This window comes from Nonomuraea sp. NPDC052265, assembly GCF_044547985.1.
Classification (GTDB): Bacteria; Actinomycetota; Actinomycetes; order Streptosporangiales; family Streptosporangiaceae; genus Nonomuraea.
The window spans coordinates 165,129-213,113 of the sequence record NZ_JBIUBJ010000003.1 but is presented as its reverse complement, the minus strand read 5'-3'; the positions used below and the strand labels follow the sequence as shown (position 1 = coordinate 213,113).

General features: G+C 72.4%; 46 protein-coding genes, 1 pseudogene and 1 riboswitch (1 of these 48 cut by a window edge). Of the genes and pseudogenes, 18 read left to right on the top strand and 29 right to left on the bottom strand.

Annotation, left to right across the window (positions count from 1 at the left end; all coding sequences use genetic code 11):
- Window positions 1-172: 172 nt before the first annotated feature.
- Window positions 173-1,072 carry a lactonase family protein gene (locus ACIHAD_RS10465; RefSeq protein WP_397354093.1) on the bottom strand — a complete coding sequence of 300 codons (900 nt, stop codon included), beginning with the start codon at window positions 1,070-1,072 and terminating at the stop codon, window positions 173-175.
- 94 nt (window positions 1,073-1,166) lie between these two features.
- Between ACIHAD_RS10465 and ACIHAD_RS10460 the strand changes: the two genes are divergently transcribed.
- On the top strand, window positions 1,167-2,024 hold the full coding sequence (locus ACIHAD_RS10460) for a GNAT family N-acetyltransferase (protein WP_397354092.1): 858 nt from the start codon (window positions 1,167-1,169) through the stop codon (window positions 2,022-2,024).
- Window positions 2,025-2,053: 29 nt separating this feature from the next.
- On the opposite strand, the gene ACIHAD_RS10455 is transcribed toward ACIHAD_RS10460, so the two are convergent.
- Entirely contained in the window at window positions 2,054-3,076 is a 1,023-nt protein-coding gene (locus tag ACIHAD_RS10455; protein WP_397354091.1) for an alkaline phosphatase PhoX, read from the bottom strand.
- Window positions 3,077-3,315: 239 nt separating this feature from the next.
- Window positions 3,316-3,783 (bottom strand): DNA starvation/stationary phase protection protein, encoded by a 468-nt coding sequence (locus tag ACIHAD_RS10450; protein ID WP_397354090.1) that lies wholly within the window; start codon window positions 3,781-3,783, stop codon window positions 3,316-3,318.
- A 115-nt stretch (window positions 3,784-3,898) separates the two neighbouring features.
- Here ACIHAD_RS10450 and ACIHAD_RS10445 point away from each other — a divergent pair, with 115 nt between their 5' ends.
- From ACIHAD_RS10445 to mmuM, 3 genes are all read left to right on the top strand, one after another.
- Window positions 3,899-4,597 carry a helix-turn-helix domain-containing protein gene (locus ACIHAD_RS10445; RefSeq protein WP_397354089.1) on the top strand — a complete coding sequence of 233 codons (699 nt, stop codon included), beginning with the start codon at window positions 3,899-3,901 and terminating at the stop codon, window positions 4,595-4,597.
- Window positions 4,594-7,104: a VIT domain-containing protein gene (locus tag ACIHAD_RS10440; protein ID WP_397354088.1), complete on the top strand. Its 2,511-nt coding sequence runs from the start codon at window positions 4,594-4,596 to the stop codon at window positions 7,102-7,104. Before ACIHAD_RS10445 ends, ACIHAD_RS10440 begins: the two co-directional genes overlap by 4 nt.
- A gap of 413 nt (window positions 7,105-7,517) precedes the next feature.
- Window positions 7,518-8,384: a homocysteine S-methyltransferase gene (gene mmuM / locus ACIHAD_RS10435; RefSeq protein WP_397354087.1), complete on the top strand. Its 867-nt coding sequence runs from the start codon at window positions 7,518-7,520 to the stop codon at window positions 8,382-8,384.
- A 175-nt stretch (window positions 8,385-8,559) separates the two neighbouring features.
- On the opposite strand, the gene ACIHAD_RS10430 is transcribed toward mmuM, so the two are convergent.
- Window positions 8,560-8,988, bottom strand: coding sequence for a DoxX family protein (locus tag ACIHAD_RS10430; RefSeq protein ID WP_397354086.1), 429 nt, complete (start codon window positions 8,986-8,988; stop codon window positions 8,560-8,562).
- A gap of 80 nt (window positions 8,989-9,068) precedes the next feature.
- Between ACIHAD_RS10430 and ACIHAD_RS10425 the strand changes: the two genes are divergently transcribed.
- Window positions 9,069-9,524, top strand: a complete 456-nt coding sequence (locus ACIHAD_RS10425) for a MarR family winged helix-turn-helix transcriptional regulator (RefSeq protein WP_397354085.1) — start codon at window positions 9,069-9,071, stop codon at window positions 9,522-9,524.
- A gap of 22 nt (window positions 9,525-9,546) precedes the next feature.
- Here the strand turns inward: ACIHAD_RS10425 and ACIHAD_RS10420 are convergent, their stop codons facing one another.
- Window positions 9,547-10,254, bottom strand: coding sequence for a lysophospholipid acyltransferase family protein (locus tag ACIHAD_RS10420; protein ID WP_397354084.1), 708 nt, complete (start codon window positions 10,252-10,254; stop codon window positions 9,547-9,549).
- A 147-nt stretch (window positions 10,255-10,401) separates the two neighbouring features.
- Between ACIHAD_RS10420 and ACIHAD_RS10415 the strand changes: the two genes are divergently transcribed.
- Both ACIHAD_RS10415 and ACIHAD_RS10410 read left to right on the top strand, forming a co-directional pair.
- Complete coding sequence (locus ACIHAD_RS10415; RefSeq protein WP_397354083.1) at window positions 10,402-11,160, top strand: alpha/beta hydrolase; 759 nt, start codon at window positions 10,402-10,404, stop codon at window positions 11,158-11,160.
- A 46-nt stretch (window positions 11,161-11,206) separates the two neighbouring features.
- A complete protein-coding gene (locus ACIHAD_RS10410; protein ID WP_397354082.1) occupies window positions 11,207-11,680 on the top strand; it encodes a hypothetical protein in 474 nt (157 codons plus the stop codon).
- A gap of 9 nt (window positions 11,681-11,689) precedes the next feature.
- Here ACIHAD_RS10410 and ACIHAD_RS10405 read toward each other — a convergent pair whose 3' ends face one another.
- The 7 genes from ACIHAD_RS10405 to ACIHAD_RS10375 all read right to left on the bottom strand — a co-directional run bounded on the left by ACIHAD_RS10405 (window position 11,690) and on the right by ACIHAD_RS10375 (window position 17,346).
- Window positions 11,690-12,796 carry a hypothetical protein gene (locus ACIHAD_RS10405; protein ID WP_397354081.1) on the bottom strand — a complete coding sequence of 369 codons (1,107 nt, stop codon included), beginning with the start codon at window positions 12,794-12,796 and terminating at the stop codon, window positions 11,690-11,692.
- Between the two features lie 37 nt (window positions 12,797-12,833).
- On the bottom strand, window positions 12,834-13,493 hold the full coding sequence (locus ACIHAD_RS10400; protein WP_397354080.1) for an endonuclease/exonuclease/phosphatase family protein: 660 nt from the start codon (window positions 13,491-13,493) through the stop codon (window positions 12,834-12,836).
- Window positions 13,494-13,532: 39 nt separating this feature from the next.
- Window positions 13,533-14,465, bottom strand: a complete 933-nt coding sequence (locus ACIHAD_RS10395) for an ROK family glucokinase (protein ID WP_397354079.1) — start codon at window positions 14,463-14,465, stop codon at window positions 13,533-13,535.
- A 13-nt stretch (window positions 14,466-14,478) separates the two neighbouring features.
- On the bottom strand, window positions 14,479-14,874 hold the full coding sequence (locus tag ACIHAD_RS10390; protein ID WP_397354078.1) for a hypothetical protein: 396 nt from the start codon (window positions 14,872-14,874) through the stop codon (window positions 14,479-14,481).
- A 39-nt stretch (window positions 14,875-14,913) separates the two neighbouring features.
- On the bottom strand, window positions 14,914-16,077 hold the full coding sequence (locus tag ACIHAD_RS10385) for an ArsA family ATPase (protein ID WP_397354077.1): 1,164 nt from the start codon (window positions 16,075-16,077) through the stop codon (window positions 14,914-14,916).
- Window positions 16,074-16,517, bottom strand: coding sequence for an SRPBCC family protein (locus tag ACIHAD_RS10380; RefSeq protein ID WP_397354076.1), 444 nt, complete (start codon window positions 16,515-16,517; stop codon window positions 16,074-16,076). Before ACIHAD_RS10380 ends, ACIHAD_RS10385 begins: the two co-directional genes overlap by 4 nt.
- Window positions 16,518-16,578: 61 nt before the next feature.
- Entirely contained in the window at window positions 16,579-17,346 is a 768-nt protein-coding gene (locus ACIHAD_RS10375) for a metallophosphoesterase (RefSeq protein WP_397354075.1), read from the bottom strand.
- A gap of 128 nt (window positions 17,347-17,474) precedes the next feature.
- Here ACIHAD_RS10375 and ACIHAD_RS10370 point away from each other — a divergent pair, with 128 nt between their 5' ends.
- Window positions 17,475-19,220 carry an AMP-dependent synthetase/ligase gene (locus tag ACIHAD_RS10370; protein ID WP_397354074.1) on the top strand — a complete coding sequence of 582 codons (1,746 nt, stop codon included), beginning with the start codon at window positions 17,475-17,477 and terminating at the stop codon, window positions 19,218-19,220.
- A gap of 4 nt (window positions 19,221-19,224) precedes the next feature.
- Here ACIHAD_RS10370 and ACIHAD_RS10365 read toward each other — a convergent pair whose 3' ends face one another.
- Entirely contained in the window at window positions 19,225-19,461 is a 237-nt protein-coding gene (locus tag ACIHAD_RS10365) for a hypothetical protein (protein ID WP_397354073.1), read from the bottom strand.
- 3 nt (window positions 19,462-19,464) lie between these two features.
- Here ACIHAD_RS10365 and ACIHAD_RS10360 point away from each other — a divergent pair, with 3 nt between their 5' ends.
- Entirely contained in the window at window positions 19,465-19,662 is a 198-nt protein-coding gene (locus ACIHAD_RS10360; RefSeq protein WP_397354072.1) for a hypothetical protein, read from the top strand.
- A gap of 24 nt (window positions 19,663-19,686) precedes the next feature.
- Here the strand turns inward: ACIHAD_RS10360 and ACIHAD_RS10355 are convergent, their stop codons facing one another.
- Window positions 19,687-20,469, bottom strand: a complete 783-nt coding sequence (locus ACIHAD_RS10355; RefSeq protein WP_397354071.1) for a DeoR/GlpR family DNA-binding transcription regulator — start codon at window positions 20,467-20,469, stop codon at window positions 19,687-19,689.
- Window positions 20,470-20,652: 183 nt separating this feature from the next.
- On the opposite strand from ACIHAD_RS10355, the gene ACIHAD_RS10350 reads away from it, so the two are divergent.
- The 3 genes from ACIHAD_RS10350 to ACIHAD_RS10340 are packed head-to-tail and all read left to right on the top strand — an operon-like array spanning window position 20,653 to window position 23,725.
- Window positions 20,653-21,939, top strand: coding sequence for an ABC transporter substrate-binding protein (locus ACIHAD_RS10350; RefSeq protein ID WP_397354070.1), 1,287 nt, complete (start codon window positions 20,653-20,655; stop codon window positions 21,937-21,939).
- The gene (locus ACIHAD_RS10345) at window positions 21,939-22,811 is read left to right on the top strand and encodes a carbohydrate ABC transporter permease (protein WP_397354069.1); all 873 of its coding nucleotides are present in this window, start codon (window positions 21,939-21,941) and stop codon (window positions 22,809-22,811) included. The genes ACIHAD_RS10350 and ACIHAD_RS10345 overlap by 1 nt, the downstream gene beginning before the upstream one ends.
- A complete protein-coding gene (locus ACIHAD_RS10340) occupies window positions 22,808-23,725 on the top strand; it encodes a carbohydrate ABC transporter permease (protein ID WP_397354068.1) in 918 nt (305 codons plus the stop codon). The genes ACIHAD_RS10345 and ACIHAD_RS10340 overlap by 4 nt, the downstream gene beginning before the upstream one ends.
- Here the strand turns inward: ACIHAD_RS10340 and ACIHAD_RS10335 are convergent.
- The 6 genes from ACIHAD_RS10335 to ACIHAD_RS10310 all read right to left on the bottom strand — a co-directional run bounded on the left by ACIHAD_RS10335 (window position 23,722) and on the right by ACIHAD_RS10310 (window position 31,918).
- Window positions 23,722-24,807: a glycosyltransferase family 4 protein gene (locus ACIHAD_RS10335; RefSeq protein WP_397354067.1), complete on the bottom strand. Its 1,086-nt coding sequence runs from the start codon at window positions 24,805-24,807 to the stop codon at window positions 23,722-23,724. The two genes, ACIHAD_RS10340 and ACIHAD_RS10335, sit on opposite strands and share 4 nt — an antisense overlap.
- Window positions 24,804-26,816 carry a M48 family metallopeptidase gene (locus tag ACIHAD_RS10330; protein ID WP_397354066.1) on the bottom strand — a complete coding sequence of 671 codons (2,013 nt, stop codon included), beginning with the start codon at window positions 26,814-26,816 and terminating at the stop codon, window positions 24,804-24,806. Before ACIHAD_RS10330 ends, ACIHAD_RS10335 begins: the two co-directional genes overlap by 4 nt.
- 11 nt (window positions 26,817-26,827) lie before the next feature.
- Entirely contained in the window at window positions 26,828-27,658 is an 831-nt protein-coding gene (locus tag ACIHAD_RS10325; RefSeq protein ID WP_397354065.1) for a hypothetical protein, read from the bottom strand.
- 200 nt (window positions 27,659-27,858) lie between these two features.
- The gene (locus ACIHAD_RS10320) at window positions 27,859-28,311 is read right to left on the bottom strand and encodes a C40 family peptidase (RefSeq protein WP_397354064.1); all 453 of its coding nucleotides are present in this window, start codon (window positions 28,309-28,311) and stop codon (window positions 27,859-27,861) included.
- A 160-nt stretch (window positions 28,312-28,471) separates the two neighbouring features.
- Window positions 28,472-28,634: riboswitch (cyclic di-AMP (ydaO/yuaA leader) on the bottom strand.
- Window positions 28,635-29,536: 902 nt separating this feature from the next.
- Complete coding sequence (locus tag ACIHAD_RS10315; protein WP_397354063.1) at window positions 29,537-30,463, bottom strand: NlpC/P60 family protein; 927 nt, start codon at window positions 30,461-30,463, stop codon at window positions 29,537-29,539.
- A gap of 132 nt (window positions 30,464-30,595) precedes the next feature.
- Window positions 30,596-31,918: an NYN domain-containing protein gene (locus tag ACIHAD_RS10310; RefSeq protein WP_397354062.1), complete on the bottom strand. Its 1,323-nt coding sequence runs from the start codon at window positions 31,916-31,918 to the stop codon at window positions 30,596-30,598.
- A 144-nt stretch (window positions 31,919-32,062) separates the two neighbouring features.
- Between ACIHAD_RS10310 and ACIHAD_RS10305 the strand changes: the two genes are divergently transcribed.
- Window positions 32,063-33,142, top strand: a complete 1,080-nt coding sequence (locus ACIHAD_RS10305) for a phosphotransferase family protein (RefSeq protein ID WP_397354061.1) — start codon at window positions 32,063-32,065, stop codon at window positions 33,140-33,142.
- Here the strand turns inward: ACIHAD_RS10305 and ACIHAD_RS10300 are convergent.
- Together ACIHAD_RS10300 and ACIHAD_RS10295 are read right to left on the bottom strand one after the other, a co-directional pair.
- Complete coding sequence (locus tag ACIHAD_RS10300) at window positions 33,132-33,788, bottom strand: response regulator (protein WP_397354060.1); 657 nt, start codon at window positions 33,786-33,788, stop codon at window positions 33,132-33,134. The two genes, ACIHAD_RS10305 and ACIHAD_RS10300, sit on opposite strands and share 11 nt — an antisense overlap.
- A gap of 14 nt (window positions 33,789-33,802) precedes the next feature.
- On the bottom strand, window positions 33,803-35,026 hold the full coding sequence (locus tag ACIHAD_RS10295; protein WP_397354059.1) for a sensor histidine kinase: 1,224 nt from the start codon (window positions 35,024-35,026) through the stop codon (window positions 33,803-33,805).
- 110 nt (window positions 35,027-35,136) lie between these two features.
- Here ACIHAD_RS10295 and ACIHAD_RS10290 point away from each other — a divergent pair, with 110 nt between their 5' ends.
- The 3 genes and pseudogenes from ACIHAD_RS10290 (at window position 35,137) to ACIHAD_RS10280 (ending at window position 37,103) form a co-directional block, all read left to right on the top strand.
- Window positions 35,137-35,364 carry a hypothetical protein gene (locus ACIHAD_RS10290; protein ID WP_397354058.1) on the top strand — a complete coding sequence of 76 codons (228 nt, stop codon included), beginning with the start codon at window positions 35,137-35,139 and terminating at the stop codon, window positions 35,362-35,364.
- A 45-nt stretch (window positions 35,365-35,409) separates the two neighbouring features.
- Window positions 35,410-35,571 (top strand): annotated as a pseudogene (locus tag ACIHAD_RS10285) (PH domain-containing protein); the annotation flags it as partial.
- On the top strand, window positions 35,568-37,103 hold the full coding sequence (locus ACIHAD_RS10280) for a PH domain-containing protein (protein ID WP_397354057.1): 1,536 nt from the start codon (window positions 35,568-35,570) through the stop codon (window positions 37,101-37,103). The pseudogene ACIHAD_RS10285 and the gene ACIHAD_RS10280, both read left to right, overlap by 4 nt.
- A 180-nt stretch (window positions 37,104-37,283) precedes the next feature.
- Here ACIHAD_RS10280 and ACIHAD_RS10275 read toward each other — a convergent pair whose 3' ends face one another.
- From ACIHAD_RS10275 to ACIHAD_RS10265, 3 genes are all read right to left on the bottom strand, one after another.
- Entirely contained in the window at window positions 37,284-38,978 is a 1,695-nt protein-coding gene (locus tag ACIHAD_RS10275) for a hypothetical protein (RefSeq protein ID WP_397354056.1), read from the bottom strand.
- 69 nt (window positions 38,979-39,047) lie between these two features.
- Window positions 39,048-40,487 carry a serine/threonine-protein kinase gene (locus ACIHAD_RS10270; protein ID WP_397354055.1) on the bottom strand — a complete coding sequence of 480 codons (1,440 nt, stop codon included), beginning with the start codon at window positions 40,485-40,487 and terminating at the stop codon, window positions 39,048-39,050.
- Complete coding sequence (locus tag ACIHAD_RS10265) at window positions 40,477-41,982, bottom strand: serine/threonine-protein kinase (protein ID WP_397354054.1); 1,506 nt, start codon at window positions 41,980-41,982, stop codon at window positions 40,477-40,479. The genes ACIHAD_RS10270 and ACIHAD_RS10265 overlap by 11 nt, the downstream gene beginning before the upstream one ends.
- A 160-nt stretch (window positions 41,983-42,142) precedes the next feature.
- Between ACIHAD_RS10265 and ACIHAD_RS10260 the strand changes: the two genes are divergently transcribed.
- Window positions 42,143-43,867 carry a DEDD exonuclease domain-containing protein gene (locus ACIHAD_RS10260; RefSeq protein WP_397354053.1) on the top strand — a complete coding sequence of 575 codons (1,725 nt, stop codon included), beginning with the start codon at window positions 42,143-42,145 and terminating at the stop codon, window positions 43,865-43,867.
- Window positions 43,868-43,884: 17 nt separating this feature from the next.
- On the top strand, window positions 43,885-44,172 hold the full coding sequence (locus tag ACIHAD_RS10255; protein WP_397354052.1) for an Lrp/AsnC family transcriptional regulator: 288 nt from the start codon (window positions 43,885-43,887) through the stop codon (window positions 44,170-44,172).
- Between the two features lie 215 nt (window positions 44,173-44,387).
- Here ACIHAD_RS10255 and ACIHAD_RS10250 read toward each other — a convergent pair whose 3' ends face one another.
- The 4 genes in view from ACIHAD_RS10250 to ACIHAD_RS10235 are tightly spaced (at most 14 nt apart) and all read right to left on the bottom strand, a layout consistent with a single transcriptional unit that may run on beyond the window.
- Window positions 44,388-46,037: a cytochrome bc complex cytochrome b subunit gene (locus tag ACIHAD_RS10250; RefSeq protein ID WP_397354051.1), complete on the bottom strand. Its 1,650-nt coding sequence runs from the start codon at window positions 46,035-46,037 to the stop codon at window positions 44,388-44,390.
- Window positions 46,034-47,149 carry a Rieske 2Fe-2S domain-containing protein gene (locus ACIHAD_RS10245; protein ID WP_397354050.1) on the bottom strand — a complete coding sequence of 372 codons (1,116 nt, stop codon included), beginning with the start codon at window positions 47,147-47,149 and terminating at the stop codon, window positions 46,034-46,036. Before ACIHAD_RS10245 ends, ACIHAD_RS10250 begins: the two co-directional genes overlap by 4 nt.
- On the bottom strand, window positions 47,146-47,955 hold the full coding sequence (locus tag ACIHAD_RS10240; RefSeq protein ID WP_397354049.1) for a c-type cytochrome: 810 nt from the start codon (window positions 47,953-47,955) through the stop codon (window positions 47,146-47,148). The genes ACIHAD_RS10245 and ACIHAD_RS10240 overlap by 4 nt, the downstream gene beginning before the upstream one ends.
- A gap of 14 nt (window positions 47,956-47,969) precedes the next feature.
- Window positions 47,970-47,985, bottom strand: the 3' end of a protein-coding gene (locus ACIHAD_RS10235) for a heme-copper oxidase subunit III (protein WP_357967700.1). 635 nt of this gene lie beyond the right edge of the window; 16 of the gene's 651 nt are visible here — the last part of the coding sequence; the start codon falls outside the window, past its right edge — the gene reads right to left on this strand; it ends in the stop codon at window positions 47,970-47,972.

Genomic DNA, 47,985 nt, shown 5'->3' with positions numbered 1-47,985 from the left:
GCCCGGCGGCCCGGGGCCCCCACCCCGCGCGGGGCGGGGCCCGTGGCCCCCTCCGGCGGGCGCGCCCGGGGGGGGGGGGGCCCCCCGGCCGGGGGGGGGGGGGGGGCCCCGCCCCCCCCCACGACTTGGTCAACTTCTTACACGGGCCCGTCCCCGCACGGGCCGCGCCCTCCTACGCGGGCAGCACGCAGGACGGGCTGGGCACCTCGTACGACTGCCCGGCCGGTTCGGGCACCCCGTCCTTGAGGGGGAACACGGTCACCTGGCCGGAGTTCTGGTTGGCGACGTACAGGCGGTCGCCGGCGATGGCGAAGTGCCGGGGCCAGTCGCCGCCCGAGGGCACCTCGGCCACCGGGGACAGGTCTTCGGCGCGCAGCACCGACACCGTGTTCGGCCCGCGGTTGGCGACGTAGACCAGGTCGCCGTCGAGCTGCAGGTGGGAGGGCGCGTTGTCGCCGCCGGCGCGCGAGGCGGGGACGACGGTGCGACGCTCGCCGTCGATGAGGGTCACGGTGCCGTCCAGCTCGCCGGCCACGTACAGGCGGTCGCCGGCGAAGGCGAAGTGGCGGGGGCCGGTGCCGGGGGCCAGGGTGATCGGGTCGAGCGGGGAGCCGTCCGGGCGGTAGCGGCGGATCTCGTCGGTGCCCAGGTCGGAGACGTGCAGGACGTCCTCGTGGAAGACGCACATGTGGGCGTGCGGGCCGGCCTGGCGGTCGGGGTCGGGGCCCGAGCCCTCGTGCCGCAGGACGATCGGGTCGCCGGTGAAGGCGCCCCGCTCGTCCAGGTGGTGCAGGCCGGCGGTGCCGTCGCCGTAGTTGGCCACGGCCAGCAGGGTCCCCGAGGGGTGGACGGCGAGGTGGCAGGGGCTGTCGCCGTCGCTGGACCGTTCGTCCAGCGGGGACAGGCCGCCCTCCATGGTGAAGGCGGTGAGCCAGCCGCGCCGCAACTCGCCCACCGCGTACAACACCGGCAGGGTGGGGTGCGCGGCCAGGAACGACGGCGAGGCCACGCGGGTCAGCTCGCCGCCCACCGTGACGATGCCGGGGCCGTAGCCGCCTATGTACAGGTTCACAACGGGATCCTTCTTATGGTTGACTAGAGCAATGAATTCGTTGACGGAGGCAAGGGTTTCTGAGGTCAGAGCCTTCAACCGGTTCTATACGAAAGTGATCGGCGTCCTCCAGGCAGGCATGCTCGACTCGCCCTACTCGCTGACGGAAGTCAGGGTGCTGTTCGAGCTCGCGCACGCCGAGAGCATGGAGACCGGCGAGCTGCGCGGCCTGCTCGACCTCGACGCGGGCTACCTGAGCCGGATCCTGGCCCGTTTCGAGGGCGACGGGCTGGTGTCCCGCGAGCGGTCGGCCGCCGACGCCCGCAAGCAGCTCGTACGGCTGACCGAGGCCGGCGCCGCCACCTTCGCCGGGCTGGACCGCCGCTCGGCCGAGGAGATCGAGCGCCTGCTCGGCGGCCTGCCCGAGGAGGACCAGGCGCTCCTGGTCGGCGGCATGGCGACGATCAGGCGACTGCTCGGCGAGCCCTCCGCCCGCTCGTACGTGATCAGGCCCCCGCGGACGGGCGACCTGGGCTGGGTCGCCTACCGGCACGGCGCCCTCTACAGCGAGGAGTACGGCTGGGGCACCGAGTTCGAGCAGCTCGTGGCCAGGATCGTGGGCGCCTACGACCCCGCCCGCGACGCCGGCTGGATCGCCGAGGTGGACGGCGAGCGCGCCGGATGCGTGTTCTGCGTGCACCAGGACGACACGACGGCCAAGCTGCGCATGCTGCTGGTCGAGCCGTCGGCGCGGGGGCTGGGGATCGGGCGGCGCCTGGTGACCGAGTGCCTGCGCCACGCCAGGGCGCGCGGCTACCGGCGGATCACGTTGTGGACGCGCGACTGCCTGGTGAGCGCTCGGCGCATCTACCAGACGGCCGGGTTCGAGCTGGAGTCGGCGGAGAAGGGCCTGGAGAACGGCGTCGAGGTCACCGAGGAGATGTGGTCGCTCGACCTCGCGGCCACCGGTTGAGCGGCCCGGCCTGAGCCGAGGACGTCCGGTCAGGGGCGGAAGGGGCCGCCGACCTCGAAGGTGTGGCCCTCGGTACGGCCCCGCCTGGCCGAGAAGTAGAGCCGGTCGCCCCTCGGCGAGAACGCCAGCCCGGTGAGCTCGGCCCCGTCGTGCCCGGTGAGCCGCAGGAACGGCGTGACGGCCCGGTCGGGGGCGATGACGTCGATCTCCGTCGTCTCCCTGGCCACGTAGAGGTCGCCCGAGGGCGCGGCCGTGATCGCGCGCACGCCCTCGCACAGCCGGTCGAGCGTGGAGGTCTGCGCGTCGTAGGCCCACAGGCCGGTGTCGCCCTTGGTGGTGAAGTAGCAGACGCCGCCCGCGTAGTGGCAGCCGTCGCCGCCGTCGAAGTGGCGGGCGTCCTCGACCTGGTGGCGGGCCGCGGTGAGCAGGGCGGCGGGGGAGGGCACCGGCCGCCATCCGCCCGACGCGCACAGCACCTCCAGCGTGCCCTCCGTCAGGTCGCCCCAGTCGCCGGGCCGGAACCGGTAGAAGCAGCCGTCCTGCTCGTCCTCGGTCATGTAGACGACGCGCCGCTCGGGGTCGCAGGCGGCGGCCTCGTGCCTGAAGCGGCCCATGGCCAGGCGCGGACGGGCGGCGCGGGCGCCGTAGGGGTCGCACTCGAAGACGCGGCCGCGGTCGCCGAGCTCGCACGACAGCCAGGTGTGCCACGGCGTGGCGCCGCCCGCGCAGTTGAGGTCGGTGCCCGACAGGATGCGGTACGCGTCGGCGACCGAGCCGTCGGCCCGGAAGCGCACCGCGGAGGCGCCGCCGAGCAGGGGCAGCTCGGAGTTGGACACGTAGATCCAGCCGGCGCCGTCGGGGAAGCAGGCGCCGCCGTCGGGCGCGGCGTGCCAGGTGAGCCCGGCCACCTTGTCACCCGAACGCGCCACGACCCGGCCGGTGAAGCCCGGCGGCAGCGCGAGCCCGTCGGCGGACGCCGGCGTGAGCGGCCCGTACGGGCTGATGCCGCCCTGCAAGAGCGGGCCCGTGCGGAGGAGAGTCTTGTGGGACATCGTGGGGCCTCCTCTAGGTGCCACGCTAGTCGACCGCACCGACATGAATGGCAAGGACTCGTGACATCAAACTCTGTGCAAACCCCGCGCTCCGATCGCGGCGCGAGATCGTCGGCGGTCCCCGGACGATGCGTGACAGTCCGTACCCACTGCGCGGAAGATCGCCCACCTCGTCGGCGCGGACACGCGAAAGGCCCGGGCCGATGCCCGGGCCTTTCGCGTGTCCCTGCCGGCGGCGGTCAGCGCTGGGCCTGGAACATCCAGTGCTGCTTGTCGATGTCCTGCGTCACGGCGATGAGCAGGTCCTGGCTGACGGGGTCGGCCTCGTCGGTGGCGCGGATGCGCTCGTACATGCGCTTGCTGATGCCGTCGAGGATGTCGGTGACGGTCGCCACGACCTTGCCGTCCTCCAGCCAGCCGCGCTCGGGCTGCTGGAGCTGGGTGGACCTGGCGACGGTCGCCGAGCGTCCGTCGGGGTTCACGCCGAGGGCGACGGCACGCTCGGCGATGGTGTCCATGTGGGTACGGGCCAGGTCGGTCAGCTCGTCAAGCTGGAGGTGAATCGGGCGGAAATGGGGGCCGACGAGGTTCCAGTGCGCCTGCTTGGCGATCAGCGACAGATCGATCAGATCGACAAGGGCGCCTTGCAGGGCTTCGGCGACAGTGTTCTTGGCGTCACCCGAGAGCGGACCGGTGATCGTAGCCATGTCGTATTTCCTCCCCTTCAGTCGTGCTTGCCCCTTTTACAACGTCATCCGGGGCTCGATTCTTCCGATCTTTCCGTCATTGACAGTGCAATAGTGACAGTGTCATTGTGGAGGTATGAGCGACACCTGGACCATCGGCGAGCTGGCCGAGCATGCGGCGCGGGCGCTGCGCGCCGGCGCGCAGCCGGTCAACGGCCGGGTCCGCGATGTGCCTGGGGAGCGCCTGATCAGGTGGTACACCACCATCGGCCTCGTGGACCCGCCCCTGACCCGGCGCGGCAGGATCGCCCGTTACGGCCGGCGGCACCTGCTGCAACTCGTGGCCGTCAAACGCATGCAGGCGGCGGGGCACTCGATCGCCGAGATCCAGACGGCGCTGGCCGGGGCGACGAACACGATGCTGGCGACGGCCGCCGGTCTGGCCGACGTGCCGTCCCCGGGTGAGGGCCCGCGTCCCCGGCCGGAGAGGCCGCCCTTCGCGGGGCCCGCGTCCGTGACCGCGACCACGCACGGAGCCCTCGACGGCGAGGCGCGCGACGCGCGGCAACCGCCGGGCGGGCGGGCCGGCGGCGACGCGGGCCGGGGGCGGTTCTGGGCCGACCGGCCGAGCCGCCCCGCCCCGGGCGGCGGCCCCGAAGACGTGGCCCGGCACGATCAGCGGCAGCCCGGCGGGGTGGTCGCCGGGGTCGCGCTCGGGGACGGGGTGCGGGTTCTGTGGGACGGGGGGCGGCCTCCGTCCGAGGAGGACGTTCAGGCGGTGCTGGCGGCGGCGGGACCGCTGCTCGCGGTGCTCGTAGAGAGGAGACTGCTGTGAAGATCACTTCGCTGGAGCCCGCACGGTGCCTGCCGGTGCCGGACGCCGGGTTCGGCGCGCTGCTGACCGAGCGCGGCAACCTGCCGCTGGAGAGCGTGGACGTCCACGCCGACATCTCCGGGCTCGTCGCCGGGGTCGAGGTCGAACAGGGGTTCCGCAACCCGTTCGACGTCACGCTGGAGGCGACCTACGTCTTCCCGCTGCCCGACCGGGCGGCGGTGACGGGGTTCAGGATGGAGGCCGACGACCGGGTCGTGGAGGGCGTGCTGAAGGAGCGCGGCCAGGCCAGGGCCGACTACGACCAGGCGCTGCGCGAGGGCAGGCGGGCGGCCATCGCCGAGGAGGACCGGCCCGACGTGTTCACGATCAGGGTGGGCAACATCCTGCCCGGCGAACGCGTCTCGGTCAGGCTGAGTTTGAGCCAGCCGCTCCCCTACGAGGACGGCGCGGCGACGTTCCGCTTCCCGCTCGTCGTGGCCCCGCGGTACGTCCCCGGCACCCCGCTCGACGGCGACCCGGCGGGGTCGGGGGTGGCGCCGGACACCGACGCCGTGCCCGACGCGTCCAGGATCACGCCGCCGGTGCTGCTGCCCGGCTTCCCCAGCCCGGTGCGTCTCTCGCTCACCGCCCGCGTCGACGCCTCCGGCCTCGACCTGCGGGAGCTGGCCTCCAGCCTGCACGTGGTCGAGGAGGAGGACCACACCGTACGCCTGCGTCCCGGCGAGCGGCTCGACCGGGACTTCGTCCTGCGCCTGTCGTTCGAGGCGTCCACGTCGTTGCAGTTCGACGGCCGGGGGACGTTCGCGCTCACCGTCGTCCCACCCGCGCTCCAGGCCGCCCGCGCGCCGCGGGACGTGGTGCTGGTGCTCGACCGTTCGGGCAGCATGGGCGGCTGGAAGATGGTCGCGGCGCGGCGGGCGGCGGCGCGCATCGTCGACACGCTGACCGCGCACGACCGCTTCGGCGTGCTGACGTTCGACTCGGTGGTCGAGGCGGCGTTCGAGGGGCTGGTGGAGGCGTCCGACCGCAACCGGTACCGCGCGGTCGAGCACCTCGCGCGGGTCGACGCGCGCGGCGGCACCGAGCTGCTCGAACCGCTGCGCCGCGCCATCGCGCTCCTCGGCCCGCCCGGCGACAGGGAGCGGGTGCTGGTGCTGGTCACCGACGGCCAGGTGGGCAACGAGGACCAGATCCTGGAGCAGACCGGCGGCGCGCTGTCGGCGATGCGGGTGCACACGGTCGGGATCGACAGGGCGGTGAACGCCGGGTTCCTCGGCAGGCTCGCCGGGCTCGGCGCGGGCCGGTGCGAGCTGGTCGAGTCGGAGGACCGGCTCGACGCGGCGATGGAGCAGATCCACCGCAGGATCGGCGCGCCGCTGGTGACGGACCTGTCCCTGAAGGGGCTGGAGACCGAGCCGGACACCGTCACCCATCTCGGCTCGATCTTCCCGGGGGTGCCGCTTCGTGTGTACGGGCGGTGCCGCGAGGGCGCCGAGGCCGTCACCGTACGCGGGACGTCGGCCGAGGGGCCGTGGGAGGAGCAGGTCACGGGGGTGACCACGGACAGTCCCGCCCTCCGTGCCGTCTGGGCCCGCGCCCACCTGCGCGAGCTGGAGGACCGGTACGCCATGGGCGAGCACGGTCTGGAGTCGCGGATCCTGGCGGTCTCCCTGGACAACGGCGTGCTGTGCCGGTTCACGGCGTACGTGGCGATCGACACCCGGCAGGTCGCCGAGGGCGGGCCCGAGCATCGGGTCATCCAGCCGGTCGAGCCGCCCAGCGGGTGGGAACTGCCGCCGAACCCGTCCATGGGCTTCGTGGCGCAGGCCATGACGATGGCGCGTCCGGCGAGCGCTTCCCGCATGATGCCGCCGTCCCCGGCCTTCGACCAGGGCTTCGGCGTTCCCGACCCGCCGGCCGGCGGCGGGCCCGCCCCTTCCCCGGCCGAGGCCGCCTTCCCGGCCCCGTCTTCGGGCGGTGGCCCCGCCGGACCTCCGCCGCCCGGTTCCGGTGGCCCCGGGTACGGGGGTTCGCCGAAGTTCGCGCCTCCCGTGTCGCCGCGCCCGGCGCACCGGCTGGAGTCGGTCAGGCCGCAGCTGAAGGCCGAACTGGACCGGCTCAAGGCGATGCGCCTGCCGGACGCGCTGTACCTGGCCGACCTGGGCTCCCGTCTGGCGGCGCTGGCCGCGTACCTGGGCGGGAACGAGGCGCTGACGGCACTGGCCCGCGACCTGGAGGCGGCCGAGCGTCCGGGCACGGACGTCCGGGCTCTGCACGACCACGCCGTCGACGTCCTCGCCACCCTCACCGGCACCTCGCGCGCCCCCGGCGACCCCGTCCCGCCGGACGGCCCCATCGCCCCGGGGGACCCGTTCCCCAAGGGCGGCCCGCTCGCCCCCGGCGACCCCGTCCCTCCCACCGGCCCGCCGCTCCCAGGGGACCCGGGCGATCCCCTCGGCGACCCCGGCTCCGGAAAGCGCCGCGGCCCCTTCTGGAAACGCCGCTGACACCGCGGGCAGCGCTGCGCAGTAGCGCAGCGCTGCCCGCCGGTGGCCCGCCCCCGGGACGGGTGCGTCTCGCCCGAGGACACACTGGGCGAATACCGAATAGCCGGCTAACGGCTCCAGCCATGCCGCACCGGACTCGACGGCATCGCCCTTTCAAATTCGGGATACTTCGCCGATTTCACGGAAAACTCGGCCCGATAATGCGCGATCCCTGCGCCATGCGCGGCAGCGCGCACCCGAGCCGGACGGCGTCCCACGACGCCCCGCCACCACACGGACGACGGCCACACCCGCCGCGCGAGCATTATGAATTCCGCACGCACGATATCTTCGTCGCGATATTCACGCGCTCTCAGGAAAAGGCGTGCCATTCCCATGCGCCATCATCCCCCGCGGCCTCCTATTCTGGACGGGTGAGCACACTCGTCCTGGACGGCGGCCTGTCCACGCATCTGGAGTCGCTCGGCGCGGATCTGCGCGACGAGCTCTGGTCGGCGCGCCTGCTGCTGGAGCAGCCCGAGCTGATCAGGCGGGTGCACGCCGACTACTACGCCGCGGGCGCCGACGTGGCGACCACGGCGAGCTACCAGGCCACCATCCCGGGCTTCCAGCGGCGCGGGCTCGACCGGTCCGAGGCCGAGCGGCTGATCAGGCTGTCGGTCGAGCTGGCCGGGCAGGCTCGCGACGAGGCCGGTCACGGCCTGGTGGCGGCCTCGGTCGGCCCCTACGGCGCCTACCTGGCCAACGGCGCCGAGTACACCGGCGACTACGACCTCGACGAGGACGGCCTGCTGGCCTGGCACCGTCCGCGCTGGGAGATCCTGGCCGCCGCCGGCGCCGACCTGCTGGCCTGCGAGACCATCCCGTCGTACGCCGAGGCTCGCGCGCTGGCCGGGCTGCTGGCCTCCACGCCGGAGGTCAAGGCGTGGGTGAGCTTCTCCTGCCGCGACGCCGAGCGGATCAACGACGGCACCCCGATCGACCGGGCCGCCGCGCTGTTCTCCGGCAACCCGCAGGTGGTGGCGGTGGGCGTCAACTGCACGGCGCCGCGGCACATCCCCGGCCTGGTCGCCCGCCTGTCCGGCGGCCTGCCCGTCGTCGTCTACCCCAACTCGGGCGAGACGTGGGACGCCGAGCGGCGCCGGTGGCTGGGGCTGTCCGACCCGGTGGAGTACGGCCTGGCCGCCAAGGAATGGGAACGCGCCGGGGCGTCGCTGATCGGCGGCTGCTGCCGTACGACCCCCGACCACATCAGGCAGATCCGCGCCCACCTGACCTGAGCCCCCCGCGCGACATCGGCGCCCCCGCACGCCCGAAGAGCCGCGCGGCCGTTGCCGCGGTTTGCCGGCGGCCGTGGGGCCCTCGCGTACGTCGCGCCGAGAGGGCGGCCCGCGCGGGCCTCGCGCACGCCTTACCGATGGTGTGGCTGCGCGAGGGCCGCGGGCGGCCCGGAGGCTAGGCGGTGGCCGGGGCGGGGGTGCGGCGGCGGGCCAGGAGGGTGTCGAGCGACAGGGCGCCGCCGCCGGTGAATCCCACCGCCAGGCTCGCCGCCGCCAGCGCGAGGACGAACTCGTAACCGCCCTCACCGGCGCCGAAGCCGTTGGAGCCGTGGACGAACACCACCGCGCCGATCATGTCGAGGGCCAGCAGCGTGCCCGCGACCGGCAGGGCGGCGCCGAGGATCAGTGCGATCCCGCCGGCCACCTCCAGCACCGCCACGGCGGGTGCGGCCACCCCGGCCAGCGGGATGCCCGCGGACTCGAAGAACTTCGCGGTGCCCGCGATGCCCATGTCGGCGAACTTCTGGTAGCCGTGCACCAGGAAGATCACCCCGACGGCGATCCTGGCCAGCAGCAACGCGACGGGACGCGCCCGGTCGATCATGGACCCTCCAAGGGAGTCGTTCAGATTTGAACAACCACTCTACCGGTAGTTCAAAACTGAACAACAAGTACACTTGGGACGTGACGGACACCCGCTGGCTCGACGAGACGGAGATGGCCGCCTGGCGCGCCTTCCTGTCGGCCTCCCACCTGCTCGAACGGCGCATCGAGGAGCAGCTCAAGGCCGCGGCCGGGCTGACGCACCCGCAGTACGAGATCCTGGTGCGGCTGTCGGACGCCCCCGGCCGCCAGATGCGCATGACCGAGCTGGCCCGGGGCGTGGTGGTGTCGAAGAGCGCGCTGACGTACCAGATCACGCAGTTGGAGAAGGCGGGGCTGGTGGAGCGGGCCACCTGCCCCTCCGACGACCGCGGGGTGCTGGCCGTGCTCACCGAGGCGGGCGGGCGCTGCCTGGAACGCGTCGCGCCCGGGCACGTGGCGGTCGTGCGGGACTACCTGATCGACCGGCTCAGCCGCGCCGAGCTGACCTCACTGACCAGCGCGATGACGAAAAGCGAACAGGCCCTCAGGACCTGACGGGGAACAAGGGAACGGGCCCTCAGGAGGCGGCCTTGGCGGCGGCGCGGGCGGCACGTTCCATCTCGACCCTGGCGCTGGCGGCGTACTTGTCGACGTACTCCTGGCCGGACAGCTCCATCAGCGCGTACATGATCTCGTCGGTGACCGCGCGCAGGACCAGCCGGTCGTCCTCCATGCCGTAGTAGCGGGAGAAGTCGAGCGGCTTGCCGAACCTGACGCCCGGACGGATGCCCAGCTTGGGGAAGGGACGCCCGGGCGGCATCATCTCGTACGTGTTGACCATGGCCCACGGGATGACCGGCACGCGCGACTCCAGCGCGAGCCGGGCCACGCCGGTCTTGCCCTTGTAGAGGCGGCCGTCGGGCGAACGCGTGCCCTCGGGGTAGATGCCCAGGATGTTGCCCTCGCGCAGGACGCGCAGGCCGGTGCGCAGCGCGGCCTCGCTGGCCTTGCCGCCGGAGCGGTCGATCGGCACGGTGCCGACGCCGCTGAAGAACAGCCGGGTGAAGAAGCCCTTGAGGCCGGTGCCCGTGAAGTAGTCGGCCTTGCCGAGCGAGATCACCTTGCGGCGGATCTGCAGCGGGCCGAAGAAGTGGTCGGCGAAGGAGAGGTGGTTTCCGGCCAGGATCACGGGCCCCTGCTTGGGTACGTTGTCCCCACCCTCCGTCCACGGACGGAAGAGCATGAGGATCGGCTTCAAGATGGCCTTGACCACCCAGTAGAACACCCGGCCACCTCTTCCCCAGGACATCATGATTGAGCAGAGTCATCTTCCCATCCCTGGCGAGATGCAACTACACCAGCTCTCGCACAATCACCCCGGAACGTGCGACGATCGGGCAGTTCCGGGATGAAATTGCGTGGAGGAGCTGTTATGCCGCTCATGCCAGGCGCGGAGCCCTACCACCACCAAGCGGGTCAGGTCGGTGTGCTGCTCTGCCATGGGTTCACCGGCACGCCGCAGTCGCTGCGGCCGTGGGCCGAATACCTGGCCGGGCATGGGGTCAGCGTCTCGCTGCCCCGCCAGCCCGGGCACGGCACCACGTGGCAGGAGATGAACCGCACCCGCTGGGAAGACTGGTACGCCGAGGTGGAGAAGGCGTTCGCCGACCTCCAGGGGCGTTGCGCGGAGATGTTCGTGGCGGGCCTGTCGCTGGGCGGCTGCCTGGCGCTGCGGCTGGCCGAGGTGCACGGTGACGCGGTCAGGGGCGTGGTGGTGGTCAACCCGTCCATCGCCAGTGACGTGCCGCTGCTGAGGCTGGCGCCGCTGCTGAAGTGGTTCCTGCCGTCGGTGCCCGGCGTCGCCAACGACGTCAAGAAGCCCGGCGTGACCGAGCTGGCCTACGCCCGCACGCCCGTCAAGGCGGCCGCGTCGCTGCCGGGGCTGTGGTCGCTGGTGCAGGCCGACCTGGGGAAGGTCACCCAGCCGCTGCTGGTCTTCCACAGCCGGGACGACCACGTGGTGAAACCGACGAGTGTGGCGATCATTCGCCAGAAGGTCCCGCAGGCCACGATCGAGGAGCTTACCGATAGCTACCATGTTGCGACGCTTGACAACGATGCCGACAGGATCTTTGCCGGTAGCCTCGACTTCATCCGGACACATGCCTCGGTACCCTTGCAGAGGGACTGATCGCACCCAGGGGGAAGTCGCGATCGCTGCGGAGAGGCCCATCTAGGTGACGCCCCAGAGTGACGAGGACGAGGTCTGGCGGCAGATCGTCGCGTCCTTCAACGACACAGCCGAGCGCGACTCGGCCGACCAGCCATGGCCGGACAGCGAGAACGTGCCCGCCGAGCCCACCCGCAGGGTGGTCAAACCCTCCGAGGAGCTCGAACCCGACCAGGACGAGCCCGACCGCGAGCCCGACCACGACCCCGGCCACGACCGGGACGAGGATGACGAGGGGCACTTCGAGCCTCCTCCCCCGCCGCCGCTGCCCAAGCTCGACCTGCCCACCAAGCTGGCCTGGGTGGCCCTGTTCGGCGGGCCCGCCTACCTGCTGGTGGCCGCGATGGCGAGCTGGCAGATGGAGGGCTGGGCGCTGTTCACCGCGGTGGCGGCGTTCATCGGCGGGTTCGTGGCGCTGGTCGTGCGCATGGGCGACGGCCCGCCCAACGACTCGGGCTGGGACGACGGCGCCGTCCTGTAGGGCGGCCCGCTACGACTTGGCCGTGGTGGTGCGGGGGGCGAAGGACTCGACGACGTCGGAGTAGCGGTCGGCCGTGTCGACCGCGTGGCCGACCGCCCACAGCGCGCCCTTGCCTGCCAGGTAGGCCACCGCCTGGAGGCGTACGCTGCTGCGGCCCTTCTCGGCGGCGCCGCGGATGATCTGGCAGGCGTCCTTCTCGCAGCGCATCACGAACGGCTGGGCCGCCTGCTCCGGGTCGTAGCCGGTCATCCAGTAGCGGCCCTTGCCGTCGCCGGTGACGCCGTAGAGGCGGGCGCCGGTGGCGGGGATCGCCAGGCGCTGCCAGCGCTTGCCGTTCCAGGTGAGCACGAGCGGCGAGATCTCGCCGGGGCCGTGGTAGACGCCCCCCACGGCCACCGCCCGCTTGGAGTTGTCGACCTGGATGTCGCGCAGGTAGCCGCCGGGGACGGCGGGCACGGACATCGACTTCCAGGCCCCCGACGTGTAGTGCATGATCAGCGGCGCGCCGCCGGTGTCGCCGACGGCGAAGCCCGAGGCGACCGCGTAGAGCGCGCCCTTCTCCTTGGTCTGCTGGACGGTCCAGGTGTTGCCCTGGCCGCTCAGGATGAGCCCGTACTTCTCCCGGCTGCCGACCGCGACCACCCGGCCCGGCTTGGCGTCGATGCCGCCCAGCCAGTCACCGGCGTGCAGCCCCTGCGGCCGGACCCGGTCGAAGCCGGTGACGTCGCCGTGGGCCAGGTAGGGCAGGCCGTCGTGCCCGTCGCCGACCGCCCACACGTCGGAGGCCCCGGCGGCGGCCAGGCCGCGCAGGTTGCCCGCGGCGGTGGCGTCGCGCACGGCCACCTCGCTCCAGGAGGTGCCGTTCCAGTGGCGGATCGTGCCGCGGTTCTTCCAGACGTCCCAGATCTCCTGCTGGCCGACCGCCCACACGTCGCCCGGCGAGACCGCGAGCACGTCGGAGAGCGAGCCGTCCGCGTCGAGGCGCGCGCTCGTCGATTTCTGCCACGCCTCGGCGGCGGGGCGGGGCTCGGCATGCGCGGCGGGCGTGACCTGCGGCAAGGCCACGGACGTCGCCAGAAGGACGGAGAGCGCACGCCGCTGAGAGCGACGGGTCATGAGCAAATGCTACGGGCTGGCCCGGGCGGCTCGCCCGTCAGAGTCCAACCTGCAACTCGGCGAGCACCGGCAGATGGTCACTGGCCCCGGCCAGATCGGCGTTCCCGGCCGCCACTCCCCCGCAGGACAGGACGCGTGCCTCGCGCGCGGCGAACACCGCGTCGATGCGCTCGGCGGGCCGCGCGGCGGGAAAGGTCAGCCCGTCGCCCGAGGGCGCGACGGCGTGGCAGTCGGCCAGCCGGGCGGCCAGGAAACGCCAGGCCGGCTGGTGGCGCCGCTCGTTGACGTCGGCGCCGACCACGATCGCGGCGTCGTGCGCGGCGGCCACCCGTTCCATCAGGGACATGGCCTCGCCCGCGTGCCGCAGCCGGGCGGCGTGGTGGAGGTCGAGGTGGAGCGAGCCGACGGCCAGCCGCGCGCCGCCGATCTCGACGACGGCGACGGCGAGCACCCGCCGTTCCAGCCCGGGGAACGCCTTGAGCCGGTGGAGCCGCGCCTCCAGCACCCGGGCCCGCGGCCCGGCCAGCACGCACACGCCGCCGGCGCGTCCCGGCGTGGCCACGCGCAGCCCGCCGGCCTCGGCCAGGGCCCGGCGCCCGGCCCGCCACCGGGCGAACCTGGGCGCCTCCTGGACGCAGACCAGGTCGGCCCGCATCGCGGCGAGCACCCGGCGCAGCGCGGGCACGCTGTCGCGCATGCTCCGCACGTTGTACGAGGCGACCCTGACCAGCACGCGCTAGCGCCGCCTGGCCAGGTCGGCGGCCCCGACCACGCCCGCGGACGCGCCCAGCTCGGCCAGCCGGATCTCGGCGAGCGGCCGGTGGCCGTGGCCGGTGAGCTGCCTGGCGAACACCTCGCGGGCCTCGTCCAGGAACAGGTCGGCGGCCCGCGAGACGCCGCCGCCGACGATGAAGCAACCGGGGTCGAGCACGGCGGCCAGGTCGGCCATGCCCTGCCCGAGCCAGTCGGCCAGGCTGCGGAAGGCGGCCAGCGAGACCTTGTCGCCCAGCCGGGCGGCCTCGGTCACCTCCTCGCCCTCGATCCGGCCGCCGGACAGGCCGAGCAGGATCTCGGCGCGTTCGGGCTGCCGGGCCGCGATCTCCCTGGCCTCCTTGACCAGGGCCTGGCCGCTGGCGTACTGCTCCCAGCAGCCGATGTTGCCGCAGCCGCACACCCGGCCCTCGGGCACGACCTGCATGTGGCCGAGCTCGGCGCCCATGCCCCAGCGGCCGCGGTAGAGGGCGCCGTCGATGACGATGCCGCCGCCGATGCCGGTGCCGAGGGTCAGGCACACCACGTGGGACTGGCCGCGCCCGGCGCCGAACCTGGTCTCGCCCCAGGCCATGGCGTTGGCGTCGTTCTCGATCACGACGGGCAGGCCGACCAGGTCGCTGATCTTCTTCTGCAGCGGCTCCTCGCGCCAGGCGAGGTTGGGGGCGAAGCGCACGATCGAGCGGGTCTCGTCGACGAACCCGGCCGCGCCGACGCCGACCGCCTCGACGTCCCTGTCCCGTGACAACTCGCGGACGACGTCCGCGACCGTCTCGGCGACCACGTCGGGCCGGTCGGCCGCGGTCGGCCTGAGCGTGTGTTCGACGATCTCGCCGTTGTCGTCGACCACGCCCGCGGCGACCTTGGTACCGCCGATGTCGACACCGATCGTGAGCATGCCGCGTGTCTCCCTATCCCAGATCTATGTGTTCCACGTCGCCGCGATCGCGGTCACGGGTGTCGCGCGGCCCGCGGGGGGCGGGCCTGCTCAGCGCGTCGAACGCCCCGCGCACCGCGGCGAACAGCTCGCCGCCCGCGGCCACCAGGTGGCCGGTCACGTCGGAGCCCGACTCCCGCTGGGCCGCGATCGCCCGGCACACCGGGCAGGCGCGGCAGATGTACTCGTCGTGGGGCTCGGACACCGCCTCGCTCCACACGTCCTTCTCCTTGCGGGCGCCGCCGCCCGTGAAGGAGTTGTAGACGGTCTTGCCGACCTGGCGCGTGGCGCGCCCCTGGATCGTCTCGAACAGCTTGCGGGCCTCGTCGGCAACGGTGCCGATGGGATCCCTGTCATTGCTCTCGGTCATCTGGCCCTCCCTGCGTACGGTTCGCTCATCCTGCTCAACTCATTCGGAGGCGGATTCGCTCCCCACACTGAACCGTATTCTCAGGACGCCGTCGCGCAGCACGGCGGAGCCGATCTTCCGGCGGGCCAGCGCCGCGGGCAACGCCAGGATCCTGCGGTACGGGCCGGCGGTGATGATGAGCTCGTCGCCCTTGCGGGCCAGGTCGATGTCGTCGCGGTCGGCGCCGGGCAGGGCGAGCGTCAGCTCGTCGGCGCTCAGCCGCAGCGGCGGCTCGACGGCGGGCGCCGCGAACGGGTCGGCCTCGCCGTAGACGGAGGCGCCCACCTCGGCCAGCGCGCGCCGGCCGACCGGCTCGGCGGGCAGGTAGGGGATGGTGTGGACGGGCAGCGGCGCGAACGACTCCTCGGCCTCGGCCAGCAGCCTCGACTGGGCGCTCACCCACTTGGACCGCCACTCGTCGGCGCCGCCGGCCGGGAAGACGCGGTTGGCGATGACCGCGTCGACGCGGTAGCCGTAGAGGTTGAGCGAGGTGAGGGTGCGCCTGGCCTCGGCGAGCACCACGGCCTCCGGGGTGAGCACGAGCCGCACGGACGCGCTGTCGCCGGTGAGCAGCTCGCGCACCTCCATCAGGCCGCGGTGGAAGCGCTCGGCGGCGCTCATGACGTCCTCGCCCGGCGCGCTGACCCGGGCCACGCTGCGCACGAACGGCGAGACGATCTTGACGAGCTTGCGGCCGACCGGCATGAGCCGGGTGACGTGCCAGTCGAGCGCCTCGGGCAGGGCCAGCAGCCGCAGCGTCTCGGCGGTGGGGGCGCAGTCGATCACGATGACGTCCCAGGCGCCGTGGCGGGCGTGCTCGCGCAGTTCGAGGAGGGCGATGACCTCCTCGGCGCCGGGCAGCACGGTGATCTCCTCGGAGGTGATCTCGTCGAGGCCCAGCTCGGTGAGCACGCCCCTGGCGTAGTGCTGCAGCTCGCCCCAGTGGCGCTCCAGCGTCTTCTGCGTGTCGACCTGGTGCAGGTGCAGGCCCGGCGCGATCTCGCCGGGCTCGACGGCGAGCGCGTCGGCCAGCGAGTGGGCGGTGTCGGTGGAGACGATCAGCGTCTTGAGCCCGCGCTCGGCGGCCAGTGTGGCGGTCGCGGCGGCGGCGGTGGTCTTGCCCACGCCGCCCTTGCCGGTGAAGAGCAGGACCCGGGGGCTCACCGGGTACGGCCCTCGACGCGCTTCTTCAGGCCCTTGAGCGCGGTGTCCACGATCACCTTCTCGGCCTTGCGCTTGATCATCCCGATCATGGGCACCGTGAGGTCGACGGTGAGCTCGTACGTCACGTCGGTGCCTCTGCCCGTCTCGGCGAGCTGGTAACTTCCGCGCAGGTCGCCGACCATCCTGCCGGGCTCGACCACCTGCCAGCGCACGCCCTCGTCGCCTTCCCAGGTGTAGGCCAGGGTGTAGGTGTCGTTGATCACGCCCGCGTCGAGGACGAACCGCACCCGCTCGGCGCGCCCGTCGGGGCCCATGGCCACGACCTCGGCGCTCTTGATCGATCCTGCCCATTCCGGGTAGGCGGGGAAGTCGGCGATGACCGCCATGACCTCGGCGCGGCCGGCGCCGATGGTGGTGCTCGAAGTGGTGCGATCAGCCATGCGACCACCGTAATGCAGAATCCGCCCGTTGCGGCGGAGCGCCGGTCACGGGCCGCCTGGCTCACCATTCCAGGACGAACGGCTCACCTCTTCCGCGGAAGTGGCCGACGTTCACGCACTCGGTGCGGCCGACGCGGGCGCGGCGGTGGAGGGGCTGGTGGACGTGGCCGAACAGGGCGTAACGCGGCTGGGTGCGCCGGATCGCCTCCAGCGTGGCCTCGCTGCCGCGCTCGAACCGCCTGGCCACGACGTCGTAGAGCAGCTCGGGCAGGGCGGGCGGGATGTGGCAGCACAACACGTCGACCTCGCCGAGCGCCTCGACCTTGGCGGCGTACTCCTCGTCGCCGATCTCGTACGGGGTGCGGTAGGGGGTCTTGAGCCCGCCGCCGACGAAGCCGAAGCGCAGGCCGCCGATCTCCACCACCTGGCCGTCGAGCACCTGATGCCCCGGTCTGAGGTAGTCGGGCCACAGGCGGGGAATGTCCACGTTGCCGTAGGTGAGGTAGGCGGGGGTGGGCATGGCGGCGAAGAGGGTGGCGTACTGGGCGCGGACGTTGCGCTCGATGTGCTCGCGGGGGTCGCCGCCGAGGCCGGCCCACAGGCGCGCCGACATGGCCCTGGCCTCGTCGAAACGCTTGGCCGTGCGCAGGGCGATGAACTCGGCGGCCCGCTCCGCGCCGAACAGGTCGGCGAAGATGCCGTTGGCGTGGTCGTCGTAGTCGATGAAGAGGATCAGGTCGCCCAGGCACACCAGCGCGTCGGCGCCCTCGCCCGCCCGGGCCAGCGCGTCGGCCCTGCCGTGCACGTCACTCACCACGTGGACCCTCATGGGGAAATCCTAGGTGGGACGGCTGCTAGCGTGATGAAGGCCCTTCATAACGCTCCCATGACGATGCTACCGACGCGTAACTTATGGCGGTAACGTCCAGGCGGTCCCTGTAGAGGAGTTGAAAGTTCGTGCGCGAGTACAGCGTCCCCGTCCTGGTCGATGTGCCTGCCTCAGCGAGCCTGCCGGACACGGTCTTCGACCGGGCCGAGCGGGAGCCCGGCACCGTGATCATGCGCCGCAAGACCGACGACGGCTGGCCCGTCGTGACCGCGGGCGAGTTCCGCGACCAGGTGGTCGAGGTGGCCAGGGGGCTCATCGCGGCCGGGGTCGAGCACGGCGACCGGGTCGCGCTCATGTCGCGCACGCGCTACGAGTGGACGCTGATCGACTACGCCCTCTGGTCCGTGGGCGCGGTCACCGTGCCGATCTACGAGACCTCGTCGGTGGAGCAGGTCCGGTGGATCCTGGCCGACAGCGAGGCCAAGGCGGCCTTCGTCGAGCTCGACGCGCACGAGGAGACCGTCCGCGAGGCCGCGCCCGAGCTGAAGGCCGTCTGGCGGGTCGAGGGGCGGCTCGACGCCGAGGGCGTGCCCGGCTCGGCCGTCGAGGAGCGCAGGAAGCTGGTCGTCTCCTCCGACCTGGCCACGGTCGTCTACACCTCGGGCACCACCGGCCGTCCCAAGGGCTGCCGGATCACGCACGACAACCTGCTGTTCACCGCCCTCAACGTGCTGCGCGGGCCGCTGGAGCCGCTGTTCAGCTCCAAGGACCCGGCGGCGCTGCTGTTCCTGCCGCTGGCGCACATCTTCGCGCGCATGATCCAGGTGGTGCTGGTCGAGGCCGGCGCGATCATGGCGCACACCCCGAACATGAAGAACGTCGCCCCCGACCTCCAGGACTTCAAGCCGACGTTCCTGCTGGGCGTGCCGCGGGTGTTCGAGAAGGTCTACAACGGCGCCGAGCAGAAGGCCGCCGCGGGCGGCAAGGGCAAGATCTTCGCCCGCGCCGTCGACGTGGCGGTGGCCTGGAGCAAGGCCGAGGCGTCCGGCGGCGCGCCGCTCGGCCTGCGTCTGCGCCACATGCTGTTCGACCGGCTGGTCTACGCCAAGCTGCGCGCGGCCACCGGCGGCCGGCTGTCGGCCGCGGTCTCCGGCGGCTCGGCGCTCGGCGACCGGCTCGGCCACTTCTTCAGGGGCGTCGGCATCGAGGTCTTCGAGGGCTACGGCCTGACCGAGACCTCCGCCCCCATCTCGGTCAACATGCCGGGCGCCAACAAGATCGGCACGGTCGGCAAGCCGCTGCCCGGCGTCTCGGTCCGCATCGGCGACGACGGCGAGATCCTGGCCAAGGGCCGCAACGTCTTCCACGGCTACTGGAAGAACGACGCGGCCACCGCCGAGGCGGTCGACGCCGAGGGCTGGTACCGCACGGGCGACGTGGGCGAGCTCGACGCCGACGGCTACCTGAGCATCACCGGCCGCAAGAAGGAGATCCTGGTGACGGCCGCGGGCAAGAACGTCGCCCCCGGCCCGCTGGAGGACGCGCTGCGCGCCCACCCGCTGATCTCCCAGGCCATGATCGTCGGCGAGGGGCGTCCCTTCGTCGCCGCGCTGGTCACGCTCGACCCCGAGGCGACGCCCGCCGGCCGGAGCGTGGCCGAGCTGCGCGCCGACCCGGCGATCCTGGCGCAGGTCCAGGAGGCCGTCGACCGGGCCAACGGCTTGGTGTCGAAGGCCGAGCAGATCAAGAAGTTCACGATCCTCGACGCCGACCTCACCGAGGAGAGCGGCCACCTGACGCCGACGCTGAAGGTCAAGCGCAACCTGGTGATGCGCGACTACGCCAAGGAGATCGACGAGCTCTACGGCCACTGAGCCGTCAGGCGGCTCCCACCAGCTCGCCGGCCCGCTCGGTCGCGGTCAGGATCGCGGCCAGGGCCTGGCGGGTGGCCTGGCGCTCGGCCAGTTGCCCGTCCAGGCCGGTGAGCCGGCCGCGCAGCCGGCCCAGGGTGCACGCGTCCAGCACCTCGCCGGAGCCGGAGGCGCACGGGAGCACGTCCTTGATGACCCTGGTCGGCAGGCCGGCGGCGAGGAGGGTGCGGATGCGGCGGACCACGAGGTGAGCGCCGAGGAGCTGCGCCGGGCGGCGGAGATCACACCGATCGCGGCCGTGCAGAACATGTACGACCTGGCCACCCGCCGGCACGAGGACGTCGCGGACCACGCCGCCGCGCACGGCATCGCGTTCCACGTGGCGGCGCTGTCGGTCAAGCTCTCCGACGAGCAGTGCGACCGGCTGTCGGCGGCGGTCGCTTGAGGGCGCCGTCCGGGGGCGGGCCCGTCATCCGGTGACGGGCCGCGCCTGCGCCAGGACGAGCCGGCCCGCCCGCTCCGACAACGCCTGCCTGGCCGCCTCCGGCAGGCCGGTGTCGGAGACGACCACGTCGGCCTCGCCGAGCTGGGCGATCGTGCTGATGCCGACCGTGCCCCACTTGGTGTGGTCGGCCAGCACCACGAGCCTGGAGGCGGCCTCGACCAGCGCCCGGTCGGTCTCGGCCTCCATCATGTTGGGCGTGGTGAAGCCCGCCCTGGCGGTCATGCCGTGCACGCCCAGGAAGAGCAGGTCCACGTTGAGCTGGCGGATCGCGGCGACCGCGACCGGGCCGACGAGCGCGTCCGAGGGGGTGCGCACGCCGCCGGTCAGCACGACCGTCTGGTCGGGACGGCCGGCGTGCTGGAAGACGTCGGCGATCCGGACGGAGTTCGTCACGACGGTCAGGCCGGGGACCTGGCCGAGGTGGTGGGCGAGCGTCCAGGTGGTGGTGCCGGCCGACAGGGCCACGGCCGTGCCGGGACGGACGAGCGCGGCGGCGTGCCCGGCGATGGCCCGCTTCTCCTCCTCCTGCTGCACGGACTTGGCGGCGAAGCCGGGCTCGTCCGTGGAGCCGATGGTGGTCGCGCCGCCGTGCACCTTGGCCAGCAGGCCGCGCTCGGCCAGCAGTTCCAGGTCGCGCCGGATCGTGATGTCGGAGACGCCGAACGTGCGCACCAGGTCCACGACCCTGACGCCGCCGTTCTGCCGGACGAGGTCCACGATCGCCTGCTGCCGCTGCGGGGCGAGCATCGCATCACCAGATCCCAACAGGTTCCGACACCATCCCGTTCGCATCATGACATGACACCGACCCGGTGAATGCGTCGAAAACGTCATGAAACAGTGCGTTGACAGGGGTGGAGGTTCGTCTTTCGATGAATGGGTGTGAGCGAACTCGGGGGAATCTGAAGGGTCCGGCAAGGAGGAACCACCATGGACCGACGCATGCCGATCTCCCGCCGCCATCTACTCCTCGGAGCCGCCGCCCTCGGCGTGCCCGCCGCCCTCGTCGGCTGCGGATCCGGCAGCCCCTCCACCACGCCGGGCAGGTCGTCCGGCGGCGGCCCGGGCACGGTCACGATCGGCTCGAACGCCTCCGACGAGGTCCCCAAGAAGGCCCTGGAGACCGTGCTCAAGGGCTTCACCCAGGCCGTCCCGAAGGTCAACACGGTCGACCACAACACGTTCCAGGAGAACATCAACCGCTACCTCAAGGGCACGCCCGACGACGTGTTCACCTGGTTCGCCGGCTACCGGATGCAGTTCTTCGCCCAGCAGGGCCTGGCGACCGACATCTCCGACGTGTGGCAGGAGATCGGGGGCGACTACACGCAGGCGTTCAAGGACCAGTCGACCGGCATCGACGGCAAGCAGTACTTCGTGCCGTTCACCTACTACCCGTGGGCCGTCTTCTACCGCAAGAGCCTGTGGCGGGCCAAGGGGTACGAGCCCCCGAGGACCCTGGACGAGTTCACCGCCCTGGCCAGGAGGATGAAGGCGGACGGGCTGATCCCGATCGCGTTCGCCGACAAGGACGGCTGGCCGGCGATGGGCACGTTCGACATCCTGAACATGCGCACGAACGGCTACGACTTCCACATCTCGCTCATGGCGGGCAAGGAGTCGTGGACCGACCCCCGGGTCAAACAGGTCTTCGACACCTGGCGGGGGCTGATGGAGTACCACCAGCCGGCCGCGCTCGGGCGTACCTGGCAGGAGGCCGGGCAGTCGCTCGCGCAGAAGAAGACCGGCATGATCCTGCTCGGCATGTTCGTCGCCCAGCAGTTCCCCGAGGCCGACCGCGACGACCTCGACTTCTTCACCTTCCCCGAGATCAACCCCGCGTACGGCACCGACTCGATCGACGCCCCCATCGACGGCTACATGATCTCGGCCAAGGCCAGGAACGTGGACGGCGCCAAGGCCCTGCTCAAGCACCTGGCCAAGGGCTCCTCCCAGAACGAGGCGACCAAGCTCGACCCCGGCACGCTCGCGGCCAGCTCCAAGGCCGGCACCGGCGGCTACAGCGCCCTGCAGAAGCGCGGCGCGGAGCTGGTCTCCCAGGCCACCCACCTGGCGCAGTTCCTCGACCGCGACACCCGGCCGGACTTCGCCTCGACCGTGATGATCCCGTCTCTTCAGGCGTTCGTCGGCAAACCGGACGAGATCGACTCCTTGCTGGCGAGCATCGAGAAGCAGAAGGCCAACATCTTCCGCTGATGACCGTCAAAACCCGTCGCTACTCCGCCCGCGACGTGACCGTCCTGGTCATCGGGCTGGGGATGGCCGTCATCGTCAACGTGGGCCTCATCTGGGGGCCCACGCTGGCCTCCGCCGCGCTGTCCGGGACCGACTGGAACGGCATCGGGCCGATCGAGTGGGTGGGCGGGCGCAACTACCACGACCTGGCCACCGCGTACCCGCCGTTCTGGTCGGCCGTGCGCAACAACGTGCTGTGGCTGGGCTTCCTGGGGCTGGTCGCGACGCCGTTCGGGCTGTTCTGCGCGGTGCTGCTGGACCGGCGGCTGCGGCTGTCGCGGGTCTACCAGAGCGCGCTGTACCTGCCGGTCGTGTTGTCGCTGGCCGTGGTGGGCTTCATCGCGCAGCTCGTCTACTCCTCCGACTACGGCGTGCTGAACGCGGTCACCGGCCTGACCGTCGACTGGCTGGGCGACCGTTCGATCAACATCTGGGTGGTGATGGTCGCGGCCGGCTGGCGGCACGTCGGCTACGTCATGATCATCTACCTGGCCGGGCTCAAGGCCGTGGACCCGGCGCTGAAGGAGGCCGCCGCCATCGACGGCGCCACCGAGGCGCAGGCCTTCTTCCGCGTGGTGTTCCCGACGCTGCGGCCGGTCAACGTGATCGTGCTGGTCATCACCGTGATCGAGGCGCTGCGCGCGTTCGACATCGTCTACGCCGTCAACAAGGGCAGGAACGGCCTGGAGCTGCTGTCGGTGCTGGTCACCGAGAACATCGTGGGCGAGGCCGGCCGCATCGGTTTCGGCTCGGCCATCGCCGTGATCCTGCTGGTGATCTCGCTGGGGTTCATCGTCACGTACCTGTCGCAGCTGTTCAAGGAGGAGCGATGACGCTCACCGCGCCCGCCCCCGCTCCCCCGGCCGCGGGCCGGCGCGCGCCCGCGCGCCGGCCCGTGCGGCCGCTGCGGATCCTGCTGCACGCCTTCCTGGCGCTGGTGGCGCTGGGCTGGTTCCTGCCGCTGGCCCTGTCGCTCTACGCCTCGCTGCGGCCGTACGAGGAGACGGCCCGGCTCGGCTACTTCTCGCTGCCCGAGCACCTCACGCTGGACTACTACGCCAAGGCGTGGAGCCAGGCCGAGCTGCCCCACTACTACCTGAACACGCTGATCATCGTCGTCCCCGGGCTGCTGGTCACGCTGTTGCTGGCCTCGTTCACGGCGTTCGCCGTCGCGCGGGTGCGCGTCCCCGGGCGCAAGGTGCTGCTGATCGTGTTCACCGCCGGGAACCTGCTGCCGCCGCAGGTGCTCATCACCCCGCTCTACACCCTCTACACGCTGGTGCCGCTGCCCGCCTGGCTGTCGGACTCCCAGTCGCTCTACGACTCCTACCTCGGGCTGATCCTCGTCCACGTGGCGTTCCAGTTCGGCTTCTGCGTCTTCGTCATCGCCAACTTCATGCGGACGATCCCGGAGGAGATCACCGAGGCGGCGCTCGTGGACGGCGCGAGCGTGTGGAAGCGCTACTGGCGGCTCACGCTGCCGCTGTGCAGGCCGGTGCTGGCTGCGCTGGCCACCCTGGAGTTCACCTGGATGTACAACGACTTCCTGTGGGCGCTGGTGCTGATGTCCTCGGGCGACAAGCTGCCGGTGACCTCGGCGCTGAACAACCTGCGCGGCCAGTTCTTCACCGACTACAACCTGCTGGCGGCCGGGTCCGTGCTGGTGGCGCTGCCCACGCTGGTCGTCTTCCAGCTCCTGCACAAGCAGTTCGTCGCCGGGCTCACGCTGGGCTCGACCAAGGGTTAGAGGAGGGCGTGGAAGCGGGTGGCGACCTGGTCCCACGTCCACTCGCGGGTGATCCAGTCGCGGCCGCACGCGCCCATCTTGCGGGCCCGCGCGGGGTCGGCGAGCAGGTCGACGACGGCCTGGGCGACGTCCGCGACGTCCTCGCCGTCCACCACCAGGCCGGTCTCCCCCGGCCGTACGGCGTCCGGCGCGCCGCCGGAGTTGCCCGCGACCACCGGCAGGCCGGTCGCCGACGCCTCCAGGAAGACGATCCCGAGGCCCTCGACGTCCACGCCGTTCCAGCGGGTGCGGCAGGGCATGGCGAAGACGTCCGCCGCCGCGTAGTAGCCGGGCAGGCTCGCGGCGGGGACCGTACCGGTGAACCTGATCGACTCGCGCCCGCCCGCCATGCGCTCCAGCCGCGACCGGTACGGGCCGCCGCCCACCAGCAGCAGCACCGCGCCCGGCACCGCGCGCAGCACCCGGGGCCAGGCCCGGATGAGCTGGTCCTGGCCCTTGCGCGGGACCAGCCTGGACACGCAGGCCACCACCGGACGGCCGTCGAGGCCCAGCGCCGCCTTGGCCGCCCGCGGATGGAACTGGTCGACGTCGACGCCGGGCGCCAGGCGTACGAGCTTGTGCGGGGGGATCGCCGCCGCCAGACGCTCGCGCGTGTAGTCGCCCAGGTAGGTGACCACGTCGGCGTGCGCGCCGATCCTGCGCAGCACCGAGCGGAAGCCCGGCGCGCCCGCCCACGACGCCTCGTGGCCGTGGGTGAGCATCACCACCCGCCGCGCGCCCGCCGCGCGCAGGCGCGGCGCGAGCAGGCCGAGCGGCGCGGCCGCGCCGAAGACGACGGTCTCGGCGCGGTGCTCGGCCACCAGCCCGGCCGCCGTGCGCGCGACGGCCGGAGTGGGCAGCATCAGCCGCGTCGGGTGCCGCACGACCCGGTACGGCTGACGCCGGTCGAACTCCTCGCACCCCGGCCAGTCGGGGGCGTAGACCGCCACCCCCGGCGTGCGGAGCGCGAGTCCGTGCACGAACGACTGGATGCCGCCCGGTCTGGGCGGGAAGTCGTTCGTCACGAAGACGACGTTGGTCACGGTTCGGGGACGCCGTTCAGTCTCGCCCACGACCGGGCCAGGGCGTTGCGCTCGGGGCTGGAGGGATGGGAGGCATAGAGCACATATTCCACCGCATCCGGCGACAAGTCGGAAATGTTGGTTATGGCCAGGCGTTTCTGCATCGCGATGAACGTGGCCGGATCCCGGGTGAGGTCGAGGGCGTGCACGTCGGCCCGCGCCTCCACGTGCCGCGTGATCAGGTTCTGGGCCGGGTCGGAGACCAGCGAGGCCAGGGTCATCAGGCCCATGAGCACGCCGACCGCGCGCGGGTCGGCGACCGAGGCGATCCCCGTACGCCGCCGCAGCGGGCCGACCAGCAGGAACAGGCCGATCGCCCCGAACCCGGCCAGCAGGCCGCCGAGCAGCGTGCCGTCGAGCACGTCGGCGTGCTTGGCGTGACCCAGCTCGTGCGCGACCACCAGCTCGACCTCCGACTCCGGGGCCTTGAGCAGCGTGTCGTAGACGACGATCCGGCGCGTGGCCCCGAAGCCCGACACGTACGCGTTGAGCGCCGTGGTGCGCCGCGAGGCGTCGGCGACCAGCACGTCCTTGACCGGGACGCCGTCCCGCTCGGCCATGGCCAGCAGCTCCGACCGCAACGAGCCCTGCGGCATGGAGGTGAAGTCGTTGAACAGCGGCTCGAACACCACCGGGTAGACGTACGACACGCCCAGGGTGAGCGCGAACGCGCCCACGGCGGCCGGGATCCACCACTGGCGCACCTTGCGCGCCAGCGCCACCAGGGCGAGCAGCATGACGGCCAGCAGCAGCACGCTGATGCCGGTGTTCTTGAGCCGGTCGGCGGTCCAGCCCGCCCAGTCCTGGGTGGACAGGCCGTAGTCGCGCAGGATCGTCTCGAACCACATGCCGAGCGGCCACCGCAGCGCCTCGGTGATCGCGGTGAGCACCACCACGCCGAGCACCACCCGCACCCACCACGGGCCCCTGAGCACCCCCAGCACCTTCGCCGCGAACGGCGTCAGGACCAGCAGCCCGGCGAACAGGACCGTGATGCCGAGCGAGATGTAGCCGGGCAGGGTGGTGGCCGCGTCGAACGCCTGCGCCCTGGCGATCTGGGCGGCGCTGAAGTCGCGGGCGGGGTCGGGGGTGACGGCCGGCGCGGCGGCGGCCAGGACCCGCCAGGGGGTGGTGAACGCGGCCACGGCCAGGATCACGCCCCCGACCAGGGCCAGGGCGGCCCCGGCGGCGCGCCTGGAGCGGGACTCGGCGCGTTGCCGTTCTCGTGCGATGAGGTGCTCCGCCGTTCCTACCAGGTTGCCGGTTCCGGGATGGGGGTCGGCGTTGTCGGAATGGGCGGCGGCGCCGTCTGCTTGGCCCTGTCCGCGCTTCTCGCCCTTGCCGCCTTTACCGGCCTTGCCCTTACCGCGGCCTTTGCCGCCCTTCCTGGGGACGTCCCTGATCTCGGGGAGGCCGTTCGTGCTCTCGGCGGGGTCGTTCGTGATCTCGGCGGGGTCGTTCGTGATTGTGGATGGCTCCTCGGCATTCTTCGCCTGGCCGTCCGCGCCTTTGGTGGCCCTCTTCGGGCGCTGGGCGTCGTCGGCCGGGGGGCCGGCGTGCTTGGCGTGGGGGCGGTCGTCGGGGGTGGAGGGATGGGGGTGGCGGGGGTCCTCGGTGTCGGGGTCGGCGTCCGCGTCGGGGCGGACGTCCGGACGGGCGTCGGGGGCGTCCGGGTCGTCCGGGTCGTCGGGGTGCCCCGAGTGTTCGGGGGGCTCGACGGTCCCTTCCGGCCCGGCGCCGGAGGGTCCAGTGCTGGAGGACCCGGCGCCGGAGGACCCGGCGCCGGGAGGTTCGTCGTTGCCGGAGGGGGGCGGGGGGCCGTCGTCGCCGGGGCGCCTGCCTTCGCCGCCCCTGATGGCCACACCCCCACCGTGCCCGGTCTCGACCGCCGTGCCGGGCTCGTCGGCCCCTCTGGCGACCGCTCCTGCGGGCTCGTCCCCCTCCCGGGGCGGGTCGTTCCGCTCGCTCATCTGCCTCCCCTTCACGCGAGCTGCTCTCGTACGTACTCGCGCCACCGTGCCGCCAGTGTCTCGGCGGTGAGCCCCACGGAGGCGAGCGCCTGATCGACGCCGGCCACGCGGGCATCACGGTAGAGCCGTACCAGGGTCCCGTCACCGAACCGGTCTGCGAGGAAGCGACACGCCATCCAGGCCTCCTGGTACGCCCGCGCGAGCCGTCCGGGATCGGCGGCCGTAGGGGCGAAAGCCGCAGGTCCGGGCAACTCGCTCGGCAGCCTGCCGGCCCGTACTTCGGCGGCGAGCTCGGCGGCGGCCGTCCTGATGGGGAGCCCGGCGTCGCGGTAGGCCACGTAGTCGGCGAATCCCTCGTAGAGCCAGACGGGCAGCCGGTCGGTGCCCGCGGCGACGTGGGTGAGTTCATGGGTGAGGACGACGTCACGTCCGGTGGGGGTGAGCCGCGCGAAGGAGCCGGGCACGACGATCACCCTGGCGCCGTCGGCCACCGCGGCCAGCCCGTCCAGCGGGCCCGTGCCCGCCAGCGTGGCCGCCTCGGCGTCGGTGTCCGGTACGACGACCACCGCGCGTACCGGCCGGCCGAGCACCTCGGACACCCGCCGTCCGGCGAGGTCGGCGCGGCGGGCGAGATCGGCGAGCACGCCGGGCTCGGCGCGATGCCCCACGACCACGGACCGTCCGCCGCGGGCCACCTGACCGCCGTCGCCCCACGACCCCCGCGCCCCGGCGGGCAGGACGGTGTCGGGCGGCGCGTCGGCGACCACGAGAACCGCCGCCAGCAGCAGGACGGGCAGGAGCAGACGCGGACCGCGGAGGAACGGACGCACCTGCGAGGACACGGCCCGATGCTAGTCGGCCCGGAGGCCCTCACGACCCCTTCACCAGGGCCGGGCATGCGCCGCCTTCACAAGGCCGGACCTGTTCATGACGCCGGACATGTTCCCGACGCCGGACATGTTCCCGAGGCGGACATGTTCCCGAGGCCGGACATGCGACAGGCCCCGGCCCGGACCGGGGAGGGTCCGGGCGGGGCCTGTTGTCACGCGCCGGGACGCACCGCGCCGACGAACGACGACTTCCGCCATCCGCCCAGTTTGTCGATGCGCACCCGTTCGCCGGTCCTCGGCGAATGGATCATCTTGCCGTGGCCGACGTACATGCCGACGTGGCCCAGCCCGTTGAAGAACACCAGGTCGCCCGGCTTGAGATGGCGCCAGGAGACCTTGTGCCTGATGCGGGCGAACTGGCTGCTCGCCACGCGCGGGAGTCGCACCCCGGCCTTCTTCCAGGCGTACTGGACGAGTCCGGAGCAGTCGAACGAACCAGGACCCGTGGCCCCGTACCGGTACGGGTCGCCGATCTGGTGCTTGGCGACGACGACGGCCCTGCGGGCCTTCGACGTCTGCCGAGCGGCTCTCGCCGCCTTCGCCGACCTGGCGCTCTTCGCCGACTTGGCCGACTTGGCAGTGGCCGCCTTGGCGGTGCTGGACACCGCGGTGAGCCTGACGGCCGATTCGCTAACCGTCTGCGCCCCGGCCGGCACGGCATGGAGGACCGCACCTCCGGCCGTCACGGTCATCGTGAGTGCGACGCCCCTCAGGGCAAGACGGGACAGACGGGGGTTGTGCAGAGAGGTAGACAGGATTTCTCCTTGTGTCTTCCACGAACGCCTACCGGGTTAGCTGACGGATTCGGGCCTGGAAGTCGCCCTACAGCGCGCTAAGCGCTGATTCACCCCTGATCCCGGGGGATGACGGGATCTTTGGGTCCCCGGCTCCGTGCCTCCTGGCTGCACGGACTCGGCAGGTCGCCACCCGATCGATGTGTCTCAATGGGGATATCGGCGGCGACCGACGGATTTTTATCTTGTCCACATCGGGGGTTCCGATGTCGGGTCGCGGCTCGCATGGCTTGCTGACCGCGACGCCAGAAACTACGCCGAAGGGTCAAGATTTGGCAAAAGGGGAGTCAGGTTGTAAAGATCAGATAAAGGTGGAAGTAAGGAGCGAAACCCCTGCTGGAGCGGAGGGCGTCGTTACCTGAATGTGACCCTTCTCACACTTCCCGCCACACCCGGTTGTCAGGACCCTTTCACCCCTTTCGTCCCCTTCATCCCCCCACCCTGACAACGCCCGAACACGACCGGACAGCGACTGCGGACGACCGACTTCCGGACATGCCGCCCCCGCTCCCGAAAGCAGCCGGGCTCGACATGGCTCCCACGCGAGAGGAACAAGGTCGGCCGCTTGGGGCGGCGTACAAGGCGCTCCGACCCCCGTGGCCGAGGACGCGGACGGAGCGGGCTGGGAGGCGACGGCGGGTCCTCGACACGGGTGATGGCGGAGAGGCGCGAGGCTGTGGACAGCCGGTCTGAGGCTCGGGCCTGGGCGGCGGGGAGAGTGGAGGCGAGGCCAGGCGGCCCGGGACAGGGCGGCATGGGAGTGGGCCGCTATGGGGAGTGGCTCCCGTGCGGCCGGACGGCAGGGGACGCGCTGAGGACACCCGTACGGCCCGTTGTGGCTCTCATTTCCACCCTGACGGCCAGGAGGGCGGACGGTGGGCCGGGTGCTGGAACGGGAGCCTGGACGTGCCTCGGGGTGCTCGACTTGGGCCGGAGGTGGGGACCGTCCTACTGCGGCCGTCGCACTGGCCATCCTGCTGGGGCCGCCCCACTGGGGTTGGTAGTGGGGCGGGATTCACAAGGGTGGGGAGGGGCGTCAGGGGCGGATGGCGCCGACGAGGGAGCGGCCGTAGTCGGCGAGGCGGACGACCTTGACGACGTCGCCCGTCTGCGGCGCATGCACGATCTTGCCCCCGCCCGCGTAGATGCTGACGTGCCCGAGCCCCTCGCTGAAGATCAGGTCCCCCGGCTGGAGGTTCTTGATGTCCACCTTGCGGCCGGCGCCCCAGGCCCACTGCTGCCACGTCGTACGCGGCAACGAGACGCCGGCCGCACGCCAGGCGGCCTGGGTCAGTCCTGAGCAGTCGTAGCCACGTGGGCCCGTGCCGCCGTAGATGTACGGCTTGCCGACCTGGGCGAAGGCGAAGCGCAGGACGGCGGCCGCGCTGCCCGAGGCGGGCCCGGTGTACTTGATGCCGGTGCTGTTGGGGTTGCCCGGGTTGTACGCCCCCAGCTTGTCCAGGAGCTTCTTCTGCTGGCCGACCAGCTTCAGGACCTCGGCGCGCTCCTTCTGGACGGCGTCCCGCTCCTTGTCGGCGTCCGCGAGGGCGGCCTCGGCGTTGTCGCGCTCGGCCTTGAGCCCCTTGTTCTCGCGGTCGAAGGCGGCCAGCTTCTCCAGCCGCTCGCGCGAGAGCTGCCCTGCCATGGCCAGCCCGGCCAGCAGGTTCTCGGGGGCGTCGGCGCCGACCATGCCGGGCAGCGACGCGACGTCCCCGCCCATCTTGTACGAGTCCACCGCCACCCTGATGATCTCGGCCCGCAGGTCGGCGACCGTCTGCAGCTTCTGCTTGTAGCGGTCGTTCAGCCTGGTGTAGGCGCTCTTGGCCTTCTTGTACTCCTCGGTCGCCGTGTTGTACCGGTCGACGACCTTGTCGGCCTTGTCGTTGAGCTTCTCCAGCTTGGCCTTGGCCTGCTTGAGAGTGGGCTTGGGATCAGCGAGCGCCGCACCCATCGGGACCGTCATCAGTCCGATCGCGAGACCCGCGGCCACCGTCACCCGGCCAAACCTCACAGCGTCGCCTCCCAGGGATTACACCTGGGGCGAAATAGTACAGAAGTGGCGGGCGGGGTCTTGCCAAAAGTGCTAATTCGTAACTTATGCACGGCCCAACCGGCGCAGCAGCAAAGCCGACGGAACCGGTCTGGCACCCATCCGGCGTACGGACTCGGCCACCTCGCGGTCGGAGGAGACGACGGCGATGGCCCGGCCGGGCGGCTCGGCGCGGACGAGCTGGCGGATGAGGTCGTCGGCGATCTCCCCCGGCGCGCTGAACAGCACCCGCACCCCGCGCGGCGCCACCACCTGCACGGGCGCGTTGAGCTCGGCGCCGTCGAAGACCACCGTGACCTCGACGCGGGTCTGCGCGACCAGCCCGCCGAGGTTGGTCATCAGCCGGTTGCGCTGGTCGGCGAGGGTGAACGTGCCGTAGCCGGTCTTGGTGACGTTGTAGCCGTCGATGATCAGGTGGACCTGCGGCAACGCCAGGAGCTGGTCGAGGAGCTGCGGGTCGTCGTCGGCCAGGGCCCGCGCGGGCACCCCGCGCACCCCCGGACGCTCGCCGGTGCTGGCCGCGACCGAGTCGGCGGGCTTGCTGATCGTGGTGGGCAGCGCCAGCTCCCTGCGCAGCCCGGCCGAGGCGTCCTGGAGCGCGTCGAGCAGCACCCGGATGCGGGCGTCCTCGATGCTGCGGCCCTCGCGGGCGGCCCGGCGGGACGCTTCGAGCTGCCTCTCCACGTCGGCCAGCCGCTCGCGCAGGCGGCGCAGCTCGGCCTCGCCCGCGTTGCCGGCGGTGGAGGCGGCGTGCCGGGCGTCGTCGGCGGCCTGTTCCATCTCCTCGGACCTGCGGGTGGCGGCCTTGGCCCGCTCGCGGGCGTCGTGGAGCTTGCGCCGCAGGTCGGAGTTCTCGGCGCGGGCCGCCTTGATCTGCTCGCGCAGCCGGTCGGCCTCCTCCTTGGCGGCGGTCTTCTGCGCGGCGAGCTGCTCGCGCAGCCGCGTCACCGCCTCCTCCCGCTCGGACCCCTCGGCCGCCACGGCGGACTGCTCCAGGTCGGCGCGGGCGGTTTCGATCATCTCCGCCCAGCCGGGCGGCCTGGTGAGATAGGCTGCGGCAGCCACCAGCACGGGGTCGGCGGCGGGCGGCACACTGCCCTCGGCCAGGGCGGCGACCAGCTCGGGCCATCCGGCGGCGACGGACTCGGCGACCAGTTCGCGGAACTTCTTGTCGTTCTCCAGTTGCGCGGCGATCGGCGCGCTGCCCAGCTTGGCGCGCTTGCGCGGGTCGAACTTGGCGATGCCGCGCAGCGGCGGCGGCACCGAGACAGCGGGCATCGTCCCGAGGACCTGCGCCGCCAGGTCGACGACGTTGAGGCGCACCTGCTCGGGAAGCGGGCGAGACAGGCCTTCACCCGCTGAACTCATCCCACTTGTCCCTTCGTGACATGCCCTTTCAGACAAGGGTACGGCTCTTGCGTACCTGACCGTAACGGTCCCTTGAACCTAGACAAGCGCTTGGTAGGGGGTATACGACTGAGCCGGGGCAGCCGTCCGGTGTGGAGGTGAGCGGTGACGGAACAGATGCGCACGTCCACCCGTGACCTGGAGGAACTGCGCGGGCGCGCGTCCGCCTGGCTGCGCGGCCGGGTCGGCGGGGACGCCACGGTCTCGGAACTGTCGCGCCCCTCCGGCAACGGCATGTCGAGCGAGACGCTCTTCTTCACCGCCACGTGGGGCGGGGAGACCCGGCGGTGCGTGGCCAGGCTCGCACCTGCGGAGGAGGCCGTTCCGGTGTTCCCCTCCTACGATCTGCGGGCCCAGTTCGAGATCATGCGACTGGCCGGGGAGAAAGCTGGGATCCCAGCGCCCAGGCCGCTGTGGTTCGAGCCCGACCCCGGGCCGCTCGGGACGCCGTTCTTCGTCATGGAGCAGGCCGAGGGGGACGTGCCGCCCGATGTCATGCCGTACACGTTCGGGGGCTGGCTGCACGACGCCTCCCCCGGTGACCGACGCCGGTTGCAGGACGCGAGCGTCGGGCTCATGGCCGCGCTGCACGAGACGCCGTACACGGGCGAGGACGTCGCGGTGCTCGGCCCGCTCGCCCCCGGCGGCACGGACGGCCTGCGCGCCCACGTCGAGGCCCAGCGCGCCTACTACCGGTGGGCGCACGCCGAGCGGCCGATCCCCGTGCTGGAACGGGCCTTCGACTGGCTCGGCTCACACTGGCCGGACGACCCCGGCCCCGACGTCCTGACCTGGGGAGACGCCAGGATCGGCAACATCATGTACCGGGACTTCACGCCGGTGGCGGTGCTCGACTGGGAGATGGCCGCCGTGGGCCCGCGCGAGCTGGACGTCTCCTGGATGATCTTCCTGCACCGCTTCTTCCAGGACCTCGCGGTCACGATGGGCCTGCCCGGCATGCCGGACTTCATGCGCCGCGCCGACGTATGCCAGAAATATCGCGAAATAACCGGCTACGAGCCCCGCGACCTCGACTTCTACGAAATGTACGCCGCCCTCCGCCACGGCATCATCATGGCCAGGGTGTGGCAGCGCAGGGTCCACTTCGGCGAGCAGCCCATGCCGGACGACCCCGACGACCTGGTGCTCCACCGGGCCGCCATCGAGGAACTGCTCACCCGCTAGCGTCGTAGACCAGCAGCGCGATCTGCACCCGGTTGTTGAGGTCGAGCTTGGTCAGGATGCGCGAGACGTGCGCCTTGACCGTGGGCACGCTCATGAACAGCCCCCGCCCGATCTCGGCGTTCGACCTGCCCTGCCCCACCGCCAGCGCGACCTCGCGCTCCCGCTCGCTCAGCCGCCCGAGCAGCCCCCGCGCCCGCTCGGTACGGTCGCGCCCGCCCCCGTCGGAGACGTGCGCGATGAGCTGCCGCGTCACCGCGGGCGACAGGATCGGCTCCCCCGCGGCCACCCTCCTGATGGCGTCGACCAGGTCGCCGGGCGGGATGTCCTTCAGCAGGAACCCGGCCGCCCCCGCGCGCAGCGCCCGCACGACCTGGGCGTCGGCGTGGAACGTGGTCAGCACCACGACCTCGGGCGGCGAGGCGGTGCGGCGCAGCGCCTCGGTCGCGGTCAGCCCGTCGACGCCCGGCATGCGGATGTCCATCAGGACGACGTGCGGCCGGTGCTCGGCCACCCGCGGCGGCACCTCGGCCCCGTCGGCCGCCTCGCCCACGATCTCGATGTCCGCGGCGCCGCCGAGGATCATCGACAGCCCCGCCCGCACCATCGCGTCGTCGTCCACGATCAGCACCTTGATCGGCGCGTCCATCGGCCCTCCGTCGCTCAACCCTCGTCCCCGTCCTTCTCGCGCGGCCACGGCAGCCAGGCGCGGAGCCGGAACTCGCCGTCCCTCACGCCGTGCTCCAGCCGGCCGCCGGCCAGGTCCGCCCGTTCGGTCAGCCCGATGAGCCCGGCGCCCGCACCCGGCATGCGCGGCCCGTGCCGCGTCCACACCGGGTTGCGCACCTCCGCCGAGACCCCCTCGCCGCGCTCCCCCGCCACGGCCACGGCCACCGGCGCGCCACCCGCGTGCTTGCGCGCGTTGGTGAGCGCCTCCTGCACGATGCGGTAGACGTTGCGGCCCAGCCCCTCGGGCACGCCGTCCGCGGCGCCCAGGTCGAGGCGTACGTCCATGCCCGCCTGGCGGCACTCCTCGACCAGCGCGGGCAGGTCGGCCAGCGTCGGCTGCGGCCGGTCGGGCACCGGGTCTGCGGCGCCGGGCGGGGTGTGGCGCAGCACGCCGATCACCTCGCGCAGGTCCTGGAGCGCCAGGTGGGCGTTGCTCCTGATCGCCCCCGCCGCCCTGGCGACCTCGTCGGCGGGCGCGTCGGGCCGGAACTCCAGCGCCCCGGCGTGCAGGCTGAGCATCGAGATGCGGTGGGCCAGCACGTCGTGCATCTCGCGGGCGATGCGCTCGCGTTCGAGCCGCTTGGCGTCCTCGGCGGCGGTCTCGGCCCGCTGCCTGAGCGACCAGACGAGCTGCCGCCTGGCCCTGATGACGATGCCCCAGCCGTACACGGCCACCACGATCGTCCCCCCGAACGCCGCCGCCCACAGCGGCCCGAGGTCGTCCTGGGGCCGCAGCAGCACGTACGGGGCCAGGGTGACCAGCGACAGCAGCGCGATCGGCCCGGAGACCTTGAACGGCCGATGCACCGCCACGGTGAACACCGCCACCACCGAGGCCCCGCCGACGAGCTCCAGATAGGCCGACAGCAGCGTCGTGACCAGCGCGAACGCCACCGGCCAGCGCCGCCGCAGCCACACCCCCGCGCACGCCAGGGCCCCCACGACCTGCTCGACGGCCAGCAGCGGCTCGGGCGCGTCCCTGATCTCCTCCAGGCTGAGGAACGTCAGGCCGCAGGCCAGCAGGAACAGCGCGGTGTCGGAGACCCAGTCGAGGGTCGAGCGCCGCACCCGGCCCCCGCGGCCGTCGCCGAGCAGCGTGGACGGCAACGCCCACCGGTATTCCAGGGCCGGATAGCCCTCCCCCCGCAGCTCCCTCACATTCGTCGAGGTTATGCCCTGCCGAGGACCGCGCGACAGCGACCAAAGTCGGTGTCGCGGCAGACCGATGGCCGAGGCGGCCGGGCGGCCCCGGCGGCGAGGGTGGGGGCATGAAAGCGGTGGTGGAGGTGTTCGGCTGGCTGCTGGTCCTGCAAGGGATCGGCGGCCTGCTCAACACCCTGTTCGGGTGGTGGCGATGGGCGCACGGCCTGCTCGTGGTCAATGTGCTGCCGTTCCTCGACGGTTACGAGGTCTTCGCGGCGATCGTGATCGGGGTGCTCGGGTTCGCGCTGCTCGCGGTGGCCGGCTCGGCGGGCCGGGCGGAGGAGGGGCGGTGAGCGGGACGGCGTTGCGTCCGCCGCGGCACCGGCCCGACCGCCGGGCGGGGGCCGGTGCAGCGGCTGTTCGGGCTGGCCGACGTCACGGTGACCACCGCCTCCTCGGCCGGGGCCGTCAAGATCACGGCGCTGGACCACGAGCTCGCCGCGGACCTGGCCGAACGGCTCACCGCGCGTACCCAGGCGACGCCCGGGGACGCGACGTGACCGGCTGGCAGCGGCTGTCGGGCCGGAGCCTGTGGAACGCCGCCGCCAGGTCGCTGGCGCTGGTGGCGGGCGTGGCGGCCGGGCTGGCGCGGTTCCTGGTGGGCCGGGACTGGGCCCTCGGCGGCGTGGTCGCCGCGTGCGCGGGGGCCGCCGTGCTGATCGTGGCCGGGGCGGTGGCCTACGAGGCGGCCCGGCTGCGGACGACCGCCTGGCGGCTCACCGCCGACCGGCTCGAACTGCGCTCGGGCGTGACCGTCCGGCAGCACCGCTCGATCCCGCTGGACCGGGTGCGCAGCGTGGACCTGCGGGCCGACCCGGTACGCCGAGCGTTCGGCCTGACCGTGGTCAAGGTGGGCACCGGCGAGCGCGCGGCCGAGGGCTCGGAGCTGGCGCTGGACGCCCTCGACCGGCACTCGGCCGAGATGCTGCGCCGTACGCTGCTGCGCCAGGACGCGCCCGCGCCCGAGGACGGCCCCCTGGCCGAGCTGCGCTGGTCGTGGATCCGGTACGCGCCCCTGTCGGTCTGGACGTTCACCGGCGCCGCGGTGGTCCTGGGCGCGGCCTACAAGGCGCTGGGCGCCATCGGGCTCAAGGACTTCAGCGACCGGGCGGCGACCGGCCTGTGGGGCTGGGTGAGCGCGCAGCCCTGGCTCGCGGTCCCGCTGCTGCTGGCGCTCAACGCGGCCGTCGGCGCGCTCGGCGCGTTCCTGCTGTACGCCGAGTCCTGGGGCCGCTACCGGCTGGAACGCGAGCCCGGCCGGCTCAGGCTGCGCCGCGGGCTGCTGACCACGCGCTCGCTGACCCTGGAGGAACGGCGGCTGCGCGGCGTCGAGATCAGCGAGCCGCTGCTGCTCCGGCTGGGCGGCGGGGCCCGCGTCAAGGCCGTCGCGACCGGGCTGGCCAGGACGGAGGACGAGACCCAGGACGTGGCCGCGCTCACCCCTCCGCTCCCCCGCGCCGAGGCGTCCCGCGTCGCCGCCGCGATCGCGGGCGCGGCTGCGGGTGTGGGTGTGGGTGCGGCTGCGGGTGTGGGCGCGGACGGTCCGTCGCTGACCGCGCACCCGGCGGCGGCCGGGCGGCGGCGGGTGGTGCGGGCGCTGGTGACGGCGGCCGTGCTGGCGGCGTGCGCCGGGCTCGCCTGGTGGCTGCTGCCCGCGTCGTGGCCGCGCGAATGGGTCTGGGCGGCGCCCGTCCTGGCGCTTCCGGCGGGGTTGTGGCTGGCCGCCGAGAGCCGTCGCGGTCTCGGTCACGCGCTGGGCCGGCGGCACCTGGTCATGCGCCGCGGCGCGCTCGTCCGCCGTACGGTGGCGCTGGACCGGGCGGGCATCACGGGCTGGACGTTCCGGCAGTCGTTCTTCCAGCGGCGCTCGGGCCTGCTGACCGTCTCGGCCTGCACGGCCGCGGGCGGCGGCCACTACGAGGTGCTGGACGTGGGCCGCGGCGACGGGCTCGACCTGGCGGCGCGCGCGGTGCCGGGGCTGCTGGAGCCGTTCCTGACCGGCGGGCCGGACGGCGAGCGGCAGGCCGCGTGATCCACCACGGGTTGCCCATGCCCCTGCAGCGGACAAGCGTGATCGCGCGGCCCGGCGACTTGCTTGCCAACAACGCTATTTGTCCCGCTTGCAACCGAGTTGCAGCCTTGTTAACTGTTGGCGCGGATCTCCGGTTAAGGAGCCGATCCCCCCGCGTGACGTCGGCCGACGCGCGCGGGCTCAGCTCCCGACCGGCTGCTTGACCAGCTCGGCCAGGTACGCCCTGGCCAGGGTGAGCGCGCCCTCCTGCGCCTCCTTCTCCGGCATGAGCTTGGCCTTGGGCGAGTTCGCCGGCTCGGTCTTGGGCCGTTCCGCGCCGGAGTAGTCGACCCTGACCACCAGCGCCCCGGTACGGGCGATCACCGTGCCGCTGGAGGCCGACACCTCGCCCTGCCTGCTCTGCACGAACTGGCTGTACGCCTGCTCGCCGAGCCCTTCGAGGTCGCGCAGCTCGCCCCAGGTGATGCCGCCGATGGTCGATCCCGAGGTGTTCTTGTCGCCGCCGCGCTCGCCGGCGTAGTACGCCTTGGCCGCGCCCGGGTCGATCGCGCCCGCCCGGTTGGTGAAGCGGTGGGTGGTGATCAGCATGCTGCGGATCCTGACGTTCCCGGCCGCGCCCGGCAGGGCGAGGTTGAGCCAGCGGCACTCGGTCTCGTCGTCGTTGCCCGACTCGGTGGCGCGCGCCCTCGTCGCCGGCTGCGGCACCAGGCGGGTGGCGGCCTCCGTGACGGCCTGGCAGGCGGGCGGGAAGGCGGCCAGCTCCGTGGGCGAGGGCGTCGGGCGGGCGGTCGGGCTCTGGGTGGCCTGGGCCCGGTCGGCCTGGGCCAGCACGCCGGGGTGCTGCGCCTGCCAGGCGGCCACGCCCTTGGCGAAGTACGCGATCAGGCCGCTGACCTCGCGGATCGCGTTGTCCTCCGTGATGGACCTGGTGCTGTCGTTGGACAGGATCTGCGCGTCCTTGCGCTGCTGCCCGGCCTGGAACTTGACCTCGATCGTCATGTCCCCGACCTGGGCGTGGGCCTTGCCGAAGGAGTACCACAGCAGCTTGCCGTCGCGCCGCCAGGTGTACTGCGCGAACGCGCCCTCGCCCACGCCGGTCACGTCCTTGACCGGGGAGACGTACTCCTTCTCGTCAGGGTCGAGCGAGGGCTTGGCGGTGGCGCCGTACTTGGCGCCGCGGTAGTCCATCTCGTAGGAGTTCTGGGCCATCGAGCGGCCGGTCTTGGCCCCCTCGCCCTTGTGCTGGTCGATCTTGACGTCGATCTCCCTGCTGCGCCAGAACTCTCCGAAGGAGATGCGCTGGTTCTGCCAGTTGCAGGCGAAGGTGACCGTGTAGTCGGAGTCCCTGGACGACTTGGTCACCGTCGCGCCGGGCGCCAGCCGTTCGGCCTCGTCCTTGGGCAGCATCGAGCACGCGTCCGGGCCCGTCGCGGCGGCGGCCGGAACCGCCGACCGCGCCACCGGCGAAGACGACGACGACGGCCCGGCCGCCGTGCCCGCGGAGCCCTTGCCGGAGATCAGGAGGTAGGCCCCCACACCGCCCGCGGCCACGACCACGACGAGGGCCGCGGCGAGCGCGGGCGACAACCACGCCGGACGGCGTCCCGGCGGCCCGGGAGGCGGCCCGGGCGGCGTCCCCATCGGCCCGGTGGGCGGCAGCGACGGCGGCCCCCACTGCGGCTCCTGCGGCGGCCCCCACTGCGGACCGGACTGCGGACCCGGCTGCGGACCGGACTGCGGACCCGGCTGGGGGCCCGGTTGCGGGGCGGGCGACGGCCCGTACGGCGGCGCCGGCGGCCTTCCCTGCGGTTCGACCCGCCGGCCCGGCACCGGATGAGGGGTGGTCGGCGGCTCGTACTCGCTACCGGGGTTCACTGGGACTCCTGAGGTTGCCCTGACTTGCGGGAAGACATGGTGGTAACGCCCTTGCCGAGCGCCGGACGGTCATCGTGGCAGCGCCCCGGAGACCAGCCGGGCGATCCGCAACGCCGTCTCCTTGTCGACCGGCGTCTTGACCGACACCTCGTCGCGGTGCCAGACCACCTCGCCGAGCAGGTTGCTGGACCGGAAGAGCACCGTGCTGTCGGACCGGCCGACCGTGGAGGAGGACATCAGCAGCTCGAACCGGTTCTGCACGAACGCCGCCTCCCCCACCCCCGCGACGTCGCCGACCTCGCCGACGGCCGTCCGCGCCCGGGTGCCCTCGGCCGCGCTCCTGGTGCCCTTCTCGCTGGTGAACCGGCGCAACGCCACCTGCGGACCGTCGAGGCCGCCGTCGGGCCTCTCGATCCAGGTGCGGACGGTGATCCGCCGGGCCCGCCGCTCCTCCAGCCCCGTGAGCCACTGGCACTCGCCGTCCCGCGTGGCGCTGCGCCGGGCGGCGCCCCCCATCAGCTCGGCGGCATGGGCGTCGCTGAGCAGGCGGCAGGGGTCGGGGGCGGCGGCGTACCGGCCGGTCTCCGGCCGCGCGGCGGCCACGGCGTACCAGCCGCCCGCGCCCAGCACCGCGACGCCGGACGCGACGGCCACCGGCAGCAACCACCGGCGGCGGCGCCCGGGGATCGGCCCCGAACGCACCGGCGCGCCGCTGAGCACCTCCCGGACCCGGGCCGCCGTGGGACGGGCGGCGGGCTCCTTGGCCAGCATCGCCATGAGCAGCCCGCCGAACTCGCGGCCCGCCCGCGCGGGGAAGGGCGGATCGTGCAGCAGCACCGCCGCCGCGACCGCCGCGGGAAGCTGCCGCTCGAACGGCGCCCGCCCCTCCACGGCGGTGTACAGGCTCGCGCCCAGCGACCACAGGTCGGACGCCGGGCCCGCCGCCTGCTCGTTGAGCCGCTCGGGAGCCATGTAGCCGGGCGATCCGCCGCTGCCGACCCCGTCGCCCTGCCCGCCCATGGGGACGGCGATGCCGAAGTCGGTCAGCATGGCCGAGCCGTCGGCGTCGAGCAGGATGTTGCCCGGCTTGACGTCCTGGTGGAGGATGCCGTGGGCGTGCGCGACCTCCAGCGCCGACAGCACCTGGAGCCCGATGCGGGCCGCGTACGGCGGCGGCAGCGGGCCGTTGTCCTTGATCAGCTTGTCCAGGGAGCGGCCGGTGACCAGGTCCATGATGATCCACGGCTGGTCGCCGTCGAGCACCACGTCGTGCACGAGCACGATGGCCGGGTCGCGCAGCCGTCCGGCCGACCTGGCCTCGTGGATGGCGCGTCCGGCGAACTCGGCCCGCTGGTGGGGGCTGAGCCCCGGCGGCACCCGCACCTGCTTGACGGCGACCTCGCGGTCGAGCGTCTCGTCCAGCGCCCGCCACACCGTGCCCGCGCCGCCCTGCCCGAGCTGCTCGACCAGCCGGTAGCGGCCGGCCAGCAGGTAGTGGTCACTTCGCACGGCGCAACGCCTGTTCGCTCGCCCGGGCCGCCTTGATCGCCGCCTGCCGGACGTCCTCGTCGGTCGGCTTGTCGGCCAGGGTGGCGTACTGGACGGCCACCACCAGGTTGGCGATCCGGTAGTAGACATGGGCGGAGTGGACGCGTCCCGTGCTGCCCTTCAGCTCGAACGCGAACGCCTCCTCGCCGAGCCCCTTCAGATCGTGGACGGGGGTGCGCGTGGAGCGCATGTTGGTCTTGACGCCGATCTCCGGCCAGGTCCAGTCGATCTGGTCGTACTTGGCCCAGTAGCGCTTCTGGTTCTGGAACAGGGTGCGCGCGGTGGCGGCGGTCATCGACCAGGGATCGACGGTGTCGGAGTCCCTCTGCACCTGCAGGCCCACGCCGGTGCCGGCGGCCGGCCAGCCGCACTCGGGGCCCACCTCGTCGCTGTCCGGCTGGGCCTTGGGCGGGCTCTGGGTGCGCAGCAGGCCACCGACGTCCTGCGGGGTGAGCAGGGTGCACACGTCCATCGGCACGGTGAACGCGGCCGGCGTCCCGCCGTCGTCGTCGCGCAGCAGGAGGAAGCCGGTGGCCGCGGCGGCGACGACGAGCACGGCCCCGGCCGCGCCCCACACCGGCAACGGGCGTCCGCGCCGCCCGACCCGGCGGGGCGCGGTCGCCGGCTCGCCTGCCGTCAGCACCGGCGGCGGGCCACCCGCGGCCACCTGCCTGAGCGCGTGCACGGCGTTGCGCGGATCGGGACGGGCGTCCGGATGGCGGGCCATCATGGCGGACAGCAGCGGGCCGAGCGGCCCCGGCGCGACCGGCACCGGCTGCGTCACGGTCGCCCTGACCCGCTCGGCGAACGAGCCCTGGTAGGCGTTGCCGCCGGTCACGGCGGCGAACAGGGTCGCGCCGAGCGACCACAGGTCGCTGGCCGGGCCGCCGGGCTCGCCCTCCAGCCGCTCGGGCGCGATGAAGCCGGGCGAGCCGATCATCAGCCCCTGCTCGGTGAGCGTGGCCTGACCCTCCTGCCGGGCGATGCCGAAGTCGGTCAGCACCACCCTGCCGCCGTCGGTCAGGAACACGTTGCCCGGCTTGACGTCGCGGTGCTGCAACCCCTGGGCGTGGGCGGCCAGCAACGCCTCCAGCACGTCGGCGCCGACGCGGGCGGCGTACTCGGGCGGCATGGGGCCGAACTCGCGGACGGTGTCGGCCAGCGTACGGCCCCGCAGCAGCTCCATGACCAGCCACGGCCGGTCGTGCTCGACGATGACGTCGTGCAGCGCCACGATGCCGGGATGGCGCAGCCGGGCGGTGGCCTGCGCCTCTCGCACGGCCCTGGTGACGGCGTGGGCGCGCTCCTTGGGCGGGATGCCCTCGGGCAGGGTGAGCTCCTTGACCGCGACCTCGCGGTCGAGCATCTCGTCCTTGGCCAGCCACACCTTCCCCATGCCGCCGGCGCCGAGTGGGCGCAGCAGGGCGTAGCGGCCGGCAAGTCTTCCCGCGGACATAAAGGGAAGGGTAACTAAGGATCAAGAAGGATGGTTATTCGAGCACGTTTCCCGTTCACGCCCTTCGCCCCTCCCGCCTGCCCCTCCGGCATGGTCCGGCACGCCCTTCGGCGTGGTCCGCCGGAGTAACTGTCGGTCCCCCTCTCTATGGTCTTGGAACGTGGACGCGGTTCAAGGCACCCTCGACGAGCTCGGCACCCCGCTGAGCGACGTCACGTTCGTCGTGTTCGACCTGGAGACCACCGGCGGCTCGCCGGCCGAAGACTCGATCACCGAGATCGGCGCGGTCAAGGTGCGGGCGGGTGAGGTGCTGGGCGAGTTCTCCACGCTGGTCGACCCCGGTGGGCCGATCCCGCCGTTCATCTCGGTGCTGACCGGCATCACCGACGCCATGGTGATGGCCGCCCCGCGCATCGAGGCGGTGCTGCCGAGCTTCCTGGAGTTCATCAGGGGCTCCACGCTGGTGGCCCACAACGCGAGCTTCGACACGCGCTTCGTCAAGGCCGCCTGCGCCGCCCACGGTTATCCCCCGCCCGCCAACCCCGTCGTCGACACCGTCGACCTGGCCCGGCGGGTGCTGACCCGCGACGAGACGCCCAACGCCAAGCTGTCCACCCTCGCCCGGTTCTTCCGCAGCCCCACCGACCCGTGCCACCGCGCCCTCCAGGACGCCAGGGCCACCGTCGACGTGCTCCACGGGCTGATCGAGCGGGCCGGCTCCTTCCAGGTGCACACCCTCGAAGAGCTGAAGTCGTTCGTCCGCGCCCCCACGCCCGAGCAGCAGCGCAAGCGCCACCTGGCCGAGTCCGTCCCGCACGCCCCGGGCGTCTACTTCTTCGAGGATGACCGCGGCGAGGTGCTCTACATCGGCAAGAGCACCAACCTGCGCAACCGCGTGCGCTCCTACTTCACGGCCGCCGAGACCCGCCCGCGCATCCGCGAGATGATCGGCATCGCCGAGCGGGTGCGCCACGTCGTCTGCGCGACCGCGCTGGAGGCCGAGGTCAGGGAGCTGCGGCTGATCGGCGGCGCCAAGCCGCGCTACAACCGCCGCTCGCGCTTCCCGGAGAAGGTGGTCTGGCTCAAGCTCACCGCGGGCCCCTTCCCCCGCCTGTCGATCGTGCGCGAGCTGAAGGACGACGACGCCACCTACCTCGGCCCGTTCAGCAGCTCCCGCGTGGCCGACGAGGCCCGCATCGCCCTGCACGAGGCCGTGCCGCTGCGCCAGTGCACCCAGCCGATCAGCCTGCGCACCCGCCGGGCCGCCTGCGTCCTGCACGAGATGGGCCGCTGCGGCGCGCCCTGCGCGGGCAACGAGAGCCCCGAGGAGTACTCGGTGCACGTCGAGAGCGCCCGCCGGGCCATGACCTCCGACGCCTCGCTCGTCTACACGGCCGTGTCGGCCCGCATGGAGCGCCTGTCGGTCGAGCAGCGCTACGAGGAGGCCTCCGTCGACCGCGACCGGCTGGCCGCGTTCGTCCGGGCGGCGGCCCGCATGCAGCGCCTGAGCGCCATCACCCGCATCCCCGAGCTCGTGGCCGCCAGCCCGGCCTTCGACGGCGGCTGGGACATCCACGTGGTCCGCTACGGCCGGCTGGCCGCGGCGGGCGTCATGCCGAAGGGCGCCCATCCCACGCCCTTCGTCGCCTCGCTCAAGGCGATGGCGGAGGCCGTCATCCCGGGCCCCGGCCCGGTCCACGCGGCCAGCGCCGAGGAGACCGAGTGCGTTCTCCGCTGGCTGGAGTCGCCGGGCGTGCGGCTGGTCGAGGTCGACGGCGTGTGGTCGATGCCCGCCCGGGGCGCCGCCCGGCACAAGGCGCGCATCGACCTGGCCTATCGCGGCCTTGATCAGCGCCGCGACCGAGAGGGACGTCCTTTGCGATGACCGGATACAGTTAATACATGGTCACGGCAATCGTCCACATCAAGGCCGAGGTAGACCGGATCCCGGAGGTCGCCCAGACGATCGCCGAGATCGACGGGGTCAGCGAGGTCTACTCCATCACCGGCGAATGGGATCTGCTCGCCATGGTCCGGGTCGCCCGCTACGAGGAGGTGGCCGAGGTCATCCCCGGGCGGGTCAACAAGGTCGACGGCGTCGAGCACACCGAGACCCACATCGCCTTCCGCACCTATTCCAAGCACGACCTCGACGCCGCCTTCTCGATCGGCTTCGCCGAGACCGACTGACCCGCTTTCCCGCCACCCTCGCGTCCGTTCCCCGGGCCCGGCCGTCCTCCGGCCGGGCCCGCGGCGTTTCCCCGCCCCGGCCGCACGACCGCCGTCCCGCCCCCTCAGTCGGCGGACCGGGAACAGGAACCTGCCCGTCCCCTCAGCGACGAGCCCGGAACGCGAAGCGGCCCGGACGGGAGAACCCCGTCCGGGCCGATCCTGCACGAGCATCCCTAGTGGGTGAGGCTCCGGTCGTCGCCGGAACCGATGGCGGCGTGCTCGCCGTGCTCCTCGTGGTGCCCGTCGTCGAGCGGGATCTTCTCCCCGCCGTACGCCTTGGACATCCGGCCGCGAAGCTTGCCGAGCGGGCCACGCATGCCCTTGGGCGGGATGCCGGAGGCGTCCTCGTCCACGGGCAGGGCCGCCACCGCCTCCTTGCCCCGCATGTGGGCCTCGATGTCGTCGGCCGGCGGCGTGTGCACCTCGATGAACTCACCGTGCGGCAGCCGCTTGATGACACCGGACTCCACACCGTGCCCGATGACCGCGGCGTCGCTGCGCTGCAGGCCGAGGCAGATGCGGTAGGTGATCATGTAGGCCAGCGCCGGAGCGACGAAGACCAGCACCCGGCCCGCGTACGTCGTCCAGTTGAGGCTGATGTGGAAGTTGGCCGAGATCTCGTCGTTGGCGCCGAGCAGCCACAACACGCCGTAGAACGTCATCGCCGAGATGCCGATCGAGGTGCGGTGGGGGTTGTTGCGCGGGCGGTCGGCGACGTGGTGCTCGCGGTTGTCGCCGGTGACCCACCGTTCGAGGAACGGGTAGAGCGCGAGACCGGTCATGATGATGCCCATCGGCACCAGCGCCGGGATGATCACGCTCAACGGCAGCGTGCCCGCGTGGGCCGTGCCGAACAGGTTCCACTCCCACGGCGGCATGAGCCGCAGCGAGCCTTCGAGGAAGCCCATGTACCAGTCGGGCTGCGAACCGGCGGACACGTCCGCCGGCGTGTACGGCCCGAACAGCCAGATCGGGTTGATCTGCGCGAACGTCGCCAGCCCCGACACCACGGCCAGCGTGAACAGGAAGTACGCGCCCGCCTTGGCCATGAAGGCCGGGTAGAACGGCGCGCCCACCACGTTCTTGTTGGTACGCCCCTTGCCCGGCATCTGCGTGTGCTTCTGCACCCACATGAGCACCATGTGAGCCGAGACCAGCGCCAGCAGGATGCCCGGGATGAGCAGGATGTGCAGCGAGTAGAACCGGGAGACGACGTCGCCGCCCGGATACTCCCCGCCGAACAGGAAGAACGTGATGTACGTGCCCACCAGCGGCAGCGAGATCGCCACACCCTCGGTGATCCGCAGACCGGCGCCGGAGAGCAGGTCGTCGGGGAGGGAGTAGCCGGTCAGGCCCTCGGCCAGCGCCAGGGTCAGCAGCAGCACGCCGATGATCCAGTTGAGCTCGCGCGGCTTGCGGTAGGCGCCGGTGAAGAACACCCGCAGCATGTGGACCGTCATGCCGGCCACGAAGAGCAGGGCCGCCCAGTGGTGCATCTGCCTCATCAGCAGACCACCCCGGACGTCGAAGCTGATCTCCAGCGACGACGCGTAGGCCTCCGACATCATGACGCCCTTGAGCGGCGCGTACGAGCCGTCATAGACGACCTCGCCCATGCTCGGCTTGAACCACAGCGTCAGGAACGTACCGGTCAGCAGCAGGATGATGAACGAGTAGAGCGCGATCTCACCCAGCAGGAACGACCAGTGGTCGGGGAAGATCTTGCGCAGGTTGCGCTTGAGGAAGTTCGCCCCGCCCAGGCGCTCGTCGAGGAAGGTCGACGGCCCGGCGATGGCCTTCGGTACGGCGTTCAGGTCGCTCATGCCTGGCCTCCCTTCTCCCTGGCCTCGGCCTCGGCGTCGCCGCGCTCCCAGTAGCTGGGACCGACGGGCACGTTGAAGTCACCCTGAGCGATCAGATAGCCCTCGCTGTCGACGGTGATGGGCAGCTGCGGCAGCGGCCGGGCGGCCGGGCCGAAGATGACCTTCGCGCCGTCGGCCGCGTCGAACGTCGACTGGTGGCACGGGCACAGGATGTGGTGGGTGGTCTGCTCGTACAGCGCCGCCGGGCAGCCGACGTGCGTGCAGATCTTGGAGTAGGCGACGATGCCGTCGTGCGTCCAGTTCTGCTTGACGCCGCTCTTGAGCTCCTCCGGACGGAACTTGATCAGGATGAGCGTGGCCTTGGCGAGCGCGTTGAGGTCGTGCTGGTAGCCCTCGGGCACCACGGACAGGATGCCGCCGGGCGAGTTGAAGTCGGCCGCGCGGATCGGCTGGCCGGTGCCCTCGACGACCAGGCGCAGCGGCTTGCCGTCCTTGGTCTTCTCACCCCAGACGGTGTGGCGCAGCAGCTTGTTGAACTTCGCGCCGGGCATCTTGGAGTTGTCGAGGTCGCGCAGCAGCACCAGCGGCACCAGGCCGAGCGGCGCGGCGGCCAGCAGCAGCGTGCGGCGCATCAGCTTGCGCTTGACGAAGCCGCTCTCGTTGGCGCCCTGGAGGAACGTCTCGGAGACGACCTCGCGGTCGGCCTCGTCCGAGGCCATCGGGTGGCGCTCCTGGACCAGCGCGTACTTCGGCATGATCTGGCGGACCCAGATCACGATGCCGACCGCGAGGCCGAGGACGGCGAGGGTCAGCGTGCCGCCGAGGGCGAGGTTGGAGACCCCCGTCGCCTCTGGGCTGCCGACCTGGAACACCACGTAGGAGATGATGAAGGCGATCGCGGCCAGGAACGTGATCGTGAAGCAGAGCGCCACGATCTTCTCGGCCTTGCCGGCCTTGGTCTCGTCCTGCAGCGTCACGCCCGGGACGTCGCGGTCGGCGGCGTCTTCCGTCTCCGCGGCGCCCAGCATCGACGTGCCCGCCGTGGGAGTGCCGATGACGCGCTTGGGCACGCGTTCGTCCGGCTGCTCGATCTCGTGCTCGTTGTCTGTCATGACTTCTGTCGCTTCTTCGCGGTGATCCAGATGGCGGCGAGGGCTAGGGCGGCGATGCCTACCACGAACGCTACGAGACCTTCGGTGACCGGGCCGATGCGCCCGAGGCCGAACCCTCCGGGGTCCTTCTGCTCACGGACCTGGGTGATGTACGCGATCATGCTGCGCTTCTCCTCAGGCGTGATCGTCGAGTCGTTGAAGACCGGCATCGCCTGGGGGCCGGTGACCATCGCCTCGTAGATCTGCGTCGGCGACGACTCGTTCAGGTTGGGCGCGTACTTGCCCTGCGTCAGGGCACCGCCGGCGCCCGCCCAGTTGTGGCACTGGATGCAGTTGGCCCGGAACAGCTCGCCGCCCTTGCCGGCGTCGCCGAGCTTCGGGTCGACCTGCTCCTTGCCCGGGACCTGCGGGCCGCCGCCGAGCGACTGCACGTAGGCGGCGATCTGCCGGGTCGACTCCTCGTCGACCCAGGCGGCCGGGCGCTTGCGCGGCGCCTGGGGGCCGGGGTTGGCGGCGGGCATGCGGCCGGTGCTCATCTGGAAGTCGACCGCCGCGGCGCCGACGCCGACGAGCGTGGGGGCGGTGTTGGTGCCCTCCGCGTTCATGCCGTGGCAGCTTGAGCAGTGGGCCACGAACAGGCTCTTGCCCTCGGCCACGTCGTCGACCTTGCCTGCCGCCAGCGCCGCGTCGGCAGGCTTACCCGCCTGGACAAAGGCGGCGTATACCATCCCGACCAGCGCCAACGCCAAAATCAGGACGGCGTATCTCGCGAGGGGATGCCGCCGCCAAGCGGTGATCCTAGTCACAGAGATCCCGTTCCTTAACGAATAATGTAG

Excerpts from the sequence above, each read along its gene's own strand:
- ACIHAD_RS10290 (WP_397354058.1), top strand. The coding sequence starts at position 35,137 with ATGAAAGCGGTGGTGGAGGTGTTCGGCTGGCTGCTGGTCCTGCAAGGG.
- ACIHAD_RS10350 (WP_397354070.1), top strand. The coding sequence starts at position 20,653 with ATGGACCGACGCATGCCGATCTCCCGCCGCCATCTACTCCTCGGAGCC.
- ACIHAD_RS10400 (WP_397354080.1), bottom strand. The coding sequence starts at position 13,493 with ATGCGCGACAGCGTGCCCGCGCTGCGCCGGGTGCTCGCCGCGATGCGG.
- ACIHAD_RS10355 (WP_397354071.1), bottom strand. The coding sequence starts at position 20,469 with ATGCTCGCCCCGCAGCGGCAGCAGGCGATCGTGGACCTCGTCCGGCAG.
- ACIHAD_RS10345 (WP_397354069.1), top strand. The coding sequence starts at position 21,939 with ATGACCGTCAAAACCCGTCGCTACTCCGCCCGCGACGTGACCGTCCTG.
- ACIHAD_RS10405 (WP_397354081.1), bottom strand. The coding sequence starts at position 12,796 with ATGACCCGTCGCTCTCAGCGGCGTGCGCTCTCCGTCCTTCTGGCGACG.
- ACIHAD_RS10455 (WP_397354091.1), bottom strand. The coding sequence starts at position 3,076 with ATGTCCCACAAGACTCTCCTCCGCACGGGCCCGCTCTTGCAGGGCGGC.
- ACIHAD_RS10265 (WP_397354054.1), bottom strand. The coding sequence starts at position 41,982 with ATGTCCGCGGGAAGACTTGCCGGCCGCTACGCCCTGCTGCGCCCACTC.
- ACIHAD_RS10415 (WP_397354083.1), top strand. The coding sequence starts at position 10,402 with ATGCCGCTCATGCCAGGCGCGGAGCCCTACCACCACCAAGCGGGTCAG.
- ACIHAD_RS10300 (WP_397354060.1), bottom strand. The coding sequence starts at position 33,788 with ATGGACGCGCCGATCAAGGTGCTGATCGTGGACGACGACGCGATGGTG.
- ACIHAD_RS10245 (WP_397354050.1), bottom strand. The coding sequence starts at position 47,149 with ATGACAGACAACGAGCACGAGATCGAGCAGCCGGACGAACGCGTGCCC.
- ACIHAD_RS10430 (WP_397354086.1), bottom strand. The coding sequence starts at position 8,988 with ATGATCGACCGGGCGCGTCCCGTCGCGTTGCTGCTGGCCAGGATCGCC.
- ACIHAD_RS10315 (WP_397354063.1), bottom strand. The coding sequence starts at position 30,463 with ATGACGGTCCCGATGGGTGCGGCGCTCGCTGATCCCAAGCCCACTCTC.
- ACIHAD_RS10395 (WP_397354079.1), bottom strand. The coding sequence starts at position 14,465 with ATGCTCACGATCGGTGTCGACATCGGCGGTACCAAGGTCGCCGCGGGC.
- ACIHAD_RS10450 (WP_397354090.1), bottom strand. The coding sequence starts at position 3,783 with ATGGCTACGATCACCGGTCCGCTCTCGGGTGACGCCAAGAACACTGTC.
- ACIHAD_RS10330 (WP_397354066.1), bottom strand. The coding sequence starts at position 26,816 with ATGAGCGAGCGGAACGACCCGCCCCGGGAGGGGGACGAGCCCGCAGGA.
- ACIHAD_RS10375 (WP_397354075.1), bottom strand. The coding sequence starts at position 17,346 with ATGAGGGTCCACGTGGTGAGTGACGTGCACGGCAGGGCCGACGCGCTG.
- ACIHAD_RS10250 (WP_397354051.1), bottom strand. The coding sequence starts at position 46,037 with ATGAGCGACCTGAACGCCGTACCGAAGGCCATCGCCGGGCCGTCGACC.
- ACIHAD_RS10310 (WP_397354062.1), bottom strand. The coding sequence starts at position 31,918 with ATGAGTTCAGCGGGTGAAGGCCTGTCTCGCCCGCTTCCCGAGCAGGTG.
- ACIHAD_RS10390 (WP_397354078.1), bottom strand. The coding sequence starts at position 14,874 with ATGACCGAGAGCAATGACAGGGATCCCATCGGCACCGTTGCCGACGAG.
- ACIHAD_RS10380 (WP_397354076.1), bottom strand. The coding sequence starts at position 16,517 with ATGGCTGATCGCACCACTTCGAGCACCACCATCGGCGCCGGCCGCGCC.
- ACIHAD_RS10445 (WP_397354089.1), top strand. The coding sequence starts at position 3,899 with ATGAGCGACACCTGGACCATCGGCGAGCTGGCCGAGCATGCGGCGCGG.
- ACIHAD_RS10340 (WP_397354068.1), top strand. The coding sequence starts at position 22,808 with ATGACGCTCACCGCGCCCGCCCCCGCTCCCCCGGCCGCGGGCCGGCGC.
- ACIHAD_RS10255 (WP_397354052.1), top strand. The coding sequence starts at position 43,885 with ATGGTCACGGCAATCGTCCACATCAAGGCCGAGGTAGACCGGATCCCG.